The following is a 47,635-nucleotide window of genomic DNA, read 5'->3' as shown; positions in this document are numbered from 1 at the left end:
CGAACGCCGGCGGCAGCACGCTGCTTGGCGGCAATATCACCACCAGCGGCACGCAGACCTACAACGACGTGGTGACGCTGGGCAGCAATGCCGTCCTGACCACGACGAACAGTGCGGTGAATTTCGCCGGCACGGTGGACAATGCGACGACCACCGCTCGTGCCCTGACCGTGAACGCAGGCAGCGGGGCGGTGACGTTCGGCGGGGCGGTAGGTAGCGATCCCACCAACGGTGCGCTGGGCGCGCTGATCGTGAACAGCACCGGCCTGACGAGCTTCGGCAACGTGGCGGCCGCCAGCCTGGCGACGAACGCCGGCGGCAGCACGCTGCTTGGCGGCAATATCACCACCAGCGGCACGCAGACCTACAACGACGCGGTGACGCTGGGCAGCAATGCCGTCCTGACCACGACGAACAGTGCGGTGAATTTCGCCGGCACGGTGGACAATGCGACGACCACCGCCCGTGCCCTGACGGTGAATGCGGGCACCGGTGCCGTCACGTTTGGCGGTGCGGTAGGCGGCGACACGACCAATGGTGCGCTGGATGGTTTGACGACCCATAGTGGCAGCTGGAGCGCAGGCACGCTGAATATCGGCAGCGGTGGGCTGTCGGTGACCACCACGACAGGCGACATTACGCAGGGCGACAAATTCGTAGTCATCGGCCTGTCAGATTTCAACTCGGGCAGTCATGCGATCACGTTGGATTCTGCTAACGATTTCCAGGGTGACGTCTCGGCGACCGGGACCGGCGTGTCGATCACCGACGTCAACGATCTCAAGATTGCGGCGCTGAACAGCGGGGCGAACGGCAAGGTCAGCTTGATTGCCGGGGGGGTACTGACCCTGCCGGTGGGCTCTATCGATACCGGTACCGCCAATCTGACGCTGACTTCCAACGGTGGTTCACTGAGTACGCTTGGTTCCCTCACTGGTGCCGACATATCGCTGACCGGACTCGGGTTGACGTTGAACAACGACGTGACTGCCACCGGAACGTTGAGCCTCTTCAGCGGCGCGGCCATCAGCCAGAACGCAGGCGTCATCACGGCCGGCACCCTGACCGGCAGTTCGGCCGGTGCCACCACGCTGATCAACCTCAATCACGTCGGCGCATTGGGCAACTTCAGCGCGGCCGGGTTCAACCTGATCAACGCGCAGGCACTGGCCGTGACCGGGACAGTCGATGGTGGCACCAGCACGGCGCTGACCACCACCGTAGGTGACCTGGCAATCAACGGCGCAGTGAAAGGCACGACCACCACGCTGACCTCGGCGGGCGCAATCAACGAAGGCGCCGGTGGCGTCATCACGGCTGGCACGCTGACTGGCAGCTCCACGGGCAGCACCACCTTGCTGCAGGCCAACCAGGCAAGCGCCTTGGGCGCGTTCACCACCGGTGGCGACTTCGCCTTCAACAATGCACAGAGCCTGACGGTGAGCAATGCGCCATCGGCCAACGGTGGTGCGGGCAACCTCACCCTGACGACGACCGGAGCGAGCTCGGACCTGACCCTGGCGAGCACGCTGACCGGCAACACCGTGAGCCTGGGGGCCGGCCGCAACATCAACCAGACGGCGGGTGCCATCCATGCGACCACGCTGACCGGCAGTTCGGTGGGCAGCACCACGCTCAATGGCGCCAACCAGATCGGCGCCCTGGGCAACTTCAGCGCGACCGGGTTCAACCTGATCAACGCGCAAGCGCTGGCCGTGACCGGGACGGTCGATGGCGGTGCCAATACGGTGCTGACCACCACCGCGGGCGACCTGGCCATTACCGGCGCAGTGAAGGGCACGACCACCACCGCGCTGACCTCGGCCGGTGCAATCACCGAAGGCGCCGGTGGTGTCATCACGGCAGGCACGCTGACCGGCAGTTCGGCCGGCAGCACCACGCTGAACGGCCTCAACCACATTGGCACATTGGGCAACTTCAGCGCGGCCGGGTTCAGCCTTGTCAATGCGCAGGCACTGGCCGTGACCGGAACAGTCGATGGTGGCGCCAGCACGACGCTGACCACTACTGCGGGCGATTTGGCGATCAACGGCGCAGTGAAGGGCACGACCACCACGACGCTGACCTCGGCCGGCGCGATTACCGAAGGCGCCGGTGGCGTCATCACGGCCGGCACGCTGGCCGGCAGTTCCACGGGCAGCACCACCTTGCTGCAAGCCAACCAGGTGGGCACCCTGGGCGCGTTCACCACCGGCGGTGACTTCGCCTTCAACAATGCGCAGAGCTTGACGGTAAACAATGCGCCGTCGGCCAATGGTGGCGCGGGCAACCTCACCCTCACCACCAGCGGGGCGGGCTCGGACCTGATCCTGGCGAGCACCCTGACCGGCAACACAGTGAGCCTGGGGGCTGGCCGCAACATCAACCAGACAGCCGGCGCGATCTACGCAACCATCCTGACTGGCAGTTCGGCCGGCAGCACTACGCTCATCGGCCTCAACCAGATCGGCGCTCTGGGCAACTTCAGTGCGGCCGGGTTCAACCTGATCAACGCGCAGGCACTTGCCGTGACCGGGACGGTCGATGGAGGTACCAGCACGGCGCTGACCACCACCGTAGGCGACCTGGCGATCAACGGCGCGGTGAAGGGCAGCACGACCACCACGCTGACCTCGGCGGGTGCAATCACCGAAGGCGCCGCTGGCGTCATCACTGCCGGCACCCTGACCGGCAGTTCGGCCGGCAGCACCGCGCTGAACGCCGCCAATCATGTCGGGAACCTGGGCGCGTTCACCACCGGCGGTGACTTCACTTTCAACAATGCGCAGAGCTTGACGGTGAACAATGCGCCGTCGGCCAATGGTGGCGCGGGCAACCTCACCCTGACGACGACCGGAGCCAGCTCGGACCTGACCCTGGCGAGCACGCTGACCGGCAACATCGTGAGCCTGGGGGCCGGCCGCAACATCAATCAGACGGCAGGTGCCATCCATGCGACCACGCTGACCGGCAGTTCGGTGGGCAGCACCACGCTCAATGGCGCCAACCTGATCGGCACGCTGGGCAGCTTCACGGCAGCGAACTTCGTGCTGACCAATGCACAATCACTGGCCATGACCGGAACGGTGGATGGCGGCGCCAGTACGGCACTGAAGACCACCGCCGGCAATCTGGCGATCAATGGGGCGGTCAAAGGCACGACCACGACGCTGACCTCGGCCGGCGCGATCACCGAAGGCGCCGGTGGCGTCATCACGGCCGGCACGCTGACCGGCAGTTCCACCGGAAGCGCCACGCTCAACGGCGCCAACCACATCGGCACGCTGGGCAGCTTCACGGCGGCGAACCTTGCGCTGACCAATGCGCAGGCCCTGGCTGTCACCGGCCCGGTGAATGGTGGTGCCAGCACGGCGCTGAAGACCACCGCCGGCAATCTGGCAATCAACGGCGCAGTGAAAGGCACGACCACGACGCTGACCTCGGCGGGCGCCATCACCGAAGGCGCCGGTGGCGTCATCACCGCCGGCACGCTGACCGGCAGTTCGGCCGGCAGCACCGCGCTGAACGCCGCCAACCATGTCGGGAACCTGGGCGCGTTCACCACCGGCAGCGATTTCGCCTTCAACAATGCGCAGAGCTTGACGGTGAACAATGCGCCGTCGGCGAACGGTGGCGCGGGCAACCTCACGCTGACGACGACCGGAGCGAGCTCGGACCTGACCTTGGCGAGCACGCTGACCGGCAACACCGTGAGCCTGGGGGCTGGCCGCAACATCAACCAGACGACGGGCACCATCCATGCGAGCACGCTGACCGGCAGTTCGGTCGGCAGCACCACGCTTGCCGGCGCCAACCATGTCGGTACTCTGGGCAACTTCAGCGCGGCCGGGTTCAACCTGATCAACGCGCAGGCACTGGCCGTGACCGGGCCGGTCGACGGCGGTGCCAGCACGTCGCTGACGACCACAGCCGGAAACCTGGCGATCAACGGTTCGGTGAAGGGCACCACGACCACACTGATCTCGGCCGGTGCGATCACCGAAGGGGCCGGCGGCAGCATCACCGCCAATCTGTTGACCGGTCATTCGGTCGGCAACACCACGCTCGATGGCAACAACCACATCAACATGCTGGGCAGCTTCAGCGCCGACTTCAGCCTGACCAACGGTCAGACGCTGACGGTCGACGGGCCGCTCGATGGTGGTCCCACGGTAGCGCTGACCACGACGGCCGGTGACCTGATCATCAACGGCGCGATCAGCGGCACGGCTACGATGCTGACCTCGGCCGGCGCGATCGTCGAAGGCGCTGGTGGAGTGATCACGGCCGATACTCTGAGCGGCAGCTCCGCGGGCAGCACCAGCCTGCTGGGCGCCAACAAGGTGGCCGCGCTGGGTGCGTTCACCAGTGGTGGCGACTTCGCCTTCAACACCATCCAGACCTTGACGGTGAATGATGCACCGTCGGCCAACGGTGGCGCGGGCAACCTCACCCTGACCACCAGCGGGGCCGGCTCGGACCTGATCCTGGCGAACACGCTGACCGGCAACACCGTAGGCCTGGTGGCCGGCCGCAACATCAGCCAGACGGCCGGCGCGATCCATGCAACCACGCTGACCGGCAGCTCGACCGGCAGCACCACGCTCACCGGTGCCAACCAGATCGGCACGCTAGGCAGCTTCACGGCAGCAAACTTCGCGTTGACCAACGCGCAGGGATTGGTGGTGACCGGGGCGGTAGATGGCGGTGCCGGCACCACGCTGAAAACCACAGCCGGCAATCTCGCCATCAACGGCGCGGTGAAGGGCGCGACCACGACGCTGACCTCGGCCGGCGCGATCAGCGAAGGCGCCGGTGGGGCGATCACCGCCGGCACCCTGACCGGCAGTTCGACCGGCGCGACCACGCTCACCGGCACCAACCGCATCGGTACGCTGGGCAGCTTCACGGCAGCGACCTTCTCCCTGAGCAACGCGCAGGCCTTGACAGTGACCGGGGCGGTCAATGGCGGCAGCGGTACCACGCTGAGCACCAGCGCGGGTGACCTGGCCATCAACGGGGCGGTCAACGGTACGACCACCACGCTGACCTCGGCCGGTGCGATCACCGAGGGCGCCGGTGGCACCATCACGGCCGACACTCTGACCGGCAGCTCCAGCGGCGCGGCCACGCTCAACGGCGCCAACCGGATCGGCACGCTGGGCAGCTTCACCGCGGCTAACTTCGCCTTGACCAACGCGCAGGCACTGGCCGTCACCGGACCGGTCAATGGCGGGGCCAGCACCACGCTGACCACAACCGCCGGCGACCTGGCGATCAATGGCGCCATCAGCGGCACCGCGACCACGCTCAACTCCGCCGGCGCGATCAACGAAGGCGCCGGCGGCGCGATCACCGCAGGCACGCTGAGTGGCAACGCCGTCGGTCCCACGGTGCTGGGCAGCGCCGTTTCGCCCAACAAGAACATGGTCGACACGCTGGGCAACTTCACCTCGCTGGCCGGCTTCAGCATGACCAACGACAAGACGCTGACGCTGGCATCGGTGGCCGGCAGCGCCTTCACGGTGAATGCGGGCACCTCGCCGTTCTACCTGTCAGTGGCCCACGGTGACCTGTTCCAGCTGGGCACGGCGCCGGTGTACGACGGCGTGGGCGTCTGGGGCTCGACCGGCCGCATGGGCACCGGAACCAATCCGATCTACGTGGTGGGCACGGGCCTGCAGAACATTGCCAACGTCGGCCTGCCGCCCGCGTATTTCTACGCGGTGGACAGCTCGGGCAACCTGCTGCCGCTGGGTGGCGGTTTCGCCATCAACGTGCCCACCGTCTCGGGGGCCGGCAGTGCCCAGAACGGCATCCACGGCGACTCCTACATCGACCCGAGCGTGATCACCGCCAACTATCGTTCGTACGGCATCGTGCCCTCCGGCGTTCGGTTGCCGCCCGACCAGCAGAGTGGCTGCGACCCGGACCAGCCCGACCAGGCTGCCTGCCAGGATCCGGACGCACTGGGGATGGTCATGCCATGGCCGAACGCGCCGCAGTGACGGGTCTCGGCAAACTCGGCGCAGGCATCGCGATGGCGATGCTTGCGGTGGGGCTGGCCAGTCCTGGCCCCGCCGCGGGCCAGGCGACGCCGCAGATCGCGCCGCGGCTGACCGGAGAATTGATCGGCGCGCAACTGGATGCGGCGCAACACGACCTTGCTGCGCGGGCGACCGAGTCGTCTGGCTCCAGCCTCGCGGCAACCAGCCGGAAGCTGGGCGATCTGGGCCGGGACTTGCGCAAGGCGCTGGGCAAGGATATGGCCAAGCCGATCGACACGCTGGGCAACGACGAGAAGGCACAGGCCTATCGCGCCGAGGCCGTGGTGCAGCGCGCGCAGGCATTCCTGGAGGCGAGCAAGGGTTGCCTGGGCCAGGATGTCATCGCGATGGCCGATGCCCTGGCCCGCACCGTGGCGCTCAAGGCAACGGCTTCCGGCGGATCGAAACTGCCGCCGGTGATCAATGGCGTCGAGACGCTGGACCGGCGGCCGCTGTTCGTCCTGCATGGCGACGGCACCGGGGCGGCGTTCGCGTTGACCGGCGAGAACCTGTTTGATGCGCAGTGCGCCAGCCCGGTCGTCAGCGCAACCGACGCCCAGGGCAAGTCGCAGGCGGTGCAGCCGGAAGTGACCGGCGTGCTGCCCAACCGCATCGAGTTGAAGCTGCCGGCCGGTCCGCTGCCCTCGGGCAGCTACGTGCTCAACGTGGTGGCGCAGCGCAAGGTATTCCTGCTCGGCTGCACGGCGCAGCCACCCGCGTCGGCCGTGCTGGAGGTGGCGCCGGCGCCGAAGGTGTCGGTGAGTTACTCGGTGACCCAGACCTGCCCGGCGCCCGGCGGCGGACAGGGGCGCGCCTTGCCGGCGATCACCGGCGACATGCCGGTCGGTACCGGCAAGGGCACGGTGGCGAAATACGTCGCCGTCAACGGCTGCGCCGATCCGCTCAGCTATGCCATCAGTGCGACAGTGACGTTCGGCGACGGGCACAGCAGCACGGTCGGCCCGATCAGCCAGATCGCCTCGGCCGGCATCACGGCCGGGCTCCCCGGCGGCTTGTCGCTGAGCTGGGATCCCTCCGTGCACCAGCTCGTGGTGCGCCCCGCAGCCAGCAGCTGCAAGGGCGTCTACTGACGAGGCACCGCACCCGCCGGACTTGTTGCCGGCGGCGGGCTACTCGTCTTCCGGCGTACCCGACACCACGCGCAGCTCGGAAATGCCGCCCGGCGCGAGATCCCTGAGCAGGTCCATGAAATCCATGCCGACCAGTCGCTGCGCGCGCCGCAGCAGCAACGGCACCGGACTGGAGGGTTCGCAACGCGTGTAGTAGTCGCAGATTTCGTCCAGCCTGCGCATCACGTCCTGCGGCCCGGCGATCGGACCCGAAGCGCGCGCCGCGCCCGGGGCTCCGCCTTCCGCCCCGCCTTCACCGGCCTCGTCGCCGCTCGCTTCGGCCGGCAGCCGACGCGCCAGTTGCGGGTCGAGGAATTTCTTCAGCTCGTAGATGTCGCTGAGCAGGTTCTTGAAGTCCGGACCCATCGTGCCGACGTGGTCGCTGAACAGGGCGTCGATGGCCTTGGCATGCTCCAGCGACTCGCTGACCGCGGCGGTAGTCTGGACCAGCTCCTCCTCCGCGCAATCCATGCAGCACGCTTCCATCTCGGTGAGGCTCGGCTCGGGGCCGTCTCCCGGCGTGGTCACCTTCAGCGTGCCGTTGGCGATGCGCAGGTCGCGCAGGGTGAAGCGGCCCATGCGCGGCGACTGCACGAACGGCGTGGTGCGGAAATAACCGAGCACACTCTGCAGGTCGTTGAGCGGCACCACCGCGTTGACGCGCATGGTCGGGTCGTTGTCGTCCTCCGCGTCCAGCTGCGGATGCACGGTGTCCCAGAATTGCTCCAGCAGGCCGCGGATCAACCCCAGCCCGGCGCTCCAGCCGGGCATGCCGGCGCTGCGCATCCAGGCCGTGGTCAGGTGCACCGCCGGGCGCAGATCCTTGGAACGCTGCAGGATCGCCTCGGACAGCTCGGCGACTTTCTCCCAGTCCGGTTCCTCGGCGGCCTTGACCGTATCGCCCACGGCGCGCTCGGCCTTGGGCGCGGCGGCACGCTCCAGGGCGAGAAACTGCGGGTCGTATTCGAGATCCGGTCCGGCCGGCGATTCGTCGGATACCGGGGCCAGCAATGGCTCCAGGTTGTATCGCGCCATGGATCTCCCCCCGTGGTCGAATGGTTTCCCATTATCGCCCATCGGCGGCGCAAAACCAGTCGCCGGGGCGGTCGGCCGGCAATGCCGGGATCAGCGTGCGAAGCGGCGAATCCAGGCCACGTAGTCGTCGACGAATCCCTGCAGGAATTTGCGCGTGCCGTCGCTGGCGATGCTGCCGTCATCGGCGATCAGGTCGTCCCTGAAATGGATGAACACCTCGGGCTGGGCCAGCGTGGGCACGTCCAGGTAGGCCAGCACGTTGCGCAGGTGCTGCTGCGCCATCGCGGTGCCGGTGGAGCCGATCGAGGTGCCGATCACCGCCGCCGGCTTGCCGGCAAACGAGTTGGTGCCCCACGGCCGCGACGCGATGTCGATCGCGTTCTTCAGTACGCCCGGGATCGAGCGGTTGTACTCGGGCGTGACGAACAGCAGTCCGTCCGCCCCTTCGACGTCCTTCTTCAGTCGCGTGGCGGTGGCCGGGTAGGCAGCGTCGAAATCCTGCGAGTACAGCGGCAGGTCGTTGAGCTGGAGGTGGCGGAACGCGAAGTCGTCCGGTGCCAGTTTCTCCACTGCACGAGCCAGTCGGCGATTGAACGAATCTGCACGCAGGCTGCCTACCAGCACGGCAATCTTGATCTGGCTCATGTTCGGCTCCTCGTCGGGATGTGGAAGAATGGACGGCCAGCCAATGTACTGCGGTATCGGGTTAAAGGCGCATGAACCCGGCCGCATCCGCGCTGGCAGCCTGTACTCTTTGCCGTTCGCCGCAGCGGCTGTCTTTCATCGACCCCATCGAATCGCCATGCAAGCCATCGAAACCCTGATCGACGACGCCTTCGAGCGTCGCCATGCACTCACCCAATCCGAGATCGAAAGCCATCTGCGGCCCGCGGTAGGGCAGGTACTCGACCTGCTCGAATCCGGCGAGCGCCGCGTCGCCGAGCCGGACGGCCACGGCGGCTGGACGGTGAACCAGTGGCTCAAGAAGGCCGTGCTGCTGTACTTCCGCATCAACGACAATCGCGTGGTCGACGGCGGCCCGGCGCAGGCGTTCGACAAGGTGCCGCTGCGCTTCGCCCACGGCAACGACGCCGAACTGCAGCAGCTCGGTGCGCGCGTGGTGCCCGGCGCGCTGGTGCGCCGCGGCGCGCACATCGCGAAGGATGCGGTGCTGATGCCCAGTTACGTCAACATCGGTGCCTTCGTCGGCGCCGGCACGATGGTCGACACCTGGGCCACGGTCGGCTCCTGCGCGCAGATCGGCGCCGGCGTGCATCTCTCCGGCGGCGTCGGCATCGGCGGCGTGCTGGAGCCGCTGCAGGCCAACCCCACCATCATCGAGGACGGCTGCTTCATCGGCGCGCGCTCCGAGGTGGTCGAGGGCGTGGTGGTGGAGCGCGGCAGCGTGATCGGCATGGGGGTGTTCCTCGGCCAGTCCACCCGCATCTACCACCGCGCCACCGGTGAGGTCAGCTACGGCCGCGTACCGGCCGGCAGCGTGGTGGTGGCGGGCAACCTGCCGGCGAAAGACGGCTCGCACAGCCTGTACGCCGCGATCATCGTCAAGCAGGTGGACGAGAAGACCCGCGGCAAGACCAGCATCAACGAACTGCTCCGGAGTGGCGAATGAACCCCGTGCTGTATGGACTTCCGAATTGCGACACCTGCCGCAAGGCGCGCAACTGGCTTGGCCGCTTCGAGGTGGCGCACGACTTCGTCGACTACCGCGCCAACCCGGTGCCGGCGGCGACGCTGAAGGGCTGGGCGGCGCAACTCGGCGGCTGGGAGAAGCTGGTCAACAAGTCCTCCACCACCTGGCGCAACCTGCTGCCGCAACGCAAGAACCCCGGCAGCGATCCGGAGTGGACGCTGCTCTTGAAGGAGTATCCCGCGCTGATTCGCCGCCCGGTGGTGGTGCAACCCGATGGCACGGTGAGCGTGGGCTTCACCGACAACGGCTTCAAGAAGCTGTTCGGGCGTTGACATGATGCTTCGCCTCTCGAAGGTCGTGCTGGTGGCGACGATCGCGCTGTGGCTGGCGCTGGTCGCCTTCGGCAACCTCACCGACTACGGCAGCAACCTGGTCTTCGTGCAGCACGTGCTGGCGATGGATTCGATCTTCCCCGACGCGGCCATCCATTACCGCGCGATCCACGCGCCGCTGCTGCAGCATGCCGCCTACGTGCTGATCATTGCCATCGAAACGCTGGCCGCGCTGCTGTGCGGGCTGGGGGCGTGGCGTCTGTGGCGCGCACGGCGCGCGCCGGCTGCGTTGTTCCACCGCACCAAACGCCTCGCGGTGGCGGGCCTCGGCGTCGGCGTGCTGCTGTGGTTGGGCGGTTTCATGGCGATCGGCGGCGAGTGGTTCGGCATGTGGATGTCCAGCCAGTGGAACGGGCTGGCCAGCGCGTTCCGCTTCGTCGTGGTGCTGCTGCTGGCGCTGGTCTACCTGGGTCAGCGCGACGACGAGCTCGACGATTGAAGATGAGCAACCACCGCATCCGCCGCTTCCGCAACAACCTCCGCATCGAGCGCGACAACGCCACGCTGTACGCGCGGCTGGCCGAGCTGGCCGGCGATGAGCGGCTGCGCCAGGCCTATCGACGCATCGCGGCCGGCGAGCGCGGCAATGCGCAGTTCTGGGAAGCGCGCCTGCGCGAGCTGGGCGAAGCCGTGCCGCCGCCGCGGATCGGTCTGCGCGTGCGCACGCTGAGCTGGTTCGCGCAGTGCTTCGGTACCGAGTTCGTGATGCCGACGGTGGTGCGGCTGGAGCACGCCGATCACGAGACCACGCCGGTCGATCGCAGCGGCCATCGCGACCATTTCCCGTTGCCGCGGCCGGCAGGTCCGCACGGGCTGCGCCACCGCGCACAGAGCGGCAACACCTTGCGTGCTGCCGTGCTCGGTGCCAACGACGGGCTGGTGTCCAACGTCAGCCTGGTGATGGGCATGGCCGGTGCCGCCACCGGCGATCGTGCGGTGCTGCTGGCGGGCCTGGCGGGGCTGGTCGCCGGCGCGTGTTCGATGGCCCTCGGCGAGTGGCTCTCGGTCAACAGTTCGCGCGAGTTCTACCAGGCGCAGATCACCGAACGCGCCGAGCGGCTGGCGGTGGCGCCGGAAGACGGTCGCGAGCACATTGCCGGCATCTATCGCGACAAGGGGCTGGAACCGGCGGCGGCCGAACACCTCGCCGAACACGTGGTCGAAACGCCGCGCGCGGCGCTGGACATGCTGGTGCGCGAGGATCTCGGCGTCGACCCGGCCGAATTGGGCGGCTCGGCCTACGGCGCGGCGATCTCCTCGTTCTGCCTGTTCGCCTGCGGCGCGCTGTTTCCGGTGGCGCCGTATTTCTTTTTGGGCGGGAAGGCGGCGCTGCTGGCCAGCGCCTGTTCCACCGCGGCCGGACTCGCGCTGATCGGCATCGGTACCTCGCTGTTCACCGGGCGCGGCATGCTGTTTTCGATCGCCCGGCAATTCGCCATTACCAGCGTTGCGGCGGCGATTACCTTTGGCGTGGGGCACATGCTGGGTGTCGTGCTGAGCTAGCTTGGTATGCTGCGCCATCCCCTGGCATCGCGCAGAACCCATGTCCGACGTGCTCGAACTTGCCCGCGACCTCATCCGCCGCCGTTCGGTGACGCCGGAAGACGCCGGTTGCCTGCCATTGATCGGCGAGCGCCTGGAACACGCCGGCTTCCGCGTCGAGCACCTGCGCTACGGCGAGGTCGACAACCTGTGGGTCACCCATGGCGACAACGGCCCGACGCTGATCTTCCTCGGCCACACCGACGTGGTGCCCAGCGGTCCGGAAGCCGCGTGGCAAAGCCCGCCATTCGAGCCAACCATCCGCGATGGCCGTCTATACGGCCGCGGCGCGGCGGACATGAAAGGTTCGGTGGCGGCGATGACGGTCGCGCTGGAGCAGTTCGTGGCCGTGCATCCCGATCATCGTGGCCGGGTCGGCCTGTTGCTGACCAGCGACGAGGAAGGCCCGACCAACCTCGACGGAGTGCGCCGCGTGGTCGAGCATCTCCGCGAGGGCGGCGAGCGTATCGACTGGTGCGTGGTGGGCGAGCCGTCCTCGAAGGAACGGCTGGGCGACCTGATCCGCGTCGGACGCCGCGGCTCGCTGTCCGGCACGCTGGTGGTGCGCGGCGTGCAAGGCCACGTGGCGTATCCCGGGAAAGCGCTGAACCCGATCCACGCGTTCGCTCCCGCCCTGGCCGAACTCACCGCCGAACGCTGGGACGAAGGCAACGCGGATTTTCCGCCTACCTCGTTCCAGGTCTCCAACCTCAATGCCGGCACCGGCGCGAACAACGTGATCCCCGGCGAACTCGTCGCGCTGATCAACTTCCGTTACTGCACCGCCAGCCGCGCCGACGACCTGCGCGCACGCACCGAGGCGATCCTGCAACGACATGGCCTGGACTTCGCGCTGGACTGGAACCTCTCCGGCGAACCGTTCCTCACGCCACCCGGCGGCGTCCTGCGCGAAACCGTGGTGGCGGTCTGCCGCGAACTGTGCGGCATCGATCCCGAGCAAAGCACCGGCGGCGGCACGTCGGACGGCCGCTTCATCGCGCCGCTCGGCGCCGAGGTGGTGGAGCTTGGCCCGGTCAACGCCACCATCCACAAGGTGGACGAGTGTGTGGATGTGACGGCGCTGGAGCAGCTGCCGGCGCTGTATCGGGCGATGTGCGAGCGGTTGCTGGGGTAGTTGCCAAAGGCGCGGGAAGCGGATCGCCGCGCCGACAGAAGCCACTCTTGATCCTGTCAGAGCAGATCTTTGGCCGACGTGCGTTGTTCCCCGGCCTCGTCCGGCTGGCCGCCCTTGAGTCCCTTGCGGAAATCGGCGATGGCGCCGCCGAGGTCGCGGCCGACGTTGCGCAGCCTGCCGGTGCCGAACACCAGCAGTACCAGCACGAGCAGCACGATCCAGTGCGAAAAGCTGTTCAGTCCGAGCATGGTGCGGATTCCTGTCATGGATGGGGGTGTGGATGCGCCGGCGAAGGCGCGGCTTGCGGATGGCTCGAAAGGCCGAGCGACGGCGTGGGCGCGGCGAGGCATTGCAGCGTGCTGTGAGCGCCGGTGGCCCGGGCGGGGCAGCGGTAGTCCAGCGTGGCCACCAGTGCGGGCGTGATCTCGGCAAAGCCGAGCACGGCGCCGCCATGTTCGCGCACGAAGGCTTCGGCGACGGTGCGGCTGGCGAACGGCGCCAGGGTCGGTCCCATCGAACCGGCCAGCGGCTGCCAGGCCACGTAGGAGGCGGTGCGGGCGTCGATGAAGCTGGCGGCGGCGTGGGCGGGTTGCTGCCAGTCGATGCGCGCGCTGTCCTGCACGAACAGTTCCTGCAACGAAGCCTGGTTTTCTGGCTGCAGCACGTAGGCGAAAAAGTCGCGGGTGGAATCGAACACCAGCGGCTTGACGCGGCCGCTGATCCAGGCCTCGGCACGCGGGCCGGGCGAGCCGTCCAGATACATGCCGCACACCGCGCAGGCGTCGTCCGGGTGGGTGTCGACGGCGTGGTGTGCGGGTACGGGCTTGCCGCCGCAACCGGCGAGCAGGGCCAGCGCCAGCACGAAGGCGGCGCGGCGCAGGGGGGTGATCGGCGAGCAGGGCATGCGCGGAGTCCTTCAGATTTCCTTGCGCCGGAACGCGAGCATCGCCCACGCGAACGGCGCCACCGCCCAGCCCAGCAACAGCGCGTAGAGCAGGGCGGTCGGATAGACGTGGTGGGCGGTCATGCCGGTCAGCAGATCGTTGCCGGCGCCGTCGCCCAAGGCGGTGAGGTTGACCAGGCGGAACACGTCGACCGGATTGAGCAGCAGCAGGTACGGGTACACGGCGCGCTCGAGCGGGTTGCCGCCGCTGACCACCAGCAGTGCCAGCAGCGCCAGGTCGAACAGCACCACGCTGACCAGCCAGCCGACCAGTGCCAGGCCGGCGGCGCGGGATTTGTCGGCGGTCTGCACACTGATCAGGCAGGCCAGTCCGACGAAACTGGCGCCCAGCAACGAGGCGCTGAGGATGAAACGCGCGATCTGCAGCCATGCCTGCATCGTCTGCTCCGGCGGCTGCATCCACTGCATGATCGCCACCGCGAATCCGAAGCCGGCCAGCGTGGCCGCGGCCAATGCGCCGCAATGGCCGAGGAACTTGCCGGCCACCAGTTGCCCGCGTGAGAGCGGATAGCTGAGCATCAGCAGCAGGGTGCCGTCGTCGCGCTCGCCGACGATGCTGTCGTAGGCGATCAGCAGGCCGATCAGCGGGATCACGAAGGCGCCCAGCGTGGTCAGGCTGGCCAGCGTGGTGTCGAACGAGGTGAAGCCGACGCGCCCGGCCGCTGCGCTGCCGAACCAGGCGATGCCCAGCGCCAGCAGGGCGAACAGGATGGTCAGCGCGACCGTCCAGCGGTTGCGGAAGTCGTCGCGAAATTCCTTGGCGGCGACGGTGAGGATCGGATTCATGCAGCAGCCTCCGCGTTGGACGGCGGGCCGGCGCCGAGCCAGTCGTAGAGTTGCGCCAGCGTCGGCTCGCGCACGTCGAGATCGACGATCGCCGGGTCGGCCAGCAGCTCGCGCAGCATGCGCAACTTGCTGGCGCGCGGCACCTGCAGTTCCAGCCGGCCGTCGGGGCGTGGCTGCGCCGACAGGCCGCCGGTTTCAAGGCGCGCGAGCAATTCGGGCATCGCCTGCTCGCGCGTGCGCAACAGCACCTGCGCCGGCAGCGCGGCCTGCTCGCCCAGCGCGTGCAGGCTGCCGGCGGCAAGCAGCTTGCCCTGGCGCAGGATCAGCGCGCCGTCGATGTGCGGTTCCAGTTCGGCCAGCAGGTGCGAGGAGACCAGCACGCAGCGGCCGTCCGCGCGCAGCTCGCCGACGATGCGGTACAGCTCGCGGGTGGCCTGCGGGTCGAGGCCGGTGGTCGGTTCGTCCAGCAGCACCAGATCGGGCGAACCCAGCAGCGCCTGCGCGAGGCCGAGGCGCTGGCGCATGCCCTTCGAATACGTGCCGATGCGCCGGTCGGCGGCGTGGGCCAGGCCGACGCGGTCGAGCAGCGTGGCTATCTGCGCGCCTGGTGCCTGCTTCAGTCGCGCCAGGTAGTCGAGCAGCTCGCGGCCGGTGAGGTTGCCGTAGAAGGTGGCGCTTTCGGGCAGGTAGCCGATGCGCCGGCGCAGCGCGTGTGCGCGCCACGGTGACTGGCCAAGCACCTCCAACCGGCCGCCGCTGGGTGCGATCAGGCCAAGAATGAGTTTGATCAGCGTGGACTTGCCCGCGCCGTTGTGGCCGAGCAGGCCGATGACCTGGCCGCGCGGCACGACGGCGCTGATGCCGTCGAGTGCGGCGAGGTCGCCGTAACGCTTGGCCAGCGCGTGGCATTCGATCGGGTGGTTCATGGCGTGGCCGGGGAAGCTTTCATCAGCGGGTGGCTGTCCTGCACCGAGGGCGGCGTGAACACGGGGAACGCGCGCTGCACGTAGCGCAGCAGCAGCACCGCGGGGCTGGACATCAGGTTGCGTGCGGAGGGGTATTTCCACAGCAGCACGTCGACGCCGTCGTTGGGGCGGAACGGCACGTCGCCGACGCCGTCGGCATCCAGGTCCCAGCCGAGGTAGTCGCTCCAGAAATTGCCGCGGCCGTGCGCCGACCACTCCTGGGCGAGGTTCTGCACGTACTTCACCTGGATGCGGTTGTCCTGGAAATGGTTGCCCCACAACCGGTTGTTCTCCGAGCCGGCGGTGACGTGGATGCCGATCTGCGAGTCGGCGACGAGGTTGTCGTGGAAGTCATTGAACTGCGACAGGTAGACGAACAGGCCCTTGCCCTCGGTGCCCTCGATGGTGCCGCCGGCGTCGTCGCTCTGGCCCTTGATGCGGTAGATGCGGTTGCCGGCGATCTCGCTGTGCGCGATGTAGTTGAGCAGGAAGCCGTAGGATTTCTCGTCCTCGGAACTGTTGCCGAGCACCTTCAGGTGGTGCGAGGACATCAGCGCATAGCCGGCGAGGTTGCCGCGGCTGACATTGTCCAGCAGCAGGTTGTCCTGCGAATACATGTAGTGGACGCCGTAGCGCACGTCGTGCACCACGTTGCGCGCGATCGTGTTGTGCGAGCTGACATAGACGTAGATGCCGTCGCGCGAGCCGGCCACGTCGTTGCCCTCGATGGTGCAGCCGGTGTCGTTCCACAGGTGGATGCCGTCGCCGCGGTCGGCCACGCGCAGGTTGCGCATGCCGCGGATCACGTTGTGGGCCACGCGCACGTTGGCCGCGCCGTCGAGGTAGATGCCGAACAGGCTGTCCTCGATGCGGTTGTCCTCCAGCGTGACCTCGCGTGTCTGGCGCTCGACGAAGATGCCCGCGTTCGTCGCGGTGAGGTCGCTGCCGCTGTGGCGCAGGGTCAGGCCGCGCACGGTCACGTTCGACGCACCGATGCGCACGACGTCGCCTGTGCCGCCACCGTCGAGGATCGCGCCGGGTTCGCCGACCAGCGTGACCGGTTTTTCCAGCTTCAGATGCACCGCATGCACACCCGCGGGCACGCTGACCGTGGCGCCGGGCGGCGCCGCGGCCACGAGTTGTTCCAGCGACTCGTCCGCGTATGCCGGCAGCGCCAGCAGCGGCAGCAGCAGGATGGCGAGGCAACGAAGCGTATGCATGGCAGCGGCAGGTCGTGCCGTGCCGCCGCGTGTTGCGCGGCGGCACGGCATGGCTCAGGCCTCGACCAGCATCCGCCCGCTCATCTCCATGTGCATCGCATGGCAGAAGAACGTGCAGTAGTACCAGAACACCCCCGCCTTGTCGGCGGTGAAGGTGGCCGAGGCGGTGGCGCCGGGGCTGATCTCCATGTTGATGCCGTAGTTGACGATGCAGAAGCCGTGGCTCACGTCTTCGACCGCGTCGATGTTGGTCACCACCACGGTCACCTCGTCGCCCTTCTTCACCTTGAAGCTGCCCATGCCGAAGATCGGCGCGGCCGAGGTCATGTACACGAACACCTTGCGGCCTTCGCGGATGACCTTGCTGTCGGACAGCACGTTGACGCCATGTTTCTTCGCCATCGCCACCGTCTCGGCGAAGAACGGATCGTCGCGGTCCCAGCTCTTCCTGACCTTGTCGATCAGCAGCCGGCGGTGCAGCAGGATCACGTCGTGCGGCTCGGCGTAGACCGGGCCGTCGGCGACCAGCTTCATGGTGTCGCCGGAGATGTCGATCAGCTGGTCGTTGTCCGGATGCAGCGGGCCGGTGGGCAGGAAGCGGTCCTTGGAGAACTTGTTCAGCGACACCAGCCACTTGCCGTCGGCGTCGCGGGTCTCGCCCATCGAGGTGTGGCAGTGGCCGGGCTGGTAGGCCACGTCGATCTTCTGGCGCAGGTAGTTGACCTTCTTGCCGTCGTGGGCGGCGATCGCGTCGGCGATGTTCCACTTGGCGATCTGGCTGTCGATGAACAGCGTGGTGTACGCGTTGCCGCGGCCGTCGTAGGCAGTGTGCAACGGCCCCAGACCCAGCTCGGGCTCGGCCACCACGGTGTCGCGCGGGTCCTTCAGCTTGCCGTCGAACCAGTCGTCGATGCGGCTCCATTCCATCACGGTGACGGTGGGCGACAGCTTGCCGTTGGCCACCACGTACTTGCCGTCGGGGCTGGCGTTGATGCCGTGCGGGTTCTTCGGAATCGGGATGTACAGGGTGAACGACGAACCGTGGCGACCGTCCAGCACCGGCACCTTGGAGCTGCCGATGGTCTTGAACTTGCCGTTCTTCACCGCCTCCTCGATGCGCGCGAGGTTGAACACCACCGCCCAGTCGCGCTCGGCCTGCATCGTGCCGGGCAGGTCCATGCCCTTTTCGCTGTTGTAGCAGGTGGAGATGGCGTACTTGCCGGCGTAGTCGGCCTCGGTGTTGTCCAGGTTGCCGTCCACCAGCACCTGCCAGGCGACCTCCATGGTGTCGCCGTCGAGGGCGCTGAACATGGTCTGGTACTTGGCCGGGTCCTCCAGGTCGCGGCCGTCGTTCGGTGCCGGGATCAGGAACTCGCCGTTGGCGAACACGTAGCCGGTGCGCGGCGCGCGCTGCACGCGCAGGCCGTGGATCGCCTGCACGTTCGGCACATCGGTGATGCGGTCGGTGCGCATCACGTCGCAGCGGATGCGCGCGACGCGGGTGTGCGCCTTGTCGTTGATGAAGATGTAGCGGCCGTCGTAGTGGCCGTCGGTCTGGCTCATGTGCGGGTGGTGGCAGTCGCCGCCGGGCGGGAAGTTCGGCCCGAGCACGCGCTTGCTCTCGTTGGTGACGCCCCAGCCGATGGTGAAGTCGGGGTTGAACACCGGGATGCGCATCAGCTCGCGCATCGAGGGCACGCCCACCAGGCGCACCTCGCCGGACTGGCCGCCGCTCCAGAAGCCGTAGTACTCGTCGAGCTGGCCGGGCGGCACGTGGTCGGAGAGTTCGCCCGCGGCCGAGGCTGCCTTGGCCGGCCCGGCGGCGCCGGCGGGCTCACCGTTGCGGCCGCAGCCCGCCAGCGCCAGGCCCGCCGCACCGGCGAGGCCGGCCAGTGCGCTGTTCTTCATGAAGTTGCGGCGCGCGGGATTGCCCGGTTCCGCGGTCTGGCCGGACTGGCCGGTCGGGTTGCTCGATTCGTCGTGCATGGCATTCCATCCGTTCGGATCGTGGTGGGTCAGTCGGCGGCGTTCGCCGGCTCGCGGGTTTCCGGCGTCGCCGCCGGGGTAATCGTCAGCACCGGCGTGGGCAGCGGCCGTGCGGCGCGCTCGCGCTTCTTGCGGCGCTCCACCAGCGGTGGGCACTTCTGGTCGTTGGCGTAGGTGACCTGGCAGTCCAGGCAGTAATGGCATTCGTTGAAGTTGATCTGGCCGATCGCGTTGATCGCCTTCACTTCGCATTCGTTCGCGCAGATCTGGCAGGGGCGGCCGCACTCCTTGCGCCGGCGCAGCCATTCGAACAGGTGCCAGCGGCCGGACACCGCCAGCCCGGCGCCCAGCGGGCATACATAGCGGCAGTAGAACTTGTTGTTGAACGCCGACACCGCCACCAGCGCCAGCGCGTAGAGCACGTAGCTCCAGGAACGGGCGAAGTGCAGGGTGATCGCGGTCTTGAACGGTTCGACCTCGGCGTAGTGCTCGGCCAGGTTGAGCGACTGCAGCGACATCCCGAACAGCACCAGCAGGATGATGTACTTGATCGCCCACAGCCGTTCGTGCAGGTACTGCGGCACCTCGAACTGCGGCACGTGCAGCCGGCGCGCCAGCTTGTTCACCAGCACCTGCAGCGCGCCGAACGGGCACAGCCAGCCGCAGTAGATGCCGCGCCCGAGCAGCAGCAGCGTGGCGGCCACGAACACCCACAGGATGAACACCAGCGGATCCATCAGGAAGGTGGACCAGCGGAAGTCATGCAGCACCGCCTGGATGAAGGTGAGGATGTTCACCACCGACAGCTGCGCCAGCCCGTACCAGCCGATGAACACCAACGTGTAGATCAGGAAGCCCACGCGCAGGCGTTCGAGCAGGTGCGGGCGCGTCACGATCCAGTCCTGGAACGTCAGGATCAGGGTGAGCACCGACAGCCCCGCTATCAGCAGCGCGATGTCCAGCCGGCGCCCGTGCCACACTTTCTGCCACAGCGGCGCATCGGCCGGCAGGGCGTCGGTGTCGGCGGCGGCCGCCGCTTCCGGCCGCGTGGTGTAGACGGCCGGCATGCGGTAGTCGCGGGTGAAGGTGTGGTAGATGCTCTGCAGCGGGCCGACCTGGCGGTTCACCATCAGCTGCAGCGTCCACGGCCGGGTGGCGTCGAAGCCGCTGCCGCCGTGGCGCACGATGAAGATCGCCTGCTCGGCGAAGGCCGGCTTGCCGCGCAGCGGGGTGTCGTTCAACTGCACCAGGTCGGTGTCCTTGAACAGCACCAGCTTGCCGTCCTGCAGCAGGTGCACGCGGTCGAAGATGCCGCCGCGCACGTAGCCCACGCCCTTGAACGAGTAGATGCCGTTGGCCATCACCGCGATCGCCGAATCGCCGGGCTTGAGCTGCCTCATCAGGTCGGCGTGGGCGCTGGCGCCGAGCAGGTTGCGGCCCACCGTGGGCGGGGTGACGTCGGCGAAGTACAGGTCGATGAAGACATCGCCCTCGTGGCCTGGTGCCGGTGCCGTGGGATCATCGACCAGGCCGCTCTCCGGCTGGCCCTTGAAGGCATCGGTGATTGCCTGGCGCTTGAGCTGCAGGTGGCCGATCGCGCCGTTGCCGGTCAGCGTGTCCCAGTCGGCCGGCTGGTAGTAGTCGGCGCGCACGGCGGCGACCTTGGCGTCGGTGTCGGTCGCGCCGGCGATCAGCTTGCGCGAGGCGGCCACCTTCAGCGCCGAGTTCATGATCGTCTCGTTGGCGACCATCGAGGTCACCGTGGCGCTGCTGATCGCGTCGATGCGCACGCTGCCGCTGGCGCCGCCGCCGACCACGATCTGATCGTCCACGCGGTGGCCGACGTAGCGCGCCACGAAGTCGTACAGCTTCTGCACCGGAATGCCGACCAGCAGGATCGGCTCGTGCTGCTCCAGCACGCGCGCGTCGCGGATGCTGCCGTCGGTACCGATCGACACCAGGATGTTGATCGGCGCGCCGGAGTAGGCCGGCACCGGCGCTACCATCACCGTCTCGAACACGTAGCCGATCACCTTGTCGCCGTGGTACACGGCTGCGGCGGGCGGGGTGCCCTCGACGTCGCCGAAACGGTCGGCCTGCGGGAACACCTGGTGCAGCTGCGGATACTTCGCGTCGATGCCGGCCAGCGCTGCCGAGGCGGGCAGCAGCAACAGCAGCGCGAGCAGCAGCCGGGCGATGAGTGAGCGTGCGTCGCGCATCAGGCCAGCTCCGCCGTGCCGGCGATCAGCGGCAATTCGCGCGAGCGCCAGCGCTGCTCTCCAGTGCGCGAGAACGCCAGCCACTGGTGGTCCTGCGCGTCCATCAACGACGACAGCCGCGGCAGCTCCAGCGAAAACGCCGCCGTGCTCATGCCGTCGGCCAGCACCGAACGTTGCGCCATCACGGTCACGCTGGAATAGCTTTGCGGCGACCAGCCGGTGCGCGGGTTGACGATGTGGAACAACCGCCGGTCGGCAGAGAAGAACACGCGGTAATTGCCCGACGTGGACAGCGCCGCGTTGCGCAGCTGCAGTACCGCCGCCACGCGGCTGACGTCGCGCGGATCGACGATGCCGACGTTCCAGTGTCGCTCGGGGTCGTTGCCGCAGATCGCGTGGATGTCGCCACCGGCGTCGATCAGGCCGTACTCGATGCAGGCGCCGCGCAGCGCGGCGATGCCCTGGTCGACCACGTGGCCCTTGGCGATGCCGTCCAGGGTGATCGCCATGCCCGGGCGCAGCAGCCGCGCGCCGCGCGCATCGAGTGCGAGGTCGCGGTAGCCGACCAGCGCGTCGCGATCTTCGGCCACGCGCTGCTCGTGCGCGTCAGTGGCCGCCGTGCCGCGCAGCGTTTCGAAGTAGCGCAGCACCGGCAGCACGGTCGGATCGAACGCGCCGTCGGTCAGCCGCGACAGCGACAGCGCCTGGCGCAGCACCGCATCCAGCTGCGCCGGCACCTGCGCCAGCTGGCCGTCGCGGTTCAACCGCGCCAGCGGGCTGGCCGGGTCGAAGCGGGTCAGCTGCGCGGCGGTCGCGGCCATGCGCGCGAACGCGGCTTCGATCGCCACGCCCGCGGCTTGCACGTCGTCGGCCAGGCAGGTCACTGCCACCGAGGTCTGCATCAGCGTGCGCTCGCGGCGCACCTGCCACAGGTTCTGCTTGCGCTTGAGCACCGCCCAGCCGCCACCGGCCAGCAGGCCGCCGGCGATGGCGAGCTGGCCGGCCTGCTTCAGCCAGCGCCGGCGGTCGGGCGAGCGCGGGTCGTCGGAAGCGGAGGGACGGTGCATGGGATGTCTCCCGGGATGAGTGATTGAACGCGTGCGTGCGGGCGAGGTCAGGCCGTGGCCGCCACGCGTGGCGGCAGCTCGGCGACGATGGCGTCGCGCTCGACATCGCGCACGCCCAAGCGCCGCTGCAAGGCGGGACTGGTGGTCGTGTACTGCAGGTTCACCTTGTCGCCGGGATGCAGATGCGCATGCACGGCGAACGCGCACAGCGCGCTTTCATGGAAGCCCGACAGGATCAGCTTCTTCTTGCCCGGGTAGGTGTTGATGTCGCCCACCGCGAAGATGCCGGGCACGGAGGTCTGGAAGGTCGCCGGGTCCACCACCAGTTGCTGGCGTTCCAGTGCCAGCCCCCACTCGGCGATCGGCCCCAGCGCCGGATGCAGGCCCCAGAACACCAGCAGGTGCGAGGCCGCGATGCGCTGGACCATGCCGCTGCGCGTGCGCACGCGGACCTGCGCCAGCGCGTCGTCCGCCGTTTCCAGGCCGACGATGTCGCCCTCGCAGAACTGCATGCGCCCCTCGTCGCACAAGGCCTGCATGCGTGCCACGCTGGCCGGCGCCGCGCGGAAGGTCGACGAGCGGTGCACCAGCACCACGCTGCGCGCGCGCTCGACCAGCTCCAGCGCCCAGTCCAGTGCCGCGTCGCCGCCGCCGGCGATCACGATGTCCTGGTCGTCGAACAGCGCCGGCCGGGTCACCTTGTAGTGCAGCGTGCGGCCCACCAGCGGCACCGCTTCCGGCAGGTTCAGCGTGCGTGGTGCGAACGCGCCCAGGCCGCCGGCGATGATCACCGCGCCCGCGTCGAACACGAGCCCGCCGCTGGTCTGCAGGCGGAAGCGACCATCCTGCATGCGCTCCAGCGTGGTGACGGTGTGGCCAAGGTGAAACTGCGGCGCGAACGGCCGGATCTGCTGCTGCAGCCGCTCGATCAACTCGCGCCCGCTGCATGCCGGCACGGCCGGGATGTCGTAGATCGGCTTGTCCGGATACAGCTCGACGCACTGGCCGCCGGCCTGCGGTACCGAATCGATCACGTGCGCGCCGAGTCCGAGCAGACCCAGCTCGAAAACCTGGAACAGGCCGACCGGGCCTGCGCCGATGATGACGGTGTCGCAGCTGATCATTGATCGCGCCCGCTGGTGGACAGGGCAGATCATGCGCGTGCGCCACGCCGTCACGCTTGATCGTGGTCAACTTCGCCCGGGTGATCCATGCGGTCGAATGTCGCGCCGGCAATGACGCACGCCGCGCGACGAGGTGCATCTGCGATCAGGCGGGTTCGGGCGGCGCAGGGCGCTGCCGCATGCCGCCGGTTACCTCAACCCAGCCGCGCCCACGCCCGCACCGGAAACGTGCCCATGCCGGCGATGCGCATGGGCACGGCGGAGAAGCGCAGGTTCCCGGCGGGCAGCGGGGCGAGTGAGGCGAGGTTCTCGACGATCGGGATGCTGGCGGCCAGCAGGATCGAGTGGGCGGGGCGTTGCGGATCGCCGGTGTCGTCGATGTTGAGTGCGTCGATGCCGACCAGCACCGCGCCGTGATCACGCAGGTACTCCGCGCCATCGCGGCTGAGGAAGGGTTGCGCCTGCAGATAGGCGGGAGTGCCCCAGTGGGCGGCCCAGCCGGTGTCGAGCAGCACCGCGCGGCCGCGCACGTCGAGCGACGCCAGCGCGGCACGGTCGATGCTGCGGCCTTGCATGCCCTGCAGATGCACGACTACCGCGTCCACGTCGGCGATGTCGCCGAGCGCCAGATGGGCCACGTCGGTGGCGCCGGGATAGCGGTGGGAGGGTGCATCGATTGCGGTGCCGGAGTTGGCCACCATGTCGATGCGCGCGATCTGGAACGTCACGCCTTCGGCGTAGCGGCCGACGCTGGCCTGGTGGCTGAGATGATCCGACACGCGCGGAGCGGGCAGGCCGGGATAGACCTCCTCGCCACTGTGCACGACATGGCTGAGGTCGATGAGGTCCGGCCGGAGGGCGTTGCTGGGTGCAGCTTGCGGCTGGCGCTTGTGGCGTTCGCGGATGATCTTCTTGTTGCGGATGCGCACGGCGCCGACCATCAGCAACTGCATGTCGCGCACGATGTAGTCTGCCAGCGCCTGGTCGTCGATATCGTCGCCGTCGATGTCGAGCCGGAATCCCTGTCCCTGGATGCCGCCGCCGTTGGAAAAGTCGACCTCGAAGTCGAAGCAGACGCGGTGTTCTTCGGTGGATCGACTCATGTGATTTGCTCCGGGGTGCTGCAAAAGTCTGAAGCGGCAACAACGCTTGCGCGAACTCCGTTCATCCTGACCATGGATCTGCGGCCGAGTTCGAAGGACATCGTTCGACCTGATCAGCACCGGATTTCTTTCGGGCATCATCTCTCCACGCCGGCAACGCGATCCTCTTCGGCGCCTGGCCGCTTACATCCTTCCGTGTTCCAACGGTCGCTGCCGATGCATCAAGGCCCACTCGGCGTGTTCGGCCAGGGCGGCCTCGCCCAGTGCGTGGAGGATGACGCGTTGCTCGGTGGCGTTGGTGGTTCGCGCCAGCGCCTTGCGCGCCTCGTCGAAGATGCGTTGCATGAAGCGGTATTGCTTGATGAGTTCCTTGTCGGCCTTCTTGAACGCATAGGCCTCGCGCACGGCGGCGAGGATCGACAGCACGCCCATGATGACCACCAGCGTGTTCTTGGTATCGGCGGCCAGACGGTGTGCGAGCGCCGCCAGCACGATGCTGATGCCGATGCCGGCAAGCAGGCTGGCGAAGCCCAGCATTTCTGTAAAGCGATGCTGGCGCGTGCGCTGCGCAGCCTTGCTGCGGAAATAGTCCACCTGGCCACCATGTGCGCCGTCTCCGACCCATTCGCTGATGACCTCGCGCAACTCGCTCTCCGGGTTGCCGCTGCCCGGCACGCGGTTGAGTGCGGCGCTGCGCATCACGTTGCGCGTCCAGCCAAGCTCGATGTCCTGCTTCTGCATGAAGCTGTCTTGCGCAAACTCGGGATCGCCGGTGAGCGAGATCCCGGCGCGGCGCCAGTAGCCTTGCACGCGCAGGCCTTCCGCCAGTGCCCGGTAATCCAGGTATTTGCGATGCCAGCCGCGTCGCCGCGCGAGCGTGGCCACCCATACGCCGCCGGCGAACAGCAGCAGGAATACGTAGATGAAGTCGTCCTGGTCGGGCAGGTTGTCGTAGATCGTGAAGGCGATGGCCATGACTGCCGCCAGCGTGTAGAGGGTCCGCATCGCCAGCAGCACACGCTGGCGGAAATGCACCGCCAGCCAGTCCGCCGCACGGAACAGGGCCGCCTCCGGCCGCGCCAGCGTCGCGGTGTCGCTTGGCGACCCATCGGCACCGGCACTGCCGTGGATCTCGCTGCGGTATTTCAGGCAATCTGCGTCGAACTCGGCCATGCGCGCGAAAGTCTGGTGGAACATCGCAGGCATCGGAACGTCGGGCAATGAAACTTCGGTCTGCGTGCGCCACAGCAGCTGCCCTGGCTGCAGTGGCGGGAGCGGCGCGCCGTCGTCGTTATCGCGCGAGCAGACGATCTGGCAGACCAGCCGCTCGTCGCCGCTGCCCAGCAGGTGATGACGGCCGCCGCGGCGGCGCTCGGTCAGGCCCGGCATCACGCCGCTGAGAAAGAACTCCGCCACCTGGGCGGTACCGCCGAGCCGGGTCGACGCTTTGCCGTCCCAGATCGCCAGCAACAGATGGCAGTGCCGCGCAATGAACACGCCGGCCCGTCCGTACTGCCGGTCGCGCTGGGGGCCAGGGCTGCCGATGCCGCGGGGGGTGCTGTCCGGCAGCAGCGGCAGCTCGATCACCCGGGCACGCGCGGCGAGTGCATCGAAACGGTCGCGGGTGGCCGCGTGGTGGAAGTCCTCGACATAGAGTTCGCGCGGCAACGGCAGCGGCGCGATCAATCGCGCGCCGAGCGCCAACGCCTCTTCCGCCACCAACTGGTCGCCGCCCTCGGCCAGCGCGGACAGCACCACCAGCGGCAGCGCGGGAAAATCGCGCTGCAGTTGCGCCAGGAATTCCCGCACGCGGCGCCGCACCAGGTCGACTTCGCGGGCGGGAATGTTGCGGTGGCTGGTGACGCCGATCACCAGCGGTACGCTGGCAGGTGCGAGGAGGCGAGGTCGATGTTCCATGGTGGGCAAGGGGTCGCGTCAGGTAATTTCGATTTTCGGATGGCGCCAACGCCTTGAGCGGATGAAGGCGGCAAGCCTTGCTCAGGCCTGCCGCCTGCGCCGCCTTGCTAGTTGTTTTTGATCCTCGGGTCTGTGGTGGTGTCGGGAGATACGCAACTCTGACTGCCAATCGCACAGGCGAACCAGTTGCTGATGGCATCCATGACCGAGTCCGAGGAACCCGCGGCCGGCGTACCGGCACTGGCAAGTGCCGAAGTCGCCGCCAAGGCGATGCCAAAAGCTACAGACAATGCGATGCGCTTTTTCATGGTTTCATCCTCACGTTATGCGGAAATGCCTCATTGAACATCGATTATTTCGGTACAAGAGCCGGCGTGTTTCGTTATCCGCTCATGGCTGGTCTCCTTCAGTTCGCTAATCGGTCGGCATCGGGCGCGCAGATATTGCGGTGGCTGGTCACGCCGATCACCGCGATACGCTCGCAGGTGCGAGGGGGCAAGATCGATGTTCCATGCGAGGCACTGGGTTAGTGTCAGAGGTTCTTGATCTGTGGGTTGGTCGTTGTGTTCGGCGAGAGCGTGCCCAACTGTTCCACGTTCTGGTCGGAGTCGCGGTTGCTATCCTGGGTCTGGTCGTCTGGCTGCGGTTCGGCCGGGATGTTCTGATTGTCTTTGCTGGTCTTTGGCATGATGGTCTCCAGGCTTGACTGGTATGCGATGTTGCCGTTCGGATCGAGGTACCCTTGGCATTGCTTCCTCGCTGTCCCTGCGCCAAAGCGCCTGCATGGTGGCGCTACAGGTTCTTGATCACCGGATTCGTCGTGGTGGCCGTAGGCAGCGTGCTGATGGTCGAGTACGGGGCGCCATTGATCGTCGCGCAGAGCTGGTAGATCCACTCGCCGCTCGAGCTGGTGCTGTCGTTGGCATCGGTGATGGTGATCTTGTCGCCGTTGTTCGCGAGTTGCGCCTGACCGAACACGCCGGATGGAGGCGATTGGATCCAGGCGAACCCGGGATGGGTCGGATCGCTGATCGCATTGAATGATCCCGGGCTCACGCCGGGGCCGCTCAGGTGCCAGGTGATCGTCACCGACTGGCCGTGGGCGATCTGGTTTCCGTTACCCGACTGGTCGACGTCGAGGCTGCCGTTTTTCAGTGTCACCTCAAGTGTTACGTTGGGCATGTCGTACTCCTGCAGGGATCGATGGGCGGCGTGGAAGGCGGGCCGCAGCGCCTTGATTCAGGGCTTCGGGTGCGGCGTGCGCACCGCTGCCGTGACGGGCGCCGGAGTGCTGGCGTCGACCTGCATGATCTGCGCGATGCGCGTCGCGAAGGCGGGGTTTTCCGGGTAATCCACGCGGGCACGCCGCAGGATCGCCAGCAGCGCCGGGTCGCGGTAACCGGCATTCCAGAGGCGCTCGATCAGCAGCCTTGCTTCGGCATTTTTCTGCAGGCCAAGCAACGCCTCGACCTGCAGCGCGAGCAGGCGCGGATCGTCCTTGCCGTCCTTCACCGATTGGCTCGCCTCCCATGCCTCCTCGCGCAGCCGTCGTGCCGCTGCTGCGTCGCTGGCGGTGTCGGCGAGCAGCAGCTTCGCGGACAGCGTATCCAGCACCAGGCCGCGGTCATCCGGTTCCTTGGCGAGTAACGGTTGCAGGATGTTCATGGCGACCTGCACCTGCGCCTGCGCCGCCGCGGACTGTCCGCCGGCAAATGATTGCGCGGCCTGCTCGCTGCGTGCCGCGGCGTCAATCTGCTGCCATGTAACGTTTGCTGGATCCTGTCGAGTGAGCCTGGACAGGATGGCCAGCGCTTGTGCGGCCAGCGTCCGTGCCGCCGGCAGGTCCCCGTGCAGGCGTTTCAGGCGGCTCAATTGCACGAGATAGAGCGCCGATTTTGCCTGAAAGCCGGTTTGCGTCGGCGCGATCGCGATCAGCTGGGCGGCGATGTCGACCGCCTGCTGGAGGTCGCGGATGCCCGCGTCGACGTCGCCGGTCAGGGCCAGCGTGCGGCCCAGGATCGCGCGCACCCGCAGCATGTTTTCGCGCTGGTCATTGTTCTTGGGGTCGGCGGCGGCAAGCCGGGTTTCGATCGCGTCGTCGGCGTGGTACTCGGCGATCGCCTCTGCCAGATCGCCACGCTGCAAGGCCAGCTTGCCGAGATTGTTGTGTGCAATCCCCAATGCAGCCGACCAATCAGTGTTGACGGGATTGGCCGCGACCAACCCGCGACCCAGTGCCAACGCGTTCCGGTAGGCGCTGGCGGCGGCGGCCGGCTGCCCGCGTGCTTCCAGCACGTGACCGATATTGCTGTTGACGTTCAGCAGTTCGAACTTCAGCGACAGGTCATTGCCGGCACGCGCCTGTGCCTGCTGCAGCACGTTCTGCGCGGATTCGAAATCCCGCCAGGCGGCGTCCAGCTTGCCCTGATACCAGTCGGTCATGCCGACGAAGGACCACGACCGGGCATGGGCGACCTGCCGCGCCGCGTCGCCGGGTGCTTCCTCGGCGAGGCGCCCGGACAGCTGCAGGGCTGCCCGATACGACTCCATCGCGCCGGACAGGTTGCCTTGATCCAGGCGCACGCTGCCGATCTTCTCCAGTGCCTTGGCGCGCTGCTCCAGGGTCTCGTCGGTGACATCCGTGGCCGGCAGCGACTGGAAGTAGGCCATCGCTTTGTCGTCGACGCTCTGCATGATGTCCAGCCGGGCTGCTTGCGCCAGCTTGTCGTTCAGATCGCCGAGCATGAAGCCGACCAGCGCCTCGGCCTGCTTCTGCCGGCGCTGGGCTGCCTGGCTGGCTTCCACCGCGGCGTGGCGCGAAACGATGGCGAGGACCGCCAGCGTGGTGGTCACGGTCATCACGGTCACCGCCAATGCCGCCACCATCGTCATCCGTCGCGCACGTCGCCGCAGTTCGCGCTGCTTGAGCGTGTCGAAACCCACGCCAAGCATCCCGGCGATCAGTTTCAGCTTGGCGTTCGCCTTGCCGTCCTTGTCCGGGCGGGCGTCGGCAGCGATGGGCTCGGCGCGTTGCGTGGCGAGCCGGCCGGTGGCGTCGAGCTCGAAGCGCAGCGCGGGGGCGAAACATTCCTCCGCCTCGCGGCCGGGCAGGTCGCTGGCGTTCGGTTCGCCGTCCACGATTAGGCAAAGGATCCGCTCGTCACGACCGAGGCGCTTGTACGCCAGCACTTCCTCGCTCACCCAGTGCGACGCCGCCGAATGTGGCGAGCAGATCACGATCAGGTTGGCGGATTGCTCCAGCGCCTCGATGATCTTGCGGCCGAGGTCGTGCGCGCTCGCCAGTTCGTCGCGGTCGCGGAAGATCGGAGTGAGGCGTCTGGGGATGGGGCCGGTCGTGGTGATCTGCCCGACCAGGCGTTTCGGCACCGCATAGGTTTCCAGCGCCTTGTGGAGCCAGTCGGCCCAGGTCTTGTCCTGGTGGCTGTAGCTGATGAAGGCGTGATACCGGAACGCGGGTGCAACTGGATCCTGCGTCATGACATGCGGCACTCCCGTGCCTGTCATGCAATCCCTTGCCGGGAAGTTCTCTGACCTCGACCCGCCGGTGCCCACTCATCGGCCATTTTCTGCGCGCCGACGATAGCACCAAACCGCGCGAGCGGAGGCCCCGTCGCTGACGACGTGGGGGGGCGAGCCGATTACGACGCGGCCGGCTGCAGGGTCAGCGTGTGCTGCGTCGACCCCGGCAGCAGCGGGGTCGGGTGGCCGTCGACCCAGTCTTCGTGGCCGGCGCCGAAGAACGGTGACAGCGGGTTGTCGCTCTGGCCGCCGGGCATTTCCAGGATGCCGCGGGCTTCATGGCCGGGAGCGGCGTCGAGCCGCTCAGAGGCGCCGAAGCCTGGGGCGGCCACACGCGGCATGTTGTTGTCGCCGGGGCGCGGCTGGTTCGGCATGTCGATGAAGCGCGCCAGCCATGCGGGCAGGGCGGGAGCCAACGGGTGCTTGATGTCGCTGTGGTTGATCTCGCCCCAACTGCGCGCGGCGAGGCCACCGGGTTGGTGGTCGAGCCGTTGCGCCACCTGACGCGCGGCATCGGTGAGCAGGGCGTGCCAATCGGGATACTTCGGGTCGAGCAGCCAGTCGGGACGTGCGTGGATCAGCATCCACACGGCCGCCTCGGCGCTGTTCTGGCTGGGCCAGCTGAAATCTGCGTGGCGTTGCTTCACCCGTGCGGCGAAGGGCGCCAGCACGGCCTGGCTGACCTGCGTGCGGAACGCGCGCACCAGCCGGTAGTCGACGCTGTCGACGGCGGCGCGGCCATGCCAGTGGCGGGTGAGCTGGCTCATCTGTTGCAGCGCCGGGTCCTGGCTGTCGGCCAGCGTGCGTTGCAGCAAGGCCTGCCAGCGGGCGAGGAACACCGCGTGGTTGTCGAGCTGGATGTCGAGCAGGTCGCCGGGGGTAAAGCTGGCGCGCGCATGCAGGTCGTCGCGGATTTGTTGCGCACGCGCGCCGAGGTCGTGGCCACCGTTGCCGAGCAGGCTCAGCGCGGTACCGTCGACGGTGCGGTTGTTGGCGGTCCACAGCCTGCCGTCGGCAGGGTTCTCGATGCGCGGGTACTGCGCAGGCGCCGCCCAGCCCTGCCAGCCGCTGCCTGGCGCGGACCAGTCCGCCGGCAGTTGCGGATCGAAGCCGATGCGCAACGGGATGCTGTTGCCGGCGATGGTCCAGCCGATGTCGCCGCCGCTGTCGGCCACCAGCAGGTTCTGCGGCGGCATGCCCACGGTGGGTGCCAGTTCCAGCGCATCGGCCACGTTTGCCGCCTGTTCCATCCGCAGCAGGCCAAGGTTGTAGCCGCGCGGCTGCTGCGCGATCCACGCCAGTGCCAGCGGCGTGCCATCGGTGTCGGCGGCCATGAGCGGGCCCCAGCGGGTGGCCTCCACCTTCAGGATGGTGTCGGGCCGGCCCTTGACCTTGATGTGCTCGTCATGGGTTTCCAGGGTGGCCCAGCCGCCGGGTACCTTGTAGCGCGTCGGGTCGGCCGGATCGCGCTGCACGCGCACCCAGTCGGCCCAGTCGCCGTAGCTGTTGGTGAAACCCCAGGCGACCTGGCCGTTGGAGCCGGCGATGATTGCCGGCGTGCCGGGCAGGCTGACGCCGTTGACGTCGCGCTTGCCGTCAGGCGCGCCGGCATCGGGATAGCGCAGGCGCGTGCGGAACCAGATGTTGGGCACGCGCAGGCCCAGGTGCATGTCGTTGGCCAGCATCGCCGCTCCGTTGCCGGTTAGCTGGCCGGCCACGGCGAAGTTGTTGCTGCCGGGACGCGGCGCATCCAGCGCCGGCGCCAGCGCCGCGGCCAGGCCCGCGCTGCTTGTGCCGGCCGACGTCTGGCGCAGGTCGAACACCTGCGCGTCGGGAACTACCGGCGAGCGCGACAACCGCCCGCGCAGCGGCGCCTCCCAGTTCGGGTCGGGGGCGAGCAGGAAATCCGCCAGCGATGCCGGCAACACGTCGCGCATCTGCGCGATGCGCAACTCGCGTTCATTGCGGCCGTCGCTGTTGAGGTCCAGGTACATCGCCGCGATCACCAGCAGACTGTCCTGCGGCCGCCAGGCCTCGGGCTGGCTGCCCAGCAGCAGGTATTCCCACGGCCGCACGCGCAGGTCCGCCAGTCCCGCGTTGACGCCGGCGGCGTAACGGCGCAGCACCTCCTGCTGTGCGGGCGGCAGCTGCGCCCACGCCGCGTCGGTCACTGCGCGCAGACGATGGCGACGGTGGTTGAGATCCACCGGCAACGCGGCCGGCCCGACCAGCGCGGCCAGCTCGCCCGCGCTGGCCCGACGCATCAGGTCCATCTGGAAGAAACGTTCCTGCGCGTGCACGTAGCCCATCGCCCAGGTGATGTCGGCGCGGTCGCTGCCTTCGAAGGTGGCCGTGCCGCGCGCATCGCGGGTGATCGTGACCGGCGCCTGCAGGGTCGCCACCGTGCGCGTGCCGTCCAGCCGGGCGCGACTGCCGGCGAGCAGCCACCATGCGGCGACCAGCGCGATCAGCACCAGCGCCAGCAAAGTCAGCAGGATGGCGCGCAGCGGGCGCCAGCGGCGTGTCGTCATCGGGAGTGGCCCTGGTTCGGCGCGCGGCTCACTGCCGGGCAAAGACCGCAAAGATACCGGCATACGGCTTGACCATGAAGGCCGGCGCGCCGGCGTAGCCTTCGCCGTCGACGTACAGCTGCGAAATGCTGCCGTCCAGGTAGAGCGCGTCGCGGCAATGCAGCTTGTCGCGGAACAGCCGTCCGAACGTGTGGAAGTTCACCGGCGCCTCGCTCACCGCGAACACCACTTCATGCGGCGACGGCGCGCACACGCCGCTGCGCCACTTGAGGCTGGCCGAGTCGTCGAGGAACTGCTCGTTGAGCTTGCCGTCGATCAGCAGCATCGGCCCGGACTGGGTCGCTGCCTGCACCGCCTTGCCGTCGGCCTTGAACGCCTCGCTGGTGCGCACCGCGGCGTGGCCGTCCGGGTAGATCGCGAACACGCCGTTCGGCAGCAGCGAGAAATTGCCCGATGCCGGATTGCCGTGGGCCAGGTTCAGCGGCACCAGCGTCTTGCCGTTCTCCACGTACAGTCCCAGCGGCGCGAACTTGTGGTCGTAGATGCCGGCATTGGCCGCGAACAGCAGCTTCTGGCCGCGCGTCTTGCCCCACTGCTGTAGGCTTTCGATGCTGCCGAACGGCTGGCCGTCCTGCGGATTGCGCCAGTGCAGGCCCAGTTGCTCGCGCCTGAGGTTGATGTGCACGACGCGATACTGCTGCCCGGCGAAGGCCACCTCGTCGCTGTCCAGCGCCTGCGCCCTTGGCGCGCAGCCGGGCAGGGTGAACAGCAGGGCGAGCAGCGCCATGCCGGGCAGCCAGCAGTGGCGGCTTCGGACGATTCGATGGCGTGGGATGCGAAAGATCATCCCCTGATGGTCGTGGCGCGGCGGCGATCACGCAACCCCGTGCGCGCCGGCGGTTTTGCTCCGCGTGTGGTTCGGGGCGCGGCCGTTCGCCGTTAAACTCGGGTTTTTGCCGTGAGCCCGCGATGCCTTACACGCCGATCGTCGCCACCCTGGGTTACGTGTTGACGCCGGATCGCCAGCAGGTGCTGATGATCCATCGCAACACGCGCCCGGACGACCTGCACCTGGGCAAGTACAACGGGCTCGGCGGCAAGATGGAACCGGGCGAGGACATCGCCACCTGCATGCAGCGCGAGATCCGCGAGGAGGCCGCCATCGAGTGCGAGTCGATGCGCCTGCGCGGCACGCTGAACTGGCCGGGTTTCGGCAAGCACGGCGAGGATTGGCTGGGCTTCATCTTCCTGATCGACGCCTGGCGCGGCACGCCGCTGCAGTCCAATCACGAGGGCGCGCTGGAATGGGTGGCGCGCGAGCGGCTGCTGGAGCTGCCGATGTGGGAAGGCGACCGCCACTTCCTGCCGCTGGTGTTCGATGACGACCCGCGGCCGTTCCACGGCGTGATGCCGTATCGCGACGGCCGCATGCAGTCGTGGTCGTTCAGCCGGTTCTGACGCAGGGCGGGCACTGCCCGTCCTTGCCCGCGAAACCGGAACCTACGGCACGTCCGCCAGCCACGCCTCGCTGGAAAACCGCTCGCCCGCCAGCGCTTCGCCACGGGCCAGTTCGTCGGGGCGCAGCACGTCGTCGGTGAGGCCGTGGCGCTGGCGGAAAGTGTCGATCATCCGCTCGATCACCGCCTCGCGCGGCAGGCCGGTCTGGCTGCGCAGCGGATCGACGCGCTTGGCCGCGCTGGTGGTGCCCTTGTCGGAAAGTTTCTCGCGGCCGATGCGCAGCACGTCGAGCATTTTCACCGCGTCGATGTCGTAGGCCATGGTGACGTGGTGCAACACCGCGCCGCCGCGATGCGCCTGCGCGGCGCCGGCGATCTTGCCGCCTTCGGAAGTGATGTCGTTGAGCGGCTGGTACCACGCCTTGATGCCCAGCGTGGCCAGTGCCTCGATCACCCATTCGTCCATGTACGCGTATGCCTGCTGGAACGACAGGCCCTTGATCAGCGACAGCGGCGCGCAGATCGAATAGGTGATGGTGTTGCCCGGCTCGATGAACATCGCGCCGCCGCCGGAGATCCGTCGCACCACCTCGATGCCGTGGCGCTGCGCGGCCTCCATGTCCACCTCGTTGCGCAGCGACTGGAAGCGGCCGATCACCACCGCGGGGGAAGCCCATTCCCAGATGCGCAAGGTCGGTGGTCGATGCTCGGCGCCCACCTCATGCACCAGCACGTCGTCCAGCGCCATGTGCAGGCTGGGCGATTGCGGCGTGGTGTGGATCAACTGCCAGCCGTGGTCACGCCATTCAGTGCGCATCATGCGGCATCTCCATCCACGGCACGGCGCACGGCAATCGCGATCGCCTGCGCGGAAAGACCGTACATCATCACGTCGCTGCCCAGTCCACGCTGGACGGCGGCGGCGAGGGCAGCCTCGTCGGCATCCTGCGGCTGGCCTTCCAGCGCCCGGTTGATCGCGTCCAGCGCGCTGTCCGGTTCCAGGAAGAAGTCCCCGCTCACCTGCACGCCGGCAAGCCGGCCGTCGCGGACCTCCAGGTCGACCACCACCAGCTTGCCGCCGGGCATCTTGTATTCGCCGTGCATCAATCGTCCTCGTGCAGCCCGCCTGCATGGCGCGCAGCGGGACAATTTTGCCGCGTTCCGGCGGGCAGGGGAAATCCGGTCGGACCGTGCCCGGCCCGGCGAGCCCCGGTGGCGAGGCCTCGCCCGGCCGATCCGGCCAGGCGAAGGCAATAGCCAAGCCGGGGTTTCAGGTGTGCGTCGCGCCGAACGCGGAGCTCAGCGCATCTCCAGCTTGAGTGCCTTGGCGATCGATTCCCACGGCACGTATTTGTAGTTCTGGTTCTGCGTGGGCAGCACGTTGCGGCCGTCCTGGGCGATCATCGCGCCATGCTCGAAGCCGGGGCCGAGGTTGCGGCTGGTGACGTCCAGCCCGTCGGTTTCCGAGATGCCGTCGATGCCGCGCGCCCCGTCGGCGACCGCGGCGAACGAGCCCAGGTAGGCGTGATCGCCGTCGCGGCGGTACACCGCGTAGGTGTTGTTGCCCTGGCTGGACACCACGATGTAGCCGCGGCCGCCGCCCAGGTCATAGATGCCCACGCCTTCGAGGTCGTCCTTGAGCGCCTTGTTGTCGGCGACGCGATCGACCGCGGTCATCGCATCGCCGCCGTCGGGCTCGGCGCTCATCCGCCACAGCGCCACGTCTTCCTCGCCCACGTAAAGCGCGCCGGCGTCGTCGTCGGCCACGCAGCCCTCGGCCTGGCTGGCGAGATGGAATTCGCGCACCTGCCGGATGCGCACGCGGCTGTCGCCGGCGTCGAGCAGCTCCCACTGGCGCATCAGGCCGTCGCCGGTGTTGATGAAGACGTAGGTCTTGGCCGTCTTCGCGCTGCGATACATACACAGGCCGTACGGATCGGCCATGCCGGTGGCCTGGATGCCGTCGGCGACGTCGACCAGTTCGCGCTTGTCGGGATCGAGCCGGTAGATCGCCACGGACTTGTGCGTGCGGTCGCTGGCGGTGACCAGGGTGACCTGCTTGCCGCCCAGCGCGAAGCCGTCGCGCAGGTCGGTGTTGTTCATCTTGCCGTCGGCGCGGAACTGCAGCAGCTTGCCCTGCATGTCGTACACGGCCATGCCGGCCTTCTTGTCGGTGGCTACGATCAGGCTCTTCGCAGGGTCGGTCGGATGTGCCCAGATCGCCGGATCGTCCGCGGCATCGCCGTAGCTGGCCACCGGCACAGTTTCCACCAGCGCGGTGACCGTGGGCAGCGGCGGCTTGGCGACGGCGCGCGGGTCCTGCGGCGTGCCCGCCGGCAGGTTCAGGGCCTTGGCCACGTCGGCCATCGACACGACCTGGTGGTTGGCGCCGCCATCCTCGTCGCTGACCAGCAGCAGGCCGTGCGCGTAGCCCTCCTGCGCGGCGCTGGTGGCGAACAGCGGGCCGGGTTCGGCGACGGCCGTGCCGCTGGCGGCGGTGCCGACCTGGAAACTGCCGAGATACGTGTCGTGGTCGGCGCGGTCGTAGACGTTGATGCGTCCCTCGGCGCTGTCCGCGGCGAGCAGCCACTGGCTGCCCTTGCCGCCGTCGTACACGGCCACGCCCTCGACCTTCTTGCCGAGGTGGCCCAGCCGCGGCGCGTCGACCAGGCGTGCCGACAGGTCGGCTTCCGGATCGCCGTCGAGATGCCACACGCCCACCGCCTGCTCGGCCACGTAGAGGTTGCCGTGGCGGTCGGCGGTGCACTGCTTGAGCTTGGAGGGCAGGTTGACCCGGCGCACCTGCCGCGCGTCGAGCTTGCCGTCGGCGTTGGCGTAGATCATCTGCTGGTCGATCTCGCCGCCGTCGCCGACCACCACGGCGTAGAGCGCGTCGTCCAGGTCGTAATGGAACAGGCACACGCCTTCCACCGCGAAGCCGAGCGGGATGGCGCGGGCGCCGGCTTCGACGGGTTTGTCGCCGTCCATGGTGAACAGGCGCAGGCTGTTGTGGGTAGCGTCCAGCGCGGCGACCACCGTGGTCGGCTGGTCGCCCAATGCGAAGCCGTAACTCACGTCGACGCCGGCGACTTCACCGGCCGTCACCGTGGCCTGGCGCTTGCCCTGCAGGTCGTAGACCTCCAGCCCGCCGAGCGCGGCGGTGGCCAGCAGCCGGGTCGGCGCGGTGGGAGCGATGCCTTCCACCACTACCGCGAAATCGGTCTTGCCGCTTTGCGTCGCCTCGGTCTGCGCGTGCGCGCGCACGACCTCGGCCGCCGGTGCGGTGCCGGCTTCCTGCGCGGCCGGGCTGCATCCGGCCAGCCCGGCGAGCAGCGCCAGCGATGTCGCGAGTGTGTAACCAAGCCGTGCTTTCATTCCTCGTCTCCTCGTTCGGGGCGGCGTATGCGGCCAGGGCTTTGTTGCGCGTGGGGTCACCATACGACAGCGGAATACGTTTTGCACGAAACATTCTAAACGTGTTGCATTTTGGAATGTTTGTTCGTATTCTCGGGCTGCCATCACTTCGCCGCGGGGGCGTAGTCGGGGGTGGCACATACCTCGGGGGTAGATGATCCATGCACACTTTTCGTCGAAATGCGTTGCACGCGGCACTACTGCTGGCCGGTTGCATGATCGCCACGCCCAGCCTCGGCCTGGCCAACGACGCCGCCCGTCCGGCGGGTGACGCCCAGGCTCAAGGCGAGCCGTCGGGCAACGATGGCCAGGCCGCCGCGGCGACGGGCGCCCAGAAGGAAAAGGCGGTGGATCTGCAGTCGGTGGTGGTGACCGGCAACATCGGTTACCGCAACCACATCGACGTGCCCGCGCCGGTGCTGGTCTACGATCAGCAGTTCTTCGCCAAGTTCGAGCCGGTCTCGGTCGGCGACCAGCTGCGCCGCGTGCCGGGCATTGCCTTCGTCGGCGACATCGGGGAGTCGGTGGCGCCGGAAATGCGTGGCCTGGGCAACGGTTACACGCAGATCCTGGTCAACGGCCGCAGCGTGCCCGGCATCGGCAACGACCGCTCGGTGGCGGTGGACCGCATCCCGGCCGAAATCATCGACCGCATCGAGATCGTCCGTTCGCCATCGGCTGATTTCGACAGCCAGGGCGTGGGCGGCACCATCAACATCATCCTGAAGGACGGCGCGACCCTGCCGCCGGGCGTGATCGTGCGCATCGGCGAAACCTGGGACAAGAAGACCGGCCGGCTGCGCCCCAACGCCGCGGTGTCATGGTCCGGCCGCAACGAGGCGGACACGGTGTTCTACTCGTTGACCTTCGACGCGCAGAAGCGCTTCAACGAAAAGCATGCGATCCAGGAAGTGGTGGACGGCAGCACGGCCGGCTTCGCCGATGAAGTGGCGGCCCACGGCAACGGGCACAGCCTGCAGAGCTGGGACGACATCTCAAAATCGCGCGCGGCTTCGCGCGAGGAGCAGGGGGACACGCGCGAATCGAAGGATCTTTCATTCAATGGCGACGTGACCTTCCGCATGTCCGACAACTCCACCCTGCGCCTTGATGCTTTCGCGCTGAAAACCCGCCGCACCGAACACGAGGACACCCGTACCTACGAGGGCGACGGCAGCGTCGGCGGACTGGATCTGGCCAATCCGGAATTCAAGTACGAGACCACGCCGATCGACGAGGACAGCTACGGCTTGTCAGCCCTGTTCGACACCTCGTTCAACGAGAACACCGATTTCGAGGCCTACCTGGCCCGCAACACCACCAAGGGCAGCGAGGTCAAGCACTACTTCAAGGACACGCCGGACAAGAAGGACAAAATCAAGGGCACCGCGGCCGACGACAAGAACTGGCAAGGCGATACCTCGATCACCCGGCGCATGCCGGACCTGGCCCGTTCCATGGGCATGGACGCCGCCACGCTGAAGGTGGGCGTGCAGTTGAAGAACAAGGACCGCACCTTCACCAGCACGCAAATCTCGGGGTTGAGCAAGTCCAAGCAGAAGGGCACCGATGGCCGCTTCGACTACAAGGAGGATCGCTTCGACACCTTCGCCAAGGTCGATTGGGAGATCAACTCGCGGCTCACGGTGACCACTGGCGTGCGCGGCGAGAAGACCCGCACCACGCAGGACTACATCACCGTCGACACCGAGAACGGCGCGCCGGTGGCGCAGAGCACCGGCCACGCCAGCAGCCACGAGTTCATGCTCAACCCGTCGGCGCATCTGCAGTGGAAGTTGACCGACACCGACCAGTTGCGCTTCAGCGTGGCGAAGACCGTGCGCCGTCCCAGCGTCGATCAGCTGGTGCCGTCGGTGACCCTGGAGTCGCCCGGCGACCACGACGTGACCATCGGCAACCCGGATCTGAAGATGGAACGCGCACTGGGCTTCGACCTGGGCTACGAGCGCACCATCGGCAGGAACGGCGTGATCGGCATGAACCTGTTCCAGCGCAACATCTCCGATCTGATCGGACTGGTCAGGACCACGCGGCCAGTAAGCGATGCGGGCCAGGACCCCGATGATTTCCCCGGCGGCCTGTACTCGTTCCAGAACCTGGGCAGCGCCAAGGTGCGCGGTGTCGAGTTCGACATGTCGATGCCGCTGAGCTTCATGGGCATGGACAACACCGGCATCTTCGGCAACTACACGCGGCTGTTCTCCACGCGCCTGAACCCGATCACCGGCCGCGACACCACCGTCGACGACCAGCCGTCGTACGTCTACAACGCCGGCGTGACGCAAGACATCCCCGCGTGGAAGGCCAGCTTCGGTGCCAGCTACCAGAAGCAGGGCCCGGCGTACCAGCACAACTCGCCCGGCGAAATGCAGACGACCAAGTACGGCGGCAACCTGGAGGTCTTCCTGGAGAAGCGCCTGGGCAAGGCCTTCGTGCTGCGCCTGACCGGCAACAACCTGCTTGATTCGTGCAGCCAGCAGCTGGAGCAGGATTTCGCCGGCGACGATGCGGCCACGATGATGGCCAACAACCGCGCGTACAACGTGGACTTCATGGAGCTTGAGCGCGAGTGCTCGTCGCCGCGCTGGTCGCTCACGCTGCGCGCGGTGTTCTGATCGGCGGGCGGCGGGCGTCCCGGCTGCTGCCGGGTGCGGCTGCCGCCACGCCAGGCAGTTCCGTCCCCACGGTTCCTGGCGGCGATCCACTCCCCCGGATCGCCGCTTTTTTATCTCCGGCAACATCCGACGTACATACGGAGCAGACCATGTCGCTGAAACGTCCGACCATCCTCTGGCCCGCGTTGGCAGGCATCGCCCTGGCCCTGGCCGGGCTGGGCGGCTGTGCGCAGTCGCCGCCGGGCGAGCCGGCCATTGCTGCCACCGCCGCACCGGCTGCCGCATCCAGCGCGCTGAAGCTGGAGCGCGTGGTGATGCTGATGCGCCACGGCGTGCGGCCGCCGACCAAGCCGCAAGTCACGCCGGCAGGAACCCACCCGCAACCGTGGCCGAGCTGGAACGCGGGCTACGGCGAGCTGACCGGACACGGCTACGACGCGATCCGCCTGCTCGGCCAATGGGATCGCGGCAACTGGGTCGCCCGCGGGCTGCTGCCGGCCGAGGGCTGCCCGTCGGCGGAGGCGGTGCAGGTGGCCGCCAGCGCCAAGACGCGCACCCAGGACACTGCGCGCGCGCTGCTCGAGGGCATGGCGCCGGGCTGCGGCATCCGCGTGGCGTACCCGGCCAAGGCCGACGACATCGAGTTCCACCCGTTGCAGACCGGCGCGATGATGCTCGATCGCGGCAAGGCACTGGCCGCGGTGCAGGCGCTGGTACCTGCTGGCGGCATGGCCGCCGAGGTCAAGGCGCAGGCGCCGCTGTTCGCCCTGCTCAACCAGGCGATGGGCTGCGCGCCGGGCGCGGCCTGCGACATGTCGCGCATGCCGGCGGGCATCGACAACAGCGACGAGGAGCGCCCGAAGGTCGGCGACCCGTTCGGCATCGCCTCCACCGCCAGCCAGACCTTCCTGCTCGAATACCTGCAGGGCATGCCGATGAAGGACGTGGCCTGGGGCCACCTCACCCGCGAGCAGATCGGCGAGTTGCTGAAATTCCACGCGCTGAAGTTCCATTACGAAGGGCGCGCGCCCTACGTGGCCGCGCGCGCCGCGTCGCCGCTGGCCGCACGCATGCTGGGCGCGGTGGAACATGGCCCGAAGCTGACGGTGCTGGTCGGCCACGACACCAACATCGCCGACCTCGGCGGCATGCTCGACCTGCACTGGCAGGTGCCCGACTACCCGCGCGACGATCCGCCGCCGGGCGGCGCGATCGGCTTCGAGGTGCTGTCCGACGCGGACGGCCAGCAATTCGTGCGGGCGTTCTACCGCGCGCAGACGATGGACCAGGTGCGCGAACTGCAGCAACTCGACGCCGCCAACGCACCGTCGTACCTGTACCTGCCCATTCCCGGTTGCGCGGAGCGTTGCCCGATCGCGGACTTCGAGCAGATCGTGAGCGCGAAGCTGGTCGAGCCGCTGCGCAAGCCCGCCGGTTGATCTCCACGACAACGGCGGGCAGTGCCGCCCCACGTCCGGCACGAATATCGTAGGAGCGCACCCTGTGCGCGATGCCCTCCGTCACGACCGGAAAGCATCGCGCACAGGGTGCGCTCCTGCATCTTTACGGGTGAGGGAGCGGCAAGGCGGGCGGTGCCCACCCTGCGACATCGCGTAGGGCGGGCACTGCCCGCCGCACTTCGCTCAGAGCCGCACCGGCGCTCCGCTCTTCATCGACTCGGTGGCGGCTTCGGCCAACGCCAGCGCGGCGACGCCGTCGACGTAACCCACCATCGCCGGCGTGCCATCGAGCATGTCGGCGAAGTGGTCCATCTCGCGGCGATAGGCTTCGGCGTAGCGGTCGAGGAAGAAATTCTGCAGCCGGTCGCTGGCCACGCCGGCTTCGCTCCACACCTGGGTGGTGTTTTCCAGCACGTTGTCGGCGCGCACCATGCCTTTGGATGCGAACGCCTCGATGCGCTGGTCGTAGCCGAAGCCGCTGCGGCGGCTGTTGGAGATCACGCAGAGCTTGCCCGAGGCGGTTTTCAGCACCGTGCGCGCGGTGTCGACGTCGCCGAGTTCGCCGATCACCGGATCGACCAGGCAACTGCCGGCTGCATACACCTCCACCGGCTCCTCGCCCAGCAGCCAGCGCGCCATGTCGAAATCGTGGATGGCCATGTCCTTGAACAGGCCGCCGGAGATCGCGACGTAGGATGGCGGCGGCGGCGAAGGATCATTCGAGGTGATCTGCAGGCTCTCGATGCTGCCGATGGCGCCGCTGTCCAGGCGCGCCTTCAGCGCCTGGAAATTGGGGTCGAAGCGGCGGTTGAAGGCGAGCAGCATGTTCGCCCCGGCCAGCGCCTTTGCCGCGCCGCGGGCGCGCGCGTAGTTCTGGTCGACCGGCTTTTCGCAGAAGATCGTCTTGCCGGCCGCCGCGGCGCGCAGGCTGTAGTCAAGGTGGGTGTCGGTGGAGCTGGCGATGATCACGCCGCGGATCGACGGATCGGCCAACACCGCCTCCAGCGTGGCCACCGCGGTGTTCCATTCGCCGGCCAGCGCCTGCGCCGAGGCCTCGATCGCGTCGACTACGCCGGCCAGTTCGAGGCGTGGGTGCAGCGCGGCGTTGCGGGCGTGGATGTGGCCGATGCGACCGGCGCCGATGAGTGCGACTTTGTGCATGCTCGTATCTCGTCAGAGTTTGAAGACTTCGCCGTGCTGCGCGGACCATGCGCAGGCCTCGGCCAGGGTCAGCGCGGCGACGCCGTCGGCGTAGCTGGTGAAGGGCTCGGCGCGGCCGTGCACCACCTCGGCGAAATGGTCGATCTGCGCGCGATAAGCATCGCGATAGCGTTCGGCGAACGCCGGCATGATCGGCGCGCCGGTGCTGCCGGCGTCGGTCAGCGTGTGCACGGTATCGCGCTCCACGTTGCCGGCGCGGATCATGCCGGTGGCGCCGAACGCCTCGATGCGTTGGTCGTAGCCGTAGCCGCTGCGGCGGGTGTTGGAGATCACGCACAGCCGCCCGCTGGCGGTCTTCAGCACGCAGCGCGCGGTGTCGACGTCGCCCTGGCGGCCGATCTCCGGGTCCACCAGGCAGCTGGCGGTGGCGTACACCTCGACCGGCTCCTCGCCCATCAGCCAGCGCGCCATGTCCAGGTCGTGGATGGTGAAGTCCTTGAACAGGCCGCCGCTGGTGGGGATGAAGCCGGGCGGCGGCGCGGCCGGGTCGTGGTTGACCAGGTGCAGGGTTTCCAGCTTGCCCACCACGCCGGCGTCCAGCTGCTGCTTGAGGCGCGCGAACTGCGGATCGAAGCGGCGGTTGAAGCCGAGCAGGAAACGCGCGTCGTCGAAGCGCGGTTGCGCGGCAAGCACCTTCTGCAGGTCGAGGTCAATCGGCTTCTCGCAGAACACCGCCTTGCCCGCCCCGACCGCGGCCAGCGCATGGCCCAGGTGCTGGTCGGTGGTGCTGCAGATCAACACGCCGCCGATCGCGGGGTCGGCCAGAACCTGTTCCAGCGAGGCCATGCTGGCGCCGTGCGCGCTGGCGAACCCGGCGGCCTCGGCGCGGGGATCGACCACGTACTTGAGGTGCAGACCGGGCTGCCGGGCCGCATTCGGCCCGTGCACATGGCCCATGCGACCGGCGCCGATCAGGGCAACGTCGATTCTGTCCAAGAGTAAACTCCCCACGCCGTTCGCGTTCAAGAAATGGAACTGATATTCCGTTTCAAAGTGTAATAGAATTTCCAGAAAGTTGCGCAATATTTCATTCGGCGCCCGCGCGGCGCATGTACGAAGGAACCACCATGGTCGAAATGGACGTGCCGCCCACCACCGCAGACGAACTGCGTACCGCCATCCTCGATCGCTACGAATCCCTCAGCAAACGACTGCAGCAGATCGCCCGCTACGTGCTCGACGAGCCGAACGCGGTGGCGCTGGAGACGCTGGCCGTGCTGGCCGAGCGCTGCAACGTGCAGCCGTCGGCGATCGTGCGGTTCGCCAAGTCGTTCGGCTTCGACGGCGCCTCGCAGATGCAGCGGCTGTTCCGCGACGGGCTGCTCTCGGGCAATGCCGCGCTGGGCTACGGCGAGCGCGTGCGCCAGTTCAGCCAGAACGTGGACGGCAAGTCTGTCGGCGACCCGGCCCAGGTGCTGGCCGAGTTCGTCGAAGGCAACGTGCTGGCCCTGCAGAACCTGGGCGACGCCGTGGGCAGCCGGAACCTGGCCGCCGCGGTCAAGCTGATCGGCGAGGCCGACACCGTCTACGTGGCCGGCTTCCGCCGCTCGTTCCCGGTGGCGGCGTACCTGGCCTATTCGCTGCACCAGGTGGACAAGAAGACCGTGTTCATCGACAGCATCGGCGGCATGACCCGGCAGCAGATCCACGCGATCACCAAACGCGACCTGCTGATCGCGGTGAGCTACCACCCGTACGCGGAGGAGGCGGTGCAGCTGATCGAGGCGGCCGCCGAGCAGCACTGCAAGGTGCTGTCGATCAGCGACAGCCTGGTCAGCCCGGTGGCCAAGCCGGCGACCGTGGTGCTGCAGGTGCGCGAGGCGGAGATCCGCAAGTTCCGCTCGCTGTCGGCCTCGATGTGCCTGGCCCAGGCGCTGGTGATCGGCTATGCGTTTGCCAGCAGCGCGCCGAAGCGCAACAGCTCGAAGCTGCCCGCCCGCAAGCCCGTCAAAAAATGAAACGTATGTTGCTTTTTCAAGAAAAATGGAATATATATTACGTGCACTCGGCGCGGTGGGCGCCTGGTACCCGTGAGAGAAGTGCATATGGAAGGGGCGCGGCGTCAGCTTGACCTGATCACCATCGGGCGGTCCTGCATCGATCTGTATGGCGAACAGACCGGGGGGCGGCTCGAGGACATGATGTCGTTCGCCAAGTACGTCGGCGGCAGTCCCACCAACACCGCCATCGGCGCCGCCCGGCTGGGCCTGCGCAGCGGCCTGGTGAGCCGGGTGGGGGCCGATCACTTCGGTCGTTTCATCCGCGAGCAGCTGGTGCGCGAAGGCGTCGCCACCGACGGCCTGGTTACCGACCGCGCGCGGCTGACCGCGCTGGTCTTCCTCGGCATCCGCGATCCGGACACCTTTCCGCTGATCTTCTACCGCGAGAACTGCGCCGACATGGCGCTGTCCGTGGGCGACATCGACATCGACTTGCTGCAGTCCGCCGGCGCGGTGCTGATCAACGGCACGCACCTGTCGCAGCCGAACGTGTTCGAAGCCTCGGTGCATGCCTGCGAGCTCGCCCGCGCGGCGGGGGCGCGGGTGGTGTTCGACATCGACTACCGCCCGGTGCTGTGGGGCCTCACCGGCCGCGACATGGGCGAGAACCGCTTCGTCGCCGACGCCGCCGTCACCGCGCGGCTGCAGCAGGTGCTGCCGCTGTGCGACCTGATCGTGGGCACCGAGGAGGAGATCCACATCCTCGGCGGCAGCACCGACACCGTCGCCGCCTTGCGTGCGATCCGCGGGCAGACCGACGCCCTGCTGGTGTGCAAGCGTGGCGCGCTGGGTTGCTCGGCCTTCCCCAGCGCCATTCCCGACAGCCTCGACGATGGCGTGGTCGGCCGCGGTTTCAAGGTCGAGGTGTTCAACGTGCTCGGCGCCGGCGATGCGTTCATGGCCGGCTTCCTGCGCGGCTGGCTGCGCGACGAACCGCTGGAAACATGCTGCGAGTACGGCAACGCCTGCGGCGCCATCGTGGTCTCGCGCCACGGCTGCGCCCCGGCGATGCCGACCTGGGACGAACTGCAGTGGTTCCTCGGCGACCGTGGGCGGCCGTTCCGCCTGCGCGACGACACGGCACTGGAGGACCTGCACTGGTCGACCACCCGCGTGAACGTGCACGAGGACCTGACCGTGCTGGCGATGGACCATCGCAGCCAGTTCGAGGACCTGTGCCGCGAGAGCGGCGCCGATCCGTCGCGCATCGCCGCGTTCAAGGCACTGGCGCTCAAGGCGGTGGACCGGTTGGCGCAGGGCGACGCTCGCTTCGGCGTGCTGCTGGATGGCCGCTACGGCATGCGCGGGCTGGAGGCCGCGGCGGACCATCCCTACTGGATCGGCCGCCCGATCGAATGGCCCGGGTCGCGCCCGCTGGCGTTCGAGAGTTCCGCCGACGTGGCCACCGAGCTGGCCACCTGGCCGCGCAATCACGTGGTCAAGTGCCTCGCGTTCTATCACCCGGACGATCCGCCGGAACTGTGCGAACGCCAGGAGCGGCAATTGCTCCGGCTGCAGGATGCCTGCCGCAAGACCCGCCACGAACTGTTGGTGGAGATCATCGCCTCGCGCCATGGCACGGTCGACGCGCACACCACTGCGCGCGCGATCCGGCGCCTCTATGATCGGGGCATGAAACCGGACTGGTGGAAGCTCGAACCGGCGGCAGATCTCGCCACCTGGGCGAACATCGAAAGCGCCATCCGCAGCCACGATCCGCACTGCCGCGGCGTGCTGATGCTGGGCCTGCAGGCGCCCAGCGACGAGCTGGTGGCCTCGTTCCGCATCGCCGCGGCCAGTCCCATCGTCAAGGGTTTCGCGGTGGGCCGCACGATCTTCGCCGACGCCGCGGCCCGCTGGCTGGCCGGCAGCATCGACGACGAGGCGGCGATCGCCGACCTGTGCGGGCGTTTCGCCGTGCTGGTGGACGCCTGGCGCGAGGCACGGGCAGCGGCGCAACTTCCACGCGAGGCGGTGTGAGATGGCGACCGTCCGACTCACCGCCGCGCAGGCCACCGTCCGCTGGCTGATGGCGCAATACGTGCTGGTCGACAGCGAGGAGCTGCCGTACTTCGCCGGCGCCTGGGCGATCTTCGGGCACGGCAACGTGGCCGGGCTGGGCGAGGCGCTGCACGCCGCGCACGAGCACTTTCCCACCTGGCGCGCGCACAACGAGCAGGGCATGGCGCATGCGGCGATCGCCTATGCCAAGCAGATGCGCCGCCGCCGCGCGATGGTCTGCACCACCTCGATCGGCCCGGGCGCCACCAACATGGTCACCGCCGCGGCACTGGCCCACGTCAACCGCCTGCCGGTGCTGCTGCTGCCCGGCGACGTGTTCGCCGGCCGCCAGCCCGACCCGGTGCTGCAGCAGGTCGAGGACTTCGCCGACGGCACGGTGTCGGCCAACGATTGTTTCCGCCCGGTGTCGCGCTACTTCGATCGCATCGTGCGGCCCGAACAGATAATGGACGCGCTGCCCAAGGCGCTGGCCACCATGCTCGACCCGGCCACCTGCGGCCCGGCCACGCTCGGCTTTTGCCAGGACGTGCAGGCCGAGGCGTTCGATTATCCCGAGTCGTTCTTCGCGCGCCGGTTGTGGCGCGAGCGCCGGCAGAACGCCGACAGCGGCGAATTCGATGCGCTGGTCGCCGCGCTGAAGGCGGCGAAACACCCGCTGCTGGTCGCCGGCGGCGGCGTGCTCTACAGCGAGGCGGAAGACGCGCTGAAGGCGCTGTCCGAAGCCACCGGCCTCGCCGTGGCCGAGACGCAGGCCGGCAAGGGTGCGCTGGCCTGGAATCATCCCCACGCGCTGGGTTCGATCGGCGTCACCGGTTCCAGCGCGGCCAACGCCGCCGCCGCCCGCGCGGATCTCGTCGTCGGCATCGGCACGCGGCTGGCGGATTTCACCACCGGCTCGCGCAGCCTGTTCGAGCAGGCACAGAAGTTCCAGATCAACGTGCAGCCGTTCGACGCGCACAAGCACGATGCGCTGGCCGTGGTCGGCGATGCGCGCACAGTGCTGCAGGCGTTGAGCGCCGCACTGGCCGGCTGGCGCGCGCCGGCGATCGCCGCCGATGAAATGAAGGCTTG

Annotated in this window: 37 protein-coding genes; 13 read left to right on the top strand and 24 right to left on the bottom strand. The window is 68.1% G+C overall.

Features of this window, described 5'->3' with window-relative positions; genetic code table 11:
- Window positions 1-6,008: beta strand repeat-containing protein (locus tag B1991_RS18815; protein WP_168709698.1), on the top strand; the 6,008-nt coding region annotated here is incomplete at its 5' end.
- A complete protein-coding gene (locus B1991_RS17290) occupies window positions 5,987-7,138 on the top strand; it encodes a hypothetical protein (RefSeq protein ID WP_136259928.1) in 1,152 nt (383 codons plus the stop codon). The genes B1991_RS18815 and B1991_RS17290, both read left to right, overlap by 22 nt.
- Before the next feature lie 39 nt (window positions 7,139-7,177).
- Here B1991_RS17290 and tssA read toward each other — a convergent pair whose 3' ends face one another.
- Both tssA and B1991_RS17280 read right to left on the bottom strand, forming a co-directional pair.
- Window positions 7,178-8,212, bottom strand: coding sequence for a type VI secretion system protein TssA (gene tssA / locus B1991_RS17285; protein ID WP_136259927.1), 1,035 nt, complete (start codon window positions 8,210-8,212; stop codon window positions 7,178-7,180).
- Window positions 8,213-8,302: 90 nt separating this feature from the next.
- On the bottom strand, window positions 8,303-8,857 hold the full coding sequence (locus tag B1991_RS17280) for an NADPH-dependent FMN reductase (RefSeq protein WP_136259926.1): 555 nt from the start codon (window positions 8,855-8,857) through the stop codon (window positions 8,303-8,305).
- 157 nt (window positions 8,858-9,014) lie between these two features.
- Here B1991_RS17280 and dapD point away from each other — a divergent pair, with 157 nt between their 5' ends.
- The 5 genes from dapD to dapE are packed head-to-tail and all read left to right on the top strand — an operon-like array spanning window position 9,015 to window position 12,932.
- Window positions 9,015-9,842: a 2,3,4,5-tetrahydropyridine-2,6-dicarboxylate N-succinyltransferase gene (gene dapD, locus B1991_RS17275; protein ID WP_136259925.1), complete on the top strand. Its 828-nt coding sequence runs from the start codon at window positions 9,015-9,017 to the stop codon at window positions 9,840-9,842.
- Window positions 9,839-10,195 carry a Spx/MgsR family RNA polymerase-binding regulatory protein gene (locus B1991_RS17270; RefSeq protein ID WP_136259924.1) on the top strand — a complete coding sequence of 119 codons (357 nt, stop codon included), beginning with the start codon at window positions 9,839-9,841 and terminating at the stop codon, window positions 10,193-10,195. The genes dapD and B1991_RS17270 overlap by 4 nt, the downstream gene beginning before the upstream one ends.
- 1 nt (window position 10,196) lies before the next feature.
- The gene (locus B1991_RS17265; RefSeq protein WP_136259923.1) at window positions 10,197-10,694 is read left to right on the top strand and encodes a DUF2165 family protein; all 498 of its coding nucleotides are present in this window, start codon (window positions 10,197-10,199) and stop codon (window positions 10,692-10,694) included.
- A gap of 2 nt (window positions 10,695-10,696) precedes the next feature.
- On the top strand, window positions 10,697-11,758 hold the full coding sequence (locus B1991_RS17260; protein ID WP_136259922.1) for a VIT1/CCC1 transporter family protein: 1,062 nt from the start codon (window positions 10,697-10,699) through the stop codon (window positions 11,756-11,758).
- A gap of 40 nt (window positions 11,759-11,798) precedes the next feature.
- Window positions 11,799-12,932 (top strand): succinyl-diaminopimelate desuccinylase, encoded by a 1,134-nt coding sequence (gene dapE / locus B1991_RS17255; protein WP_136259921.1) that lies wholly within the window; start codon window positions 11,799-11,801, stop codon window positions 12,930-12,932.
- A gap of 56 nt (window positions 12,933-12,988) precedes the next feature.
- Here the strand turns inward: dapE and tatA are convergent, their stop codons facing one another.
- The 17 genes from tatA to B1991_RS17175 all read right to left on the bottom strand — a co-directional run bounded on the left by tatA (window position 12,989) and on the right by B1991_RS17175 (window position 33,141).
- Complete coding sequence (tatA, locus tag B1991_RS17250) at window positions 12,989-13,180, bottom strand: twin-arginine translocase TatA/TatE family subunit (RefSeq protein WP_136259920.1); 192 nt, start codon at window positions 13,178-13,180, stop codon at window positions 12,989-12,991.
- A gap of 14 nt (window positions 13,181-13,194) precedes the next feature.
- Complete coding sequence (locus B1991_RS17245; protein ID WP_136259919.1) at window positions 13,195-13,836, bottom strand: nitrous oxide reductase accessory protein NosL; 642 nt, start codon at window positions 13,834-13,836, stop codon at window positions 13,195-13,197.
- A 12-nt stretch (window positions 13,837-13,848) separates the two neighbouring features.
- Window positions 13,849-14,682, bottom strand: coding sequence for an ABC transporter permease (locus B1991_RS17240; protein WP_136259918.1), 834 nt, complete (start codon window positions 14,680-14,682; stop codon window positions 13,849-13,851).
- Window positions 14,679-15,608: an ABC transporter ATP-binding protein gene (locus B1991_RS17235; protein ID WP_136259917.1), complete on the bottom strand. Its 930-nt coding sequence runs from the start codon at window positions 15,606-15,608 to the stop codon at window positions 14,679-14,681. Before B1991_RS17235 ends, B1991_RS17240 begins: the two co-directional genes overlap by 4 nt.
- A complete protein-coding gene (locus tag B1991_RS17230; RefSeq protein ID WP_136259916.1) occupies window positions 15,605-16,867 on the bottom strand; it encodes a nitrous oxide reductase family maturation protein NosD in 1,263 nt (420 codons plus the stop codon). Before B1991_RS17230 ends, B1991_RS17235 begins: the two co-directional genes overlap by 4 nt.
- 54 nt (window positions 16,868-16,921) lie before the next feature.
- On the bottom strand, window positions 16,922-18,853 hold the full coding sequence (gene nosZ, locus B1991_RS17225; RefSeq protein WP_136259915.1) for a TAT-dependent nitrous-oxide reductase: 1,932 nt from the start codon (window positions 18,851-18,853) through the stop codon (window positions 16,922-16,924).
- A 29-nt stretch (window positions 18,854-18,882) separates the two neighbouring features.
- Window positions 18,883-21,072 carry a NosR/NirI family protein gene (locus tag B1991_RS17220; RefSeq protein WP_136259914.1) on the bottom strand — a complete coding sequence of 730 codons (2,190 nt, stop codon included), beginning with the start codon at window positions 21,070-21,072 and terminating at the stop codon, window positions 18,883-18,885.
- A complete protein-coding gene (locus tag B1991_RS17215) occupies window positions 21,072-22,139 on the bottom strand; it encodes an FAD:protein FMN transferase (protein WP_136259913.1) in 1,068 nt (355 codons plus the stop codon). The genes B1991_RS17220 and B1991_RS17215 overlap by 1 nt, the downstream gene beginning before the upstream one ends.
- 47 nt (window positions 22,140-22,186) lie before the next feature.
- The gene (locus B1991_RS17210; RefSeq protein WP_136259912.1) at window positions 22,187-23,263 is read right to left on the bottom strand and encodes an NAD(P)/FAD-dependent oxidoreductase; all 1,077 of its coding nucleotides are present in this window, start codon (window positions 23,261-23,263) and stop codon (window positions 22,187-22,189) included.
- Window positions 23,264-23,457: 194 nt separating this feature from the next.
- On the bottom strand, window positions 23,458-24,366 hold the full coding sequence (locus B1991_RS17205; protein ID WP_136259911.1) for a cyclase family protein: 909 nt from the start codon (window positions 24,364-24,366) through the stop codon (window positions 23,458-23,460).
- Window positions 24,367-24,549: 183 nt separating this feature from the next.
- Window positions 24,550-26,283, bottom strand: coding sequence for a hypothetical protein (locus B1991_RS17200; protein ID WP_136259910.1), 1,734 nt, complete (start codon window positions 26,281-26,283; stop codon window positions 24,550-24,552).
- A 107-nt stretch (window positions 26,284-26,390) separates the two neighbouring features.
- Window positions 26,391-26,591, bottom strand: a complete 201-nt coding sequence (locus B1991_RS17195; RefSeq protein ID WP_136259909.1) for a hypothetical protein — start codon at window positions 26,589-26,591, stop codon at window positions 26,391-26,393.
- A 224-nt stretch (window positions 26,592-26,815) separates the two neighbouring features.
- Entirely contained in the window at window positions 26,816-26,971 is a 156-nt protein-coding gene (locus B1991_RS18810) for a hypothetical protein (protein ID WP_168709697.1), read from the bottom strand.
- A gap of 104 nt (window positions 26,972-27,075) precedes the next feature.
- Window positions 27,076-27,465: a hypothetical protein gene (locus tag B1991_RS17190; RefSeq protein ID WP_136259908.1), complete on the bottom strand. Its 390-nt coding sequence runs from the start codon at window positions 27,463-27,465 to the stop codon at window positions 27,076-27,078.
- Between the two features lie 57 nt (window positions 27,466-27,522).
- On the bottom strand, window positions 27,523-29,781 hold the full coding sequence (locus tag B1991_RS17185; protein ID WP_136259907.1) for a toll/interleukin-1 receptor domain-containing protein: 2,259 nt from the start codon (window positions 29,779-29,781) through the stop codon (window positions 27,523-27,525).
- 161 nt (window positions 29,782-29,942) lie between these two features.
- Complete coding sequence (locus tag B1991_RS17180) at window positions 29,943-32,354, bottom strand: penicillin acylase family protein (RefSeq protein ID WP_136259906.1); 2,412 nt, start codon at window positions 32,352-32,354, stop codon at window positions 29,943-29,945.
- 28 nt (window positions 32,355-32,382) lie between these two features.
- Window positions 32,383-33,141 (bottom strand): phosphodiester glycosidase family protein, encoded by a 759-nt coding sequence (locus B1991_RS17175; protein WP_136259905.1) that lies wholly within the window; start codon window positions 33,139-33,141, stop codon window positions 32,383-32,385.
- A 182-nt stretch (window positions 33,142-33,323) separates the two neighbouring features.
- On the opposite strand from B1991_RS17175, the gene B1991_RS17170 reads away from it, so the two are divergent.
- Window positions 33,324-33,812 carry an NUDIX hydrolase gene (locus tag B1991_RS17170; RefSeq protein ID WP_136259904.1) on the top strand — a complete coding sequence of 163 codons (489 nt, stop codon included), beginning with the start codon at window positions 33,324-33,326 and terminating at the stop codon, window positions 33,810-33,812.
- A 42-nt stretch (window positions 33,813-33,854) separates the two neighbouring features.
- Here the strand turns inward: B1991_RS17170 and B1991_RS17165 are convergent, their stop codons facing one another.
- The 3 genes from B1991_RS17165 to B1991_RS17155 all read right to left on the bottom strand — a co-directional run bounded on the left by B1991_RS17165 (window position 33,855) and on the right by B1991_RS17155 (window position 37,186).
- Complete coding sequence (locus B1991_RS17165) at window positions 33,855-34,631, bottom strand: lipoate--protein ligase family protein (protein ID WP_136259903.1); 777 nt, start codon at window positions 34,629-34,631, stop codon at window positions 33,855-33,857.
- Entirely contained in the window at window positions 34,628-34,915 is a 288-nt protein-coding gene (gene lplB / locus B1991_RS17160; RefSeq protein ID WP_136259902.1) for a lipoate-protein ligase small subunit, read from the bottom strand. Before lplB ends, B1991_RS17165 begins: the two co-directional genes overlap by 4 nt.
- 195 nt (window positions 34,916-35,110) lie before the next feature.
- Window positions 35,111-37,186, bottom strand: a complete 2,076-nt coding sequence (locus B1991_RS17155; RefSeq protein WP_136259901.1) for a phytase — start codon at window positions 37,184-37,186, stop codon at window positions 35,111-35,113.
- A gap of 224 nt (window positions 37,187-37,410) precedes the next feature.
- On the opposite strand from B1991_RS17155, the gene B1991_RS17150 reads away from it, so the two are divergent.
- A complete protein-coding gene (locus B1991_RS17150) occupies window positions 37,411-39,861 on the top strand; it encodes a TonB-dependent receptor plug domain-containing protein (RefSeq protein WP_168709696.1) in 2,451 nt (816 codons plus the stop codon).
- A 149-nt stretch (window positions 39,862-40,010) separates the two neighbouring features.
- On the top strand, window positions 40,011-41,300 hold the full coding sequence (locus B1991_RS17145; protein ID WP_136259899.1) for a histidine-type phosphatase: 1,290 nt from the start codon (window positions 40,011-40,013) through the stop codon (window positions 41,298-41,300).
- 204 nt (window positions 41,301-41,504) lie between these two features.
- On the opposite strand, the gene iolG (B1991_RS17140) is transcribed toward B1991_RS17145, so the two are convergent.
- Together iolG (B1991_RS17140) and iolG (B1991_RS17135) are read right to left on the bottom strand one after the other, a co-directional pair.
- Window positions 41,505-42,482: an inositol 2-dehydrogenase gene (gene iolG / locus B1991_RS17140; protein WP_136259898.1), complete on the bottom strand. Its 978-nt coding sequence runs from the start codon at window positions 42,480-42,482 to the stop codon at window positions 41,505-41,507.
- A 12-nt stretch (window positions 42,483-42,494) separates the two neighbouring features.
- On the bottom strand, window positions 42,495-43,478 hold the full coding sequence (gene iolG, locus B1991_RS17135; RefSeq protein ID WP_210772162.1) for an inositol 2-dehydrogenase: 984 nt from the start codon (window positions 43,476-43,478) through the stop codon (window positions 42,495-42,497).
- Window positions 43,479-43,609: 131 nt separating this feature from the next.
- Here iolG (B1991_RS17135) and B1991_RS17130 point away from each other — a divergent pair, with 131 nt between their 5' ends.
- The 3 genes from B1991_RS17130 to B1991_RS17120 form a co-directional block, all read left to right on the top strand.
- A complete protein-coding gene (locus tag B1991_RS17130) occupies window positions 43,610-44,500 on the top strand; it encodes a MurR/RpiR family transcriptional regulator (RefSeq protein WP_136259897.1) in 891 nt (296 codons plus the stop codon).
- A gap of 87 nt (window positions 44,501-44,587) precedes the next feature.
- Window positions 44,588-46,522 (top strand): bifunctional 5-dehydro-2-deoxygluconokinase/5-dehydro-2-deoxyphosphogluconate aldolase, encoded by a 1,935-nt coding sequence (locus tag B1991_RS17125; protein WP_136259896.1) that lies wholly within the window; start codon window positions 44,588-44,590, stop codon window positions 46,520-46,522.
- A 1-nt stretch (window position 46,523) separates the two neighbouring features.
- Window positions 46,524-47,635: thiamine pyrophosphate-binding protein (locus tag B1991_RS17120; RefSeq protein WP_246031227.1), on the top strand; the 1,112-nt coding region annotated here is incomplete at its 3' end.

The sequence above is a fragment of the Rhodanobacter lindaniclasticus genome (assembly GCF_004799035.1).
Classification (GTDB): Bacteria; Pseudomonadota; Gammaproteobacteria; order Xanthomonadales; family Rhodanobacteraceae; genus Rhodanobacter; species Rhodanobacter lindaniclasticus.
This window is presented reverse-complemented; position numbering and strand designations above follow the sequence as displayed.

What these genes read in the sequence shown, in the direction of transcription:
- B1991_RS17280 (WP_136259926.1), bottom strand. Translation starts at nt 8,857, where the DNA reads ATGAGCCAGATCAAGATTGCCGTGCTGGTAGGCAGCCTGCGTGCAGAT.
- B1991_RS17260 (WP_136259922.1), top strand. Translation starts at nt 10,697, where the DNA reads ATGAGCAACCACCGCATCCGCCGCTTCCGCAACAACCTCCGCATCGAG.
- B1991_RS17125 (WP_136259896.1), top strand. Translation starts at nt 44,588, where the DNA reads ATGGAAGGGGCGCGGCGTCAGCTTGACCTGATCACCATCGGGCGGTCC.
- B1991_RS17170 (WP_136259904.1), top strand. Translation starts at nt 33,324, where the DNA reads ATGCCTTACACGCCGATCGTCGCCACCCTGGGTTACGTGTTGACGCCG.
- B1991_RS17270 (WP_136259924.1), top strand. Translation starts at nt 9,839, where the DNA reads ATGAACCCCGTGCTGTATGGACTTCCGAATTGCGACACCTGCCGCAAG.
- B1991_RS17155 (WP_136259901.1), bottom strand. Translation starts at nt 37,186, where the DNA reads ATGAAAGCACGGCTTGGTTACACACTCGCGACATCGCTGGCGCTGCTC.
- B1991_RS17200 (WP_136259910.1), bottom strand. Translation starts at nt 26,283, where the DNA reads ATGGAACATCGACCTCGCCTCCTCGCACCTGCCAGCGTACCGCTGGTG.
- B1991_RS17205 (WP_136259911.1), bottom strand. Translation starts at nt 24,366, where the DNA reads ATGAGTCGATCCACCGAAGAACACCGCGTCTGCTTCGACTTCGAGGTC.
- B1991_RS17165 (WP_136259903.1), bottom strand. Translation starts at nt 34,631, where the DNA reads ATGATGCGCACTGAATGGCGTGACCACGGCTGGCAGTTGATCCACACC.
- B1991_RS17290 (WP_136259928.1), top strand. Translation starts at nt 5,987, where the DNA reads ATGGCCGAACGCGCCGCAGTGACGGGTCTCGGCAAACTCGGCGCAGGC.
- tatA (WP_136259920.1), bottom strand. Translation starts at nt 13,180, where the DNA reads ATGCTCGGACTGAACAGCTTTTCGCACTGGATCGTGCTGCTCGTGCTG.
- lplB (WP_136259902.1), bottom strand. Translation starts at nt 34,915, where the DNA reads ATGCACGGCGAATACAAGATGCCCGGCGGCAAGCTGGTGGTGGTCGAC.
- B1991_RS17215 (WP_136259913.1), bottom strand. Translation starts at nt 22,139, where the DNA reads ATGCACCGTCCCTCCGCTTCCGACGACCCGCGCTCGCCCGACCGCCGG.
- B1991_RS18810 (WP_168709697.1), bottom strand. Translation starts at nt 26,971, where the DNA reads ATGCCAAAGACCAGCAAAGACAATCAGAACATCCCGGCCGAACCGCAG.
- B1991_RS17190 (WP_136259908.1), bottom strand. Translation starts at nt 27,465, where the DNA reads ATGCCCAACGTAACACTTGAGGTGACACTGAAAAACGGCAGCCTCGAC.
- B1991_RS17235 (WP_136259917.1), bottom strand. Translation starts at nt 15,608, where the DNA reads ATGAACCACCCGATCGAATGCCACGCGCTGGCCAAGCGTTACGGCGAC.
- B1991_RS17240 (WP_136259918.1), bottom strand. Translation starts at nt 14,682, where the DNA reads ATGAATCCGATCCTCACCGTCGCCGCCAAGGAATTTCGCGACGACTTC.
- tssA (WP_136259927.1), bottom strand. Translation starts at nt 8,212, where the DNA reads ATGGCGCGATACAACCTGGAGCCATTGCTGGCCCCGGTATCCGACGAA.
- B1991_RS17195 (WP_136259909.1), bottom strand. Translation starts at nt 26,591, where the DNA reads ATGAAAAAGCGCATCGCATTGTCTGTAGCTTTTGGCATCGCCTTGGCG.
- iolG (WP_136259898.1), bottom strand. Translation starts at nt 42,482, where the DNA reads ATGCACAAAGTCGCACTCATCGGCGCCGGTCGCATCGGCCACATCCAC.
- B1991_RS17145 (WP_136259899.1), top strand. Translation starts at nt 40,011, where the DNA reads ATGTCGCTGAAACGTCCGACCATCCTCTGGCCCGCGTTGGCAGGCATC.
- B1991_RS17220 (WP_136259914.1), bottom strand. Translation starts at nt 21,072, where the DNA reads ATGCGCGACGCACGCTCACTCATCGCCCGGCTGCTGCTCGCGCTGCTG.
- B1991_RS17130 (WP_136259897.1), top strand. Translation starts at nt 43,610, where the DNA reads ATGGTCGAAATGGACGTGCCGCCCACCACCGCAGACGAACTGCGTACC.
- nosZ (WP_136259915.1), bottom strand. Translation starts at nt 18,853, where the DNA reads ATGCACGACGAATCGAGCAACCCGACCGGCCAGTCCGGCCAGACCGCG.
- B1991_RS17175 (WP_136259905.1), bottom strand. Translation starts at nt 33,141, where the DNA reads ATGGCGCTGCTCGCCCTGCTGTTCACCCTGCCCGGCTGCGCGCCAAGG.
- B1991_RS17180 (WP_136259906.1), bottom strand. Translation starts at nt 32,354, where the DNA reads ATGACGACACGCCGCTGGCGCCCGCTGCGCGCCATCCTGCTGACTTTG.
- B1991_RS17265 (WP_136259923.1), top strand. Translation starts at nt 10,197, where the DNA reads ATGATGCTTCGCCTCTCGAAGGTCGTGCTGGTGGCGACGATCGCGCTG.
- B1991_RS17245 (WP_136259919.1), bottom strand. Translation starts at nt 13,836, where the DNA reads ATGCCCTGCTCGCCGATCACCCCCCTGCGCCGCGCCGCCTTCGTGCTG.
- dapD (WP_136259925.1), top strand. Translation starts at nt 9,015, where the DNA reads ATGCAAGCCATCGAAACCCTGATCGACGACGCCTTCGAGCGTCGCCAT.
- dapE (WP_136259921.1), top strand. Translation starts at nt 11,799, where the DNA reads ATGTCCGACGTGCTCGAACTTGCCCGCGACCTCATCCGCCGCCGTTCG.
- B1991_RS17210 (WP_136259912.1), bottom strand. Translation starts at nt 23,263, where the DNA reads ATGATCAGCTGCGACACCGTCATCATCGGCGCAGGCCCGGTCGGCCTG.
- B1991_RS17185 (WP_136259907.1), bottom strand. Translation starts at nt 29,781, where the DNA reads ATGACGCAGGATCCAGTTGCACCCGCGTTCCGGTATCACGCCTTCATC.
- B1991_RS17230 (WP_136259916.1), bottom strand. Translation starts at nt 16,867, where the DNA reads ATGCATACGCTTCGTTGCCTCGCCATCCTGCTGCTGCCGCTGCTGGCG.